At 45.8% G+C, this 57671-nt stretch carries 55 protein-coding genes and 1 pseudogene (1 of these 56 running past the window's edge); 29 read left to right on the top strand and 27 right to left on the bottom strand.

From position 1 onward, the window contains the following. Positions 1-40: 40 nt before the first annotated feature. A complete protein-coding gene (locus tag JGK22_RS08215) occupies positions 41-805 on the bottom strand; it encodes a sulfotransferase domain-containing protein (protein WP_293208623.1) in 765 nt (254 codons plus the stop codon). Between the two features lie 209 nt (positions 806-1014). Between JGK22_RS08215 and JGK22_RS08220 the strand changes: the two genes are divergently transcribed. From JGK22_RS08220 to JGK22_RS08230, 3 genes are all read left to right on the top strand, one after another. Further along, positions 1015-1191 (top strand): hypothetical protein, encoded by a 177-nt coding sequence (locus tag JGK22_RS08220; RefSeq protein ID WP_293193558.1) that lies wholly within the window; start codon positions 1015-1017, stop codon positions 1189-1191. Between the two features lie 94 nt (positions 1192-1285). Next, entirely contained in the window at positions 1286-1501 is a 216-nt protein-coding gene (locus JGK22_RS08225; protein ID WP_106147397.1) for a hypothetical protein, read from the top strand. Beyond that, complete coding sequence (locus JGK22_RS08230) at positions 1491-1898, top strand: hypothetical protein (RefSeq protein ID WP_293312668.1); 408 nt, start codon at positions 1491-1493, stop codon at positions 1896-1898. Before JGK22_RS08225 ends, JGK22_RS08230 begins: the two co-directional genes overlap by 11 nt. 234 nt (positions 1899-2132) lie before the next feature. Here the strand turns inward: JGK22_RS08230 and JGK22_RS08235 are convergent, their stop codons facing one another. After that, positions 2133-3020 carry a sulfotransferase gene (locus JGK22_RS08235; RefSeq protein ID WP_293181435.1) on the bottom strand — a complete coding sequence of 296 codons (888 nt, stop codon included), beginning with the start codon at positions 3018-3020 and terminating at the stop codon, positions 2133-2135. An 11-nt stretch (positions 3021-3031) separates the two neighbouring features. Here JGK22_RS08235 and JGK22_RS08240 point away from each other — a divergent pair, with 11 nt between their 5' ends. Next, complete coding sequence (locus JGK22_RS08240; RefSeq protein WP_293181432.1) at positions 3032-3211, top strand: hypothetical protein; 180 nt, start codon at positions 3032-3034, stop codon at positions 3209-3211. Here the strand turns inward: JGK22_RS08240 and JGK22_RS08245 are convergent. Next, positions 3199-3351: a hypothetical protein gene (locus JGK22_RS08245; RefSeq protein ID WP_293208634.1), complete on the bottom strand. Its 153-nt coding sequence runs from the start codon at positions 3349-3351 to the stop codon at positions 3199-3201. The genes JGK22_RS08240 and JGK22_RS08245 overlap by 13 nt on opposite strands. Positions 3352-3789: 438 nt before the next feature. On the opposite strand from JGK22_RS08245, the gene JGK22_RS08250 reads away from it, so the two are divergent. The 7 genes from JGK22_RS08250 to JGK22_RS08280 all read left to right on the top strand — a co-directional run bounded on the left by JGK22_RS08250 (position 3790) and on the right by JGK22_RS08280 (position 14319). Continuing rightward, entirely contained in the window at positions 3790-5007 is a 1218-nt protein-coding gene (locus JGK22_RS08250) for a transposase (RefSeq protein ID WP_293181426.1), read from the top strand. A gap of 44 nt (positions 5008-5051) precedes the next feature. Continuing rightward, complete coding sequence (gene hpsA / locus JGK22_RS08255; RefSeq protein ID WP_293181423.1) at positions 5052-10232, top strand: hormogonium polysaccharide biosynthesis protein HpsA; 5181 nt, start codon at positions 5052-5054, stop codon at positions 10230-10232. A gap of 40 nt (positions 10233-10272) precedes the next feature. Continuing rightward, positions 10273-10908: a hormogonium polysaccharide secretion pseudopilin HpsB gene (hpsB, locus tag JGK22_RS08260; RefSeq protein WP_293181420.1), complete on the top strand. Its 636-nt coding sequence runs from the start codon at positions 10273-10275 to the stop codon at positions 10906-10908. A 64-nt stretch (positions 10909-10972) separates the two neighbouring features. Further along, the gene (gene hpsC / locus JGK22_RS08265) at positions 10973-12061 is read left to right on the top strand and encodes a hormogonium polysaccharide secretion pseudopilin HpsC (RefSeq protein WP_293181417.1); all 1089 of its coding nucleotides are present in this window, start codon (positions 10973-10975) and stop codon (positions 12059-12061) included. 58 nt (positions 12062-12119) lie between these two features. Continuing rightward, entirely contained in the window at positions 12120-12722 is a 603-nt protein-coding gene (locus tag JGK22_RS08270) for a prepilin-type N-terminal cleavage/methylation domain-containing protein (RefSeq protein ID WP_293181414.1), read from the top strand. A gap of 115 nt (positions 12723-12837) precedes the next feature. Beyond that, positions 12838-13476, top strand: a complete 639-nt coding sequence (locus JGK22_RS08275; RefSeq protein WP_293181411.1) for a Uma2 family endonuclease — start codon at positions 12838-12840, stop codon at positions 13474-13476. A gap of 222 nt (positions 13477-13698) precedes the next feature. After that, positions 13699-14319, top strand: coding sequence for a type II secretion system protein (locus JGK22_RS08280; protein WP_293191243.1), 621 nt, complete (start codon positions 13699-13701; stop codon positions 14317-14319). Positions 14320-14741: 422 nt separating this feature from the next. Here the strand turns inward: JGK22_RS08280 and JGK22_RS08285 are convergent, their stop codons facing one another. Both JGK22_RS08285 and JGK22_RS08290 read right to left on the bottom strand, forming a co-directional pair. Continuing rightward, complete coding sequence (locus JGK22_RS08285) at positions 14742-16649, bottom strand: penicillin-binding protein 2 (protein WP_293312671.1); 1908 nt, start codon at positions 16647-16649, stop codon at positions 14742-14744. A 429-nt stretch (positions 16650-17078) separates the two neighbouring features. Then, the gene (locus JGK22_RS08290; RefSeq protein ID WP_293181402.1) at positions 17079-17663 is read right to left on the bottom strand and encodes a hypothetical protein; all 585 of its coding nucleotides are present in this window, start codon (positions 17661-17663) and stop codon (positions 17079-17081) included. 709 nt (positions 17664-18372) lie between these two features. Here JGK22_RS08290 and JGK22_RS08295 point away from each other — a divergent pair. The 3 genes from JGK22_RS08295 (at position 18373) to glgB (ending at position 22107) form a co-directional block, all read left to right on the top strand. Further along, positions 18373-18636, top strand: a complete 264-nt coding sequence (locus JGK22_RS08295) for a serine protease (protein ID WP_293181399.1) — start codon at positions 18373-18375, stop codon at positions 18634-18636. 119 nt (positions 18637-18755) lie between these two features. Further along, positions 18756-19475: a glutathione S-transferase family protein gene (locus JGK22_RS08300; RefSeq protein ID WP_293225832.1), complete on the top strand. Its 720-nt coding sequence runs from the start codon at positions 18756-18758 to the stop codon at positions 19473-19475. A 337-nt stretch (positions 19476-19812) separates the two neighbouring features. Then, a complete protein-coding gene (gene glgB / locus JGK22_RS08305; protein WP_293181393.1) occupies positions 19813-22107 on the top strand; it encodes a 1,4-alpha-glucan branching enzyme in 2295 nt (764 codons plus the stop codon). A gap of 633 nt (positions 22108-22740) precedes the next feature. On the opposite strand, the gene JGK22_RS08310 is transcribed toward glgB, so the two are convergent. The 3 genes and pseudogenes from JGK22_RS08310 to JGK22_RS08320 form a co-directional block, all read right to left on the bottom strand. Further along, positions 22741-23658, bottom strand: coding sequence for a glycosyltransferase family 2 protein (locus tag JGK22_RS08310; protein ID WP_293181390.1), 918 nt, complete (start codon positions 23656-23658; stop codon positions 22741-22743). Positions 23659-24026: 368 nt separating this feature from the next. Next, positions 24027-24857: an HpsJ family protein gene (locus JGK22_RS08315; RefSeq protein ID WP_293146585.1), complete on the bottom strand. Its 831-nt coding sequence runs from the start codon at positions 24855-24857 to the stop codon at positions 24027-24029. 444 nt (positions 24858-25301) lie between these two features. Next, positions 25302-26228 (bottom strand): annotated as a pseudogene (locus JGK22_RS08320) (transposase); the annotation flags it as partial. Between the two features lie 736 nt (positions 26229-26964). Between JGK22_RS08320 and JGK22_RS08325 the strand changes: the two are divergent. The 3 genes from JGK22_RS08325 (at position 26965) to JGK22_RS08335 (ending at position 29066) form a co-directional block, all read left to right on the top strand. After that, positions 26965-27459 carry an adenylyltransferase/cytidyltransferase family protein gene (locus JGK22_RS08325; protein ID WP_293191287.1) on the top strand — a complete coding sequence of 165 codons (495 nt, stop codon included), beginning with the start codon at positions 26965-26967 and terminating at the stop codon, positions 27457-27459. Between the two features lie 116 nt (positions 27460-27575). Then, entirely contained in the window at positions 27576-28445 is an 870-nt protein-coding gene (locus tag JGK22_RS08330) for an STAS domain-containing protein (RefSeq protein WP_293181387.1), read from the top strand. Between the two features lie 246 nt (positions 28446-28691). Then, positions 28692-29066, top strand: a complete 375-nt coding sequence (locus JGK22_RS08335; RefSeq protein WP_293146581.1) for an STAS domain-containing protein — start codon at positions 28692-28694, stop codon at positions 29064-29066. A 175-nt stretch (positions 29067-29241) separates the two neighbouring features. On the opposite strand, the gene JGK22_RS08340 is transcribed toward JGK22_RS08335, so the two are convergent. Further along, positions 29242-29421: a hypothetical protein gene (locus tag JGK22_RS08340; protein WP_293181384.1), complete on the bottom strand. Its 180-nt coding sequence runs from the start codon at positions 29419-29421 to the stop codon at positions 29242-29244. Positions 29422-29516: 95 nt separating this feature from the next. Between JGK22_RS08340 and JGK22_RS08345 the strand changes: the two genes are divergently transcribed. The 4 genes from JGK22_RS08345 to JGK22_RS08360 all read left to right on the top strand — a co-directional run bounded on the left by JGK22_RS08345 (position 29517) and on the right by JGK22_RS08360 (position 35042). Beyond that, the gene (locus JGK22_RS08345; RefSeq protein WP_293312673.1) at positions 29517-29915 is read left to right on the top strand and encodes an anti-sigma regulatory factor; all 399 of its coding nucleotides are present in this window, start codon (positions 29517-29519) and stop codon (positions 29913-29915) included. Between the two features lie 423 nt (positions 29916-30338). Further along, complete coding sequence (locus tag JGK22_RS08350; protein ID WP_293181378.1) at positions 30339-31358, top strand: ATP-binding SpoIIE family protein phosphatase; 1020 nt, start codon at positions 30339-30341, stop codon at positions 31356-31358. 82 nt (positions 31359-31440) lie between these two features. Beyond that, complete coding sequence (locus JGK22_RS08355) at positions 31441-33000, top strand: ATP-binding protein (protein ID WP_293191252.1); 1560 nt, start codon at positions 31441-31443, stop codon at positions 32998-33000. 569 nt (positions 33001-33569) lie between these two features. Continuing rightward, positions 33570-35042: an MBOAT family protein gene (locus tag JGK22_RS08360; protein ID WP_293191254.1), complete on the top strand. Its 1473-nt coding sequence runs from the start codon at positions 33570-33572 to the stop codon at positions 35040-35042. A gap of 92 nt (positions 35043-35134) precedes the next feature. On the opposite strand, the gene JGK22_RS08365 is transcribed toward JGK22_RS08360, so the two are convergent. Both JGK22_RS08365 and JGK22_RS08370 read right to left on the bottom strand, forming a co-directional pair. Continuing rightward, positions 35135-35959: a sulfurtransferase gene (locus JGK22_RS08365; RefSeq protein ID WP_293206511.1), complete on the bottom strand. Its 825-nt coding sequence runs from the start codon at positions 35957-35959 to the stop codon at positions 35135-35137. 363 nt (positions 35960-36322) lie between these two features. Further along, positions 36323-37318 carry a hypothetical protein gene (locus tag JGK22_RS08370; RefSeq protein WP_293312675.1) on the bottom strand — a complete coding sequence of 332 codons (996 nt, stop codon included), beginning with the start codon at positions 37316-37318 and terminating at the stop codon, positions 36323-36325. Between the two features lie 518 nt (positions 37319-37836). Between JGK22_RS08370 and glmU the strand changes: the two genes are divergently transcribed. Continuing rightward, positions 37837-39222: a bifunctional UDP-N-acetylglucosamine diphosphorylase/glucosamine-1-phosphate N-acetyltransferase GlmU gene (gene glmU, locus JGK22_RS08375; protein WP_293312677.1), complete on the top strand. Its 1386-nt coding sequence runs from the start codon at positions 37837-37839 to the stop codon at positions 39220-39222. A 20-nt stretch (positions 39223-39242) separates the two neighbouring features. Here the strand turns inward: glmU and JGK22_RS08380 are convergent, their stop codons facing one another. The 8 genes from JGK22_RS08380 to JGK22_RS08415 all read right to left on the bottom strand — a co-directional run bounded on the left by JGK22_RS08380 (position 39243) and on the right by JGK22_RS08415 (position 45463). Further along, complete coding sequence (locus JGK22_RS08380) at positions 39243-39953, bottom strand: hypothetical protein (protein ID WP_293312679.1); 711 nt, start codon at positions 39951-39953, stop codon at positions 39243-39245. Positions 39954-40470: 517 nt separating this feature from the next. Further along, a complete protein-coding gene (locus JGK22_RS08385; RefSeq protein WP_293181351.1) occupies positions 40471-41292 on the bottom strand; it encodes a hypothetical protein in 822 nt (273 codons plus the stop codon). Between the two features lie 83 nt (positions 41293-41375). Next, on the bottom strand, positions 41376-42167 hold the full coding sequence (locus JGK22_RS08390; protein WP_293206497.1) for a hypothetical protein: 792 nt from the start codon (positions 42165-42167) through the stop codon (positions 41376-41378). Between the two features lie 479 nt (positions 42168-42646). Beyond that, positions 42647-43150 carry a hypothetical protein gene (locus JGK22_RS08395; protein ID WP_293312681.1) on the bottom strand — a complete coding sequence of 168 codons (504 nt, stop codon included), beginning with the start codon at positions 43148-43150 and terminating at the stop codon, positions 42647-42649. A 73-nt stretch (positions 43151-43223) separates the two neighbouring features. Continuing rightward, entirely contained in the window at positions 43224-43727 is a 504-nt protein-coding gene (locus tag JGK22_RS08400) for a hypothetical protein (RefSeq protein ID WP_293312683.1), read from the bottom strand. 74 nt (positions 43728-43801) lie between these two features. Then, on the bottom strand, positions 43802-44062 hold the full coding sequence (locus JGK22_RS08405; protein ID WP_293181339.1) for a tetratricopeptide repeat protein: 261 nt from the start codon (positions 44060-44062) through the stop codon (positions 43802-43804). A gap of 22 nt (positions 44063-44084) precedes the next feature. Continuing rightward, positions 44085-44843: a hypothetical protein gene (locus JGK22_RS08410; RefSeq protein WP_293312685.1), complete on the bottom strand. Its 759-nt coding sequence runs from the start codon at positions 44841-44843 to the stop codon at positions 44085-44087. 41 nt (positions 44844-44884) lie between these two features. Further along, positions 44885-45463, bottom strand: a complete 579-nt coding sequence (locus JGK22_RS08415) for a hypothetical protein (protein WP_293181333.1) — start codon at positions 45461-45463, stop codon at positions 44885-44887. Between the two features lie 197 nt (positions 45464-45660). Here JGK22_RS08415 and JGK22_RS08420 point away from each other — a divergent pair, with 197 nt between their 5' ends. The 4 genes from JGK22_RS08420 to JGK22_RS08435 all read left to right on the top strand — a co-directional run bounded on the left by JGK22_RS08420 (position 45661) and on the right by JGK22_RS08435 (position 48113). Further along, positions 45661-46911, top strand: coding sequence for a WD40 repeat domain-containing protein (locus tag JGK22_RS08420; RefSeq protein ID WP_293197137.1), 1251 nt, complete (start codon positions 45661-45663; stop codon positions 46909-46911). A 75-nt stretch (positions 46912-46986) separates the two neighbouring features. Further along, positions 46987-47199, top strand: a complete 213-nt coding sequence (locus JGK22_RS08425; RefSeq protein ID WP_293191272.1) for a type II toxin-antitoxin system ParD family antitoxin — start codon at positions 46987-46989, stop codon at positions 47197-47199. 228 nt (positions 47200-47427) lie between these two features. Further along, positions 47428-47751: a hypothetical protein gene (locus tag JGK22_RS08430; RefSeq protein ID WP_293191274.1), complete on the top strand. Its 324-nt coding sequence runs from the start codon at positions 47428-47430 to the stop codon at positions 47749-47751. Then, complete coding sequence (locus JGK22_RS08435; RefSeq protein WP_293191276.1) at positions 47748-48113, top strand: aspartyl protease; 366 nt, start codon at positions 47748-47750, stop codon at positions 48111-48113. Before JGK22_RS08430 ends, JGK22_RS08435 begins: the two co-directional genes overlap by 4 nt. 153 nt (positions 48114-48266) lie before the next feature. Here JGK22_RS08435 and JGK22_RS08440 read toward each other — a convergent pair whose 3' ends face one another. Together JGK22_RS08440 and JGK22_RS08445 are read right to left on the bottom strand one after the other, a co-directional pair. Further along, positions 48267-49202, bottom strand: a complete 936-nt coding sequence (locus JGK22_RS08440; RefSeq protein WP_293232661.1) for an isoaspartyl peptidase/L-asparaginase — start codon at positions 49200-49202, stop codon at positions 48267-48269. A gap of 64 nt (positions 49203-49266) precedes the next feature. After that, positions 49267-49422: a DUF2256 domain-containing protein gene (locus tag JGK22_RS08445; protein WP_265237541.1), complete on the bottom strand. Its 156-nt coding sequence runs from the start codon at positions 49420-49422 to the stop codon at positions 49267-49269. A 241-nt stretch (positions 49423-49663) separates the two neighbouring features. Between JGK22_RS08445 and JGK22_RS08450 the strand changes: the two genes are divergently transcribed. From JGK22_RS08450 to JGK22_RS08460, 3 genes are all read left to right on the top strand, one after another. Continuing rightward, the gene (locus JGK22_RS08450) at positions 49664-50587 is read left to right on the top strand and encodes an RNA methyltransferase (RefSeq protein ID WP_293312708.1); all 924 of its coding nucleotides are present in this window, start codon (positions 49664-49666) and stop codon (positions 50585-50587) included. 254 nt (positions 50588-50841) lie between these two features. Then, positions 50842-52422 (top strand): serine hydrolase, encoded by a 1581-nt coding sequence (locus tag JGK22_RS08455; protein ID WP_293312687.1) that lies wholly within the window; start codon positions 50842-50844, stop codon positions 52420-52422. 178 nt (positions 52423-52600) lie between these two features. Then, positions 52601-53002 carry a hypothetical protein gene (locus JGK22_RS08460; protein WP_293312689.1) on the top strand — a complete coding sequence of 134 codons (402 nt, stop codon included), beginning with the start codon at positions 52601-52603 and terminating at the stop codon, positions 53000-53002. Between the two features lie 350 nt (positions 53003-53352). Here the strand turns inward: JGK22_RS08460 and JGK22_RS08465 are convergent, their stop codons facing one another. The 6 genes from JGK22_RS08465 to JGK22_RS08490 all read right to left on the bottom strand — a co-directional run. Continuing rightward, positions 53353-53580 carry a hypothetical protein gene (locus JGK22_RS08465; protein WP_293181313.1) on the bottom strand — a complete coding sequence of 76 codons (228 nt, stop codon included), beginning with the start codon at positions 53578-53580 and terminating at the stop codon, positions 53353-53355. A 258-nt stretch (positions 53581-53838) separates the two neighbouring features. Next, positions 53839-55368 carry a phosphomannomutase/phosphoglucomutase gene (locus JGK22_RS08470; protein WP_293312691.1) on the bottom strand — a complete coding sequence of 510 codons (1530 nt, stop codon included), beginning with the start codon at positions 55366-55368 and terminating at the stop codon, positions 53839-53841. Positions 55369-55532: 164 nt separating this feature from the next. After that, complete coding sequence (locus JGK22_RS08475) at positions 55533-55874, bottom strand: XisI protein (protein WP_293181307.1); 342 nt, start codon at positions 55872-55874, stop codon at positions 55533-55535. Beyond that, the gene (locus tag JGK22_RS08480; RefSeq protein WP_293181304.1) at positions 55862-56278 is read right to left on the bottom strand and encodes a XisH family protein; all 417 of its coding nucleotides are present in this window, start codon (positions 56276-56278) and stop codon (positions 55862-55864) included. Before JGK22_RS08480 ends, JGK22_RS08475 begins: the two co-directional genes overlap by 13 nt. Before the next feature lie 208 nt (positions 56279-56486). Beyond that, a complete protein-coding gene (locus JGK22_RS08485) occupies positions 56487-56660 on the bottom strand; it encodes a hypothetical protein (RefSeq protein ID WP_293181301.1) in 174 nt (57 codons plus the stop codon). Positions 56661-56879: 219 nt separating this feature from the next. Next, positions 56880-57671, bottom strand: partial view of a D-hexose-6-phosphate mutarotase gene (locus tag JGK22_RS08490; RefSeq protein ID WP_293225006.1) — the 3' portion only. The gene runs 114 nt beyond the window's last position; only the last 792 of its 906 coding nucleotides appear in the window; the start codon falls outside the window, past its right edge; it ends in the stop codon at positions 56880-56882.

The raw sequence follows: 57671 nt of genomic DNA on the forward strand, positions 1-57671 counted from the left end.
TACATCTCTCAAAGAGCGCTCAAGCGCAACTACGTACCTTTTAGTCCCAACCGAAGTCTCGATCGCACAATTGAGTTAATCTCTGATTGGGCGATCGATAATATGCCCTCAATTGCTCGTATACTGTCTCGCTGACCGGCGGATATTGGTTGGAATTGTACTTTTCGTAGGTTTCTAATTCGTGCGGCGGCGAGCCTAGAAACTCTAACACGCTGTTGTATGTGCCGCAAGGATTAACATACAAATCTTCGCTTTTGAGGATTAAAAGTTGTGATTTGGGAAATAGCTGCATCCAGGCTGGAAGTTGGTCGGCGTAAATGCCGCGGCCCAGATATGTGTAGTGGCGGTGGTTGTAACTTTCGTAGGTTGGACTCGCTAGGATTTTTTCGATTTCGCCTTTGAGTCTTTCGGGTTCGTGGGCGATCGCACTTTCGAGAGATAGCGATTCGTATCCAATTTTTATGTAGTAATGATAGTGGGAAATTGCCCGCTCTACTGGGTTTCTCAGTAGGGCGATGATTTTAACTTTCGGACATAAATCGTGGATGCGCTGCGCGACTCGGGGATGAAAAATATAGTAGGGGCTGGCTTCTCCGGTTAGCAGTTGTTCGCCGCTTTGTGCTTGGGGAAATTGGGAATAATACCAGTCGGGGGTTTTGTCGAAGTTGAGGTCGAAATAATGGATTTCTTTTTGGGCGGCGGGGGCGATTTGGGGATGTTGGATCAGGTAGTTGTACAGGGATGTTGTGCCGCCTTTTTGGACGCCGATGATGATGAAATCGGGGGGTTTGGAGGGTTGTTTCATGGATTGGTGATGATATCTGTGGATCAATATAACGGTTTTTAGTAGGGAAACGGCACTGCCGTGTCCTGTATTTGAATCGTCTAACTCCGCGCGGTTGTGGTTTTTTAGCTGATCGTGCTATTATTGCGTTTAACGAGATTGCGCGCAATACGTAGTAACTCTTTCTCGATCGCCAGATGCGAGAATGCAGATATGCGCGTTTGAGAGATATGGCTAAAAAAATTCCACCTGACATGGCTGAACTGAGCGTTTACGTAGACAAAAAGCTAAAGTTGCAATTCAAACTAGCTTGTACGGCTCAAGAAAAACCGATGAGTGAAGTCGTTGGTTTGCTGATGAAGCAATGGCTAGAGATACAAGCAACCTCGCCAGAGTCTGAACCCTAGCGCATCAAGACGGCCACCAAAACTGAGGAAACAGACTGATGACCGATCGACTATATCGAATAAACGGCATCCTCGAACCAACCGCGAGGGACAAATGTTGAGAGATTCAGACAACCCTGAGAAATCTTGGGAAGATTTAGAAGCCGAACTGCTTCCTCACCGTCCTTTTTATGCCCCGGGCGAGACTGAAATTGAAAAAGACCTTTACGCTAAGCGTCGATGTGCTCAGCAACAAATGAAGGCTGAAAAACGCCCCGATATTGCAGGCCACTCTTATTACTACTGCACGGAGACCAATAATGATGACTAACTCGAATTACCGACTGCTACCTCCGAAAGATGAGTACGTTCAAGTGTCTATCTATCTGAATCGGGTGCACTTGGATGGATGTACGCCCGATCGCGCGATCGCACAATTGATCGAAATGGGTTATGCTCCTAGTTTGCAATACCAGTGGAATCCAAAACGCAACGAGTTTGATTTGTTTGCTGTGATTCACGATCGCCCGATTAGTGATTCGCTGATGGATAAACAGGCTTGCGATGCTCTCTGGGCTGCTTTTAACGAATCTTCGCTTTACGTCATTGGTTGCGAGGCGGCGCAAAATCCTAATTGGCTGGCTGCGGGCAGTTTTAAGGACCCGCGCCGTCACGCTGCGCCGGAGGAAATTGAGCCCCTGCAAGCAAATGCTGCGGCTGCTGCTTGATATTTGTGGGCGGGGATTCCCTATGGGATAGGTTGGAGGAGGACACGGCGCCGTACCGTTTCCCTGCGGATATGGCGTAAAATTTAGTCCCAGTCGAAGTCTCGATCGCACAATTGGGCTAATCTCTGATTGGGCGATCGAAATTATGTTTTCAATGTCTCGATCGCACAATTGGACTCATCTCTGATTGGGCGGATCGAAATTATGTTTTCAGTGACAATTTTATGCGATTTTTCACTCCACCAGCTCATAACCAAGCTCTCTAGCTAAAGGATTTACCACACTATTTAATAATCTCAATTCTTCGGGCGCTGCCTGACGTTTTGTACTGTATATGACTTTTTCGATTGTCGTTTTATTGAGCTTGAGTTCTAAATAACTTTCTAACTCAGTAAAATTAAAGTTTTCATTGCATAACTCTTCATATTTTATTAGCATTCCATTTACTTTATGACTGTCTGCAATGTATCCTTGAAGTAAATTAGTCCAGTGCAATCCAAACTGCTCTGGTGTGTATACAGGCTCGTTCGGCCATTTTTTGTACCAGTAAAAACCCTGAAAAGAAGCATAAGCATTATAAGGATTTCTATACAAAAATAAGAATTTTGCCTTGGGAAACAGCCATTTTAAGTAAATAGCGTGATCGATAGTCAACCTCACTTCTTTTAGTCCCCACCGCACAATTCCCCTTGCCTTTGCGGGTTTTTCAAAATGATTTACCAAGAAGGCAATATGAGATTCAAGTAAGTAATTTATGTCTGGATAAAGGTTGGCAATCCATTCACCAGCCAAGTCAGACAGTGGAGCCCGATCGCTTAAAACTTCATCAATGAACCATTCAGCAGCAGGATAGGTATCAGTAATTGATTTGAGCGGGCTAGATAAATGGTCGATTAGTCCTGAGCGACCGTAGGGTTCACCCCATACGATGATAGAACCCGATGACATCACTAACCTTTGCAAAAGAGTTGACCCTGACCTCCAACCAGCAGAAAATATAAATACTGGACTGGAATCGGAATTACTTTTAATGTTCGGCCACCTGACAGAAAATGTTTTAAGGGCTTCTTCGATTGTGGGAACTTTTTTCAAGTCTTCTTCATGTTTGATTTTAAAGTCCATATTTAAAATTAGTGGCTGTTATAATTTATGTGGTTGTTGGTTATTTAATTTTAGTGGCAATCTGCGAAAACTTCAACTCTAGTTTAAGTTTATATGCAAGTGGTATAACTCCAAATACCGAATCTTACCTTCCTTTGATGAGTACGATCGCCCTTCGATCGCTGTTGGCGGGCGATCGCTATTCGGGATAGCCTTGCCGCGCGTACTTTTGGACATCGCGGACATTCGATCGCGCCTTGGGGTTGGAGGAGGCGGGGCGGTGCCTGCGGGCGATCGCACAACTAAAATTCGATCGCACTTTTATAGCCGTTTTTGGGTAGGGAAACGCCATTGCCGTGTCCTGTCTTTGATGCTTTGCCAGCCCCAAACCGCGATCGTCATCACTGATTCCTCAATCTAAAATCTAAAATCGACGAGTGAAGAGGCCGCTGGGCACTGACATCTCGATCGAACTAGACTAGAGTGGAGTTCCCGATCCGAAATCCTTGCGGGGTAAATTTATCGGGAAAAATATATCGGCGGTGAGCTTGCTTGTGGGTTTGGAAATTTTATTTGTTAGCCAGATAACACGTTATGTGAATTTGTACAAGGGGTTGATATGAAAGTTGTCGAAAGTGGGAATGATAAATTTAGGATCGTACTGTCCAGCAGTAACTACCAAATTTTCGGGGTTAAAGCCACGCCCATAAGCGGGCGGCTTTAATTGGTTATAAGGAATTTTTTGACGATTTGTAGAGTTGATCTATATTTAGTCAAGGAGGTGAAGCAAGTGTTTAATTTGACGTTTGAATTTAAGTTAAAGCCCACACCGACACAAGTAGCAGTCTTTGAAGACTGGTTAGAACAGTGTCGCAAAGTGTACAACTATGCGCTGAGAGAGCGCAAAGACTGGTACAACTCACGCAAATGTCAAATAAACTCTTGCTCCCTGCGCTCCGAGTACATAATTCCTGCTGACACGCCTAGACCGACATATTCAAGTCAGTGCAAAGCTTTAACAGTATACAGAAAAACCAGCCTCCCATTGCAGCGAGTTAACGCAGCCGTACTGCAACAAACGCTGCGTAAACTGGAAAAAGCTTTTGTCAGTATGTGGGAGCAAAACCACGGGTTTCCTCGATTTAAAAAAAAGGGAGCTTTGAGGTCTTTTAACTTCCCACAGTTGGGTGTAAATTTTGATCGAGGCAACCGCTTTTTTAAATTGCCTGTAATCGGCTGCATAAAATTTTGGCAGTCGCGCCCTATTCCTGGTGGCGCAATCGTCAAACAAGCTTGCGTAGTTAGGCGGTCTAGCGGCTGGTATATAATGTTGACGTTGCAATGGGATGTCTCGATTCCCGATGTTATTCCTCACGGCAACCCCATAGGAATTGATGTGGGGTTGACTAATTTTATTGCAACTTCTGGAGGGCTTTTGGTCAAGAGAATGAAGTTTTTTAGTGACGCAGAATGCAAGCTTAAATTGCTGCAACAGCGCGTCAGTAGAAAAAAGATCGGCTCAAATAATTGGAAGAAAGCTCAGAAAAAGGTCGCTTTGCTGCATGAATATGTGGCAAACTGCCGAAAAGATTGGCATCGCAAATTGTCACATCAAATCTGCAATGACGCGGGGATGGTGTTTGTCGAAGACCTTAATTTAATCGGACTGTCTAGGGCGATGTTGGGCAAGCACTGTTTAGATGCTGGGTTTGGGCAATTCTTTAATATATTGGAACACACTTGCTTTAAACGTGGTGTGTATTTCCAAAAAGTAGATGCTAAAAAAACTAGCCAAATTTGCCCTAACTGCTTCAGTGAGACAGGAAAAAAAGAGTTGTCGGAACGAGTTCACTCGTGTCAGCATTGCGGCTATACAAATGACAGAGATGTAGCAGCCGCACAAGTAGTTCTAATTAGGGGACTTGCAGCCGTGGGGCACAGGGTTAAGATGCTTGCCGAGGGTAAATTCATTGGAATCCCTGCGAAGCAAGAATCCCCACGCCTTTAGGCCCGGGAGTGTCAACATCTCTGAAATTATTCAGGAAGGCGTCAATGTTTAAGAGCAAATTATCCAAAGTTATCGTATCTCTGCTGCGGCGGATTGCTGGTGTTACCAGATCCGGGGCGAAGCGGCTGATGAGAGCAATGCTGCAAGCCCTTATGGCTATGGGCCGCAGGGCAAAGTTGCCGGTGGCGGGGTTTGTGCTGCCGACGGTGACGATGGTGTTGCTGGTAGTGATTTTGTTGACTGTGGCGATCGTCCTGCGATCGTTCGATCGGGCGAATATGGCTCGCAACGTGCGGGTGAACCAGCAGGTGCTGGCGGCCGCAACTCCCGCGCTCGATCGGGCGAAAGCGAAAATTCAATTCATGCTGTACGAAGACCCCCAAAGACCGACAGCTACTCCCTCCGATGCAGAAATGTACCTGAGGATGGCGAGCGCGAATATAGGAGCAGCTCCTGATAATTATAGCTTTGGGGACGAAGAGCGTTTAATAATTAAGTTTCCAGTCAACAATGGTGCGACTCTGACTAATGCCACCGATGCAAAAAAACCACCGCTTGAAACGGTCAACGGTACAACACAAGAAAGTGAAGCCATAAATACAGCTTGGAGATATCCCGTCGATACTAACAACGACGGCACATTTGACACTTTTACCCTATATGGAATATTTTTTAGAAATCCTCCACGCCTATCTACTGGCGCAAATGTTGGTAATTTCGCAAGGGGGAGAAAGCCACTCGATGCCAGAACGCCACCGATGTCGGTGAAAGGTCTCAGTCCTAACTGCTTGCAGGGTGGAGGTACTGTCGCTAGTTTGGTAGGAGACTCGGGCTGGTATAAAATAGATGGCAAACTTAAAAAAAGTTTCTTTGTTTACACGGTAAACGTACCAATAACACAGCAAGATATCGCAGCGGGCGGGTTGCCACCCAATTCTCAAGCTTTTACAGGAACTACCAGCATATCGGCTCTTGAATACCAGCAAGACCAAAGTCGCATTCCCCTAGGCAACAACGCGGTTGTATATGAAGACGACTTGGATATATCACCCGGGCCTCCGTTGAATTTAAACGGACGGATCTTCACAAATAGTAATTTGTTGGTAACAGGGTTAAATATCCCAAATACCGTACAACTATATCAAGTCAGCAGCGAAGATTCTTGTTTTTACGAACAAGAAAATAGCAAAGTTGTTGTTGCAGGCAACGTAATCAATGGCTGGTCGGGCGATAACGGACGAAGGAATGCCGTGGGCGTGCATCTGTTCCGAAAATTCCCAGCAGGCAATAGACAAGCTCCCATGCTGGCTGCCGCTACAACAATTCAAAATACTGGTCCGGCTGCTGAATCCGTTGGCAATGACAGTATGCAGGCACTGTACAACAACCAAGCCTATGCTGCTCGCCTCGGTTTGCTAGTAGCAGCACAGATGGGACCACCCTTACCCGCGACTGGCTTGCCTGACCCCGATGTCCAGCCTACCGACCCATTTTCAGTGCAGCGGAAACCGACCACCCAAACCCGAGAACAAGCGCTGCAAGAATATTTTAAAAAGATGCTCCGCAAAGTCCCATTTGCAGAAGTAGGACCTATAGGAGTAGGAGCTACGCAGAGCGCAACGGGCAACTTCGGTCTACCTTGGAGTCCAACACCACCAAACACGTTGCCCATTACAGGAACCAATGATACTCTGCGACCTGTAAACAACGCATGGATGATACCGGATGCTACAACCGGTCTCACACCCCTAGCAGATCAGCTAGCAACAACAATACCAAAACCAGATGGCTCACCGCCTCCTGAAGAATTATTGCTGGGCGATCGTGTGGTCGCAGGCAATAACCTACCAGCCATCAGATGGGACAACACTCAAAACCAATTTATCAGTACGCCAGAAACAATCTTAGGTAGCAGGTGGAATCCAACGGCTCCAGCAGGCGATATCCGCACCAGATCGCCTCAGGTGACAAAGCTGGCTGACGTAGGAGCCACAGACCGCAGCGGTTTCTGGGAAGGAGCAGCAGCCGAAATACCTCAAAATCCCTTGGATGGCATTGGCGGTCTTCGGGTAATTACCAGTGCAGGGGTTTACGAGCGCACCAATTCTTTTCTGCCACCCCCTACTTGGATCAATCCTTTAACTGGTGAGTTATTGGGAAATCGCGCAGCAGATGCTTACAATGACCCAACTACTCCCGCTCCTGAGACGTATCCGGTTGTTTGGCCCGATACAATGCCGATGTCGCCGCTCGGACTGGGGTCTCAAGTTTATAACAATAGTGCTGGTGGCGCTTATAATGCTGCCAATTGGGTTCCCCTGGTAGCAACAGCCCCAGCCACTGGAACGGCTATCCCGCCAGGAGGGCTACCGCCCACAGGACTGCCTGCTACTGTTACTCCCACCATCGACCCGACTACTCCTCAGTATGCCAAGGGCGATTTGCGGATGCGGGCGACAGCCGTTTATCACTACGCGCAAAACGGTGGTTACGATCCAACTGTAAAACCAATAAATCTCAATGCCGTTCGGCCATTTGCCTGTGTCAGCAGCTATTACGACCCCAGCACCGCTTCCACAGCAAGAAATATAACTACACTAGGGCAGGATTTCAGTGGCGATCTGACGTTAGGGACTCCCGGAAATCAAGTTGGCTCTAATAATGGATTAGTCTACGGGCCACCGACAACAGATCGCACGCAAGATCCACAAATACTTCCGGGAGCAGACGGCTTGTTAGGCGGTGCTAGCACCACTGATTTACTACAAAAACAAGCCAATTACGTTTTTCCTGACGGTCGGTTTGCCAACGAGCCTTTGAGAAATGCACTGATGAAAGCACCGGCCGATCGCAAGTTGGCTGACAAATCGGCGATCGACTCTACGATGTGCGCCTTAGAGATTTTACAAAATCCCCTCGGATTGAATCCTATTATTCCTCACGGAGCTATCAAAGAAGTAGCCTTTTTGAATGCTAGAGAAATCAAGGCGATCGATCGTGATGACTGGACTACCCCCAACGTTAACGAAGCCTTTACGCTGAGCAGTCCTCTGACAACCATAGGAACAGCACAACCGGCAAATCTAACGGGGGACTACAACCAGCCCTTAGAAGAACGGCAACCTTTAGAAATTCGCGCCACTCAAATAGACCTCAATCAATTGCGGAGCAACTCAATTGCGGGAGAGACTTTACTGCCATACAGCGGGATTATATATGCCAGCCGAGATGACGCTCTGCCCGATCGTAGTGCCCGCATACCCAGTACCGCAGGCATAGATGAAGGAAGGAGTGCCACAGTTAGCCCGACGGACTCCCGACTCGACCCAACTCGCAAGCCAAACGGAATTCTGCTGGTTAACGGCGATCAGCTAGCTAGGATTCCAGGTCTCCCTCCCACTGTGAACAACGTGGTTAGGGAAAAAGGACTGACTTTAGTATCTAATTTGCCTGTCTATATTCAAGGAGATTTCAACAGGCACACTCAAGAAGAGTTTGGCACTCCTACTGTTCCTCCTACTCCTTTTAATTGGGGTACATTTTACAATCGCGCAGCCGCCAACCTCAATCCAAACTTTGCTTGTCGCCCAAACGACCCCAGACTAAATGGTAGGTGTACAGTCGGCGACACTTGGCGTCCCGCCAACGTACTGGCAGATTCAGTGAACTTACTCTCTGGAAGTTATCGTTTTGGCTTCCGCAACGAAGGAGATTTCGACCTGAGAAACAACGCAGGTGCTGCTGCTGTATTGCCTCGCAAACAACAAGGATTTTACAGTAACAACTTTGTGACGAACGGACTCTCCAGCGGCGCATTCTCAAATACTGGCGGCATACCAGCAACGCCCACAGACCTTGTTGACTTCAGCTATTTTGCACAGGCTACAAACGCTCTTAGCAGCTCTTACTTCAATAACTTTGCCACCCCTGTTCAGAGGCGCGGGAATTTCCCAGAGTATGTAATGGAAGTTTGTAGAAAACTGCCGGTGGCTGCCTGTGGGGATGCCGACTGGTATGTCGATCCGCAAGCTCAGACCCGTGCAACTGTTGGTCAAGCTGTAACTCAAGCCGCTTATCCTGCGGGAACAACAGCTATTCCTCCACAGCCACAATTGCAGCGCTTCCCCCGCAGGGTTGCTTTTCAAAGAAACCCTGCTGCGCCTTTTGCTCTGACAAACACGGCTGCTCCAGTGCCATTTGGGGTGGATGGCACCAACCAGGTTGTTGCTGTTGATGTTACAGGTGCTACTCCTAATGCGGCCAGGACAACATTTACTAATTCTCTGTGGTTTGCGACGGCAACGCCTGGCAGTAACAACGTAACCTACGGTTCAGGGAATTTCCCGTATGTCTTCAACCCCAGCCGGATAGACGGCACAGGTGCACCGCTACCAGTTCTAGCAGCAACAGGATCGTCACTCTGGCTCAACGGTGCGCCACCCGTACCCAATAATGGCTCGCAGCCACTGCTGATGCCAGTCTTGCAAATCCAAACTATGGTAGATGCAACGCCAGCAGGAGCTCGACAAATTGCTCCCAAGCCATCAGGGACAACTCTCGTGGGAGCTACAGGATGGCTCCCACCGGCTCAGGCTGCTGGGACAACTTTTAATCTGATTGCAGGCTCCAACGACACTCCTTCACGAACGCTGGGCCCTGTCGCCGGTGACTTTAACGGTGGTCTGCAGAACTTGCCTCGCTTCTTGGAAAACTGGGGATTCGGCGCAGTTGCCACAAACATCCAGGGTGCTTTTATCCAGTTCGACCGCAGTAAGTACAGCACCGCGCCCTATAGTCCGATTATCGATCCGCTAGCTCCGCAATTTATAAATCCAAATACTCAGTTGCGAAGTCTTTTCGATCAGCCACCACCCGCAGCCCCGGCCCCGGTGCCACCGGCCCCGGCTCCAGTGTTTGCCGCTTATAATGGCGGTGCTCCAGATGCTTTTTACAGAACTTCTAACGCTAGCATTGGCACTGGAGGTCGCGTTCCATTCTTTAACCCTCCGGCTCGGAACTGGGGTTTTGACGTTGGTCTGCTATCTCAGCCACCTGACTTATTTACCCAAAAGTTCACTACTCCTCCCTCAAGGCCGAGTCCAGATGAGTATTTCCGCGAAGTCTCTCGAAACGACGAGTGGGTAACAACTTTGATGTGTTCTACGCTGGCAAACGGCGGGAGCAACGTTCTCACTTCCTTGCGCCCGTCAAACTGCCCCACTTAACGCTCTAACTTTCCGCCGCGCAATTACTGGAGTCCTATTTATGACTAAGCGACAACAACAGCAAAATTTATCCCAGTCACGAGATGGCGGCTACACGATAATCGAGTCATTAGTAGCGATGATTGTAGTGTCGGTGTTGATGATTGCGATCGCCCCTGTCATGGCTTATTCAGTAGCGACTCGCGTACAAGCGCGACGGATGGAACTGGCCACGCAAGCGGCCAAAGCCTACATCAACGCTCTCAGAACCGGGGCGATCCGACCAGCCGGTTCAATCCCAGCCAGCCCGCCAGGGTTTCCTACTTCAGATCCTGCCGTTCCTCCTGCCACTCCTGCCGCTCCTACCGACCTTAACGTTTTGTACTGCGTAAACTTAGATGACAAGCCTGGTTGTGCTGGCAGCCAAGAGTTTCTTGTTCAGGGTGTTCGTCGTCCAAATACAGGAACTACTCTCCCCACAGATACAGGCTATGCTTTGACTGTTCGTGTTTACCGAGCCGATGCCACTGTCGGCACGATGACAAAGGAACAGCAATCCGTTGCTAATTCTGCTCTTGGCAATCCTCAAGCGCCTTTGGTAGTAATGAAAACAGAAATTCCTCCTACTACACGAGGAGGTGCATCTGCATATCGATCACTTTGTTCGCGCCTCCCAGGGGCAAATAGCTGTCAGTAATAATGAAAGTTCATCCTTCAATATTAAAAATGTTCCCTGTCATTTGGCAAAGGAAGAAGTCAAAATGAAAAGTTTACTCAGGTTGCTTCTCAAAACTCAGTACCAAGAAAACCGCTACGATCCACCTGAAACAGAAAAGGGTATGACCCTAATCGAGCTGTTGATCGGAATGGTGATCGCATTTTTAATCATCACGCCGATGCTAGCGTTTGTAGTCGATATGCTCAATACTGACAGAAGGGAGCAAGTCAAGTCAAACACCGAGCAGGACATTCAGGCTGCCGTTGATTTCATCGCCCAAGATTTGAGTCAAGCTATTTATATTTATGATAATAATCCCACTCTTGTGAGCACTCCCACCACTACCGCTACAGGCATCGCTGCCCTGACAAATTTCATTCCCCCTCAAACCCCAAATGAAACCCCTATTCTTGTATTCTGGAAGCGACAGCAGCTCAAGAATTCTCTTCCTGTTAATACTGCATTGACTGCTCAACCAAAGAATTGTAATCCAGAAGCAAAACCAAATCAAGCAGGTGAGTGCAATGATATTTATGTTCTAGCATTAGTTGCATATTACGAGATTAGAGAAACAAATCCTAACTCTATTTGGTGTCAGCCATCAGGATCCCCATGTCCTACCCGTATTGTTCGGTATCAAATTCAGGACGGAGTGCGAGATAATAACTCGATAAATCCAAATCCATTACAGCGCTACTTTACGGATTTAAATCCCGGACAAGATCGGAGTCCAGCCTTTAACCCAGGTTTTGATTTGACAAAGCCCACTCAAAATGTGACATTAAACCAGGCTTGGGGTTCCCCAGAGGTATTAGTTAATTACGTCCACCACAGTATAGCAAATCTTCCAGTACCTGACCCAGCAGAATGCCAGACAGCTCTTGGCAATCCCAGCATCACAACAGGGATTACGCCAACACCAATTCTAGAAACAACGCTCAGAATACCCGCTCCGGGTAACGTAAATAGCTTCTATGCTTGCGTCGATACTGCTAGAAATTTAGCCAGAGTTACTATCAGAGGCAACAGCCTCCGCCGCATTCAAACTGACGCTGATTACGCTCAAAGCAAATCGGCATTTTTCCCAACAGCAAGCGTTCAAGTGCAAGGTCTTGGTGGGGTAGGAAAATAACTCATGTCTGAAACTAATTCCCGAATCGCACCACTAGCAGATAAAACAGGAGAGTACAATGAAAACCCCAATATTATTAAATATTTTGCATCATAAATATGATACCAAAGACAGCCATAATTTCAACAATACTACATCCAGGGATGATGCAGGATTCACCATTTTAGAATTACTGGTAATAGTGATTATGTTAGGTATATTGGCTTCGATCGCAGCTCCGGGTTGGCTGGGCTTCATCAACCGACAAAGAGTCCGCACTGTGAACGATCGCGTTTTCCAATCATTACGAACTGCACAAAGTGAAGCAAAACGAACTAAGCGTCCAGTCACGATTGTATTCAATAATAATACAAGCACTCCTCCCGTTGACCCGCCAACAGTTACGATCGATGGTAATATCCAGCAGTTAAATGCTCAAGGCGAAATTAAACCCGGCACCATTGCACTTACCGTTAATACACCTGCTGCTCCTACAACACCTCCAAACTCGCTCACTTTTGATTACCAAGGCAATCTCACCGTAGGTACAACTCCATTTTATGTCACAGTTGCTGTATCTGGGGGTGGTACAAGGCAGTGTGCGATCGTGCAAACTATCATAGGAGGAATGAGGACTGATGAAGGGACATTTAATACCACAACAAACCAGGGTTGTCGGTAGCCACGCAGATATTTTTTAATCTCTAACAGCGATTCCGCGTGAGTGCAGAATTGCTAAAATAATATATTAACTTAAATTATTTGATATTTCAAATCCCCCTTAAAACATACAAACTATGCAGCTAGAACTCAAGCAAATCACCGTACCACCAGGAAATCAACTATTGCTCAAAGACATCACCTGGCAAATGTTTGAAACCCTACTAACAGAATTGGGAGAAAGTCGCGCATCCCGACTTTCCTACAGCAAAGGAAGCTTAGAAATCATGGTTCCCCTACCCGAACACGAAACTGGCAAAGTCCTGATTGGTGACTTAGTGAAAATTATCCTTGAAGAATTAGAAATCGAATTTTGTTCTCTGGGATCTACTACCTTTAAAAATGAAAACATGGCTCAAGCTATAGAAGCTGACGACTGTTTTTACATCCAAAACGAAGCCGCAGTCAGAGGCAAAAACCGCATTGATTTAGCAACAGATCCACCTCCCGATTTAGCGATCGAAATTGACCTCACCTCCCGCACTCAGCTCAACAACTACGAAGCATTAGGAGTTCCCGAATTGTGGCGCTACAACGGCCGCAAGCTGGAAATTAGCGTATTGCAAGATGGAAAATATGTAAAGGGCGATCGCAGTCTCCAATTTCCCAGCTTCCCGATCGCCCATCTCATCCCCCAGTATATCGAACAAAGCAAAACATCCGGCAGAAACGTCGCCATGAAAGCCTTTCGAGCTTTAGTACGATCGCAAATTTAGCAGCCCCGCACGGTCTCATCCACAGCGGGCGATCGCATCAATACCTGCAATTTCTCCCAAAGGGCGATCCTCATCCACACCGCCCCTACCAGAACCTAATTTTTTATGTAAATTTTATTTAAGCGACCTATACAGTAACCACGCTCAAAGTTAAAATACTCCCAACAAAAATAGAGCCTTCCAGCTATTTTTTTTAAACAAAAAATCACTGAGTGTACTTACGTGTCAACAAATAAAACCCCCAAACGCAGATCCACAGCACCTAACGCCGGTTTTACAATGCTTGAGACATTGATAATTATCGCAATACTGGGGATATTTTGTGCGATCGCCAGCCCCTCTTGGCTCATGTTCATCAACAACCAGCGTTTGAAGGTATCAGTCGATCGGGCTTATTGGGCAATGGAACTTGCCCAAAGCAACGCCAAACGCGACAAAATTGCATGGCAATCCAGCTTCAAGCAAGTAGGAGAAAACCTACAAGTAGCAGTCCACAAAGCCGAGATTACACCAGCCCAAGTACCAGCCAACCAATGGAAAAGCTTAGAGCCAGATATTCAGATAAATGAACATGATACAACTTTCGATAAAGTCAATGAGAACACAAATAAAATAAAAAAAAATGGAACAGTCTGGCGAGCCATGTTCAATTTTAAAGGTTGCCCCGTCCTCAGTGACAGGAATGATGACTGTACAAGTGTTGGAGCAAAAGGAACCCTAACACTATCCCATCCTAATCTTCAAAGTGGCGATCGATGCGTTATTATTTCCACACTTATAGGACATCAACGCACCTCCCAAAGACAAAAAAAACCCAATAAATACGGAAGATATTGTTATTGACATCGAGTCGTAACCCCTGAAACCCGGTTTCTTCCGATATTTCTGGTTGCTCAACACAAACAGTAGGTACGTAGTTGCGCTTCAGCGCTCTAAGGATTGTGAATTAAATAATTTACAGAAGTTTGTGGGGTGGGCGGGACGCTCGGGAACCCTTTCTGGACGGGCGGGACGCCCATCCCACAAGAAGCATAAAAATTGTAAGGGAGCATCTCAGTTTTGTTTTGCATTTACAGTGCGAGCGTCCCCGCTCGCGTGCTTGTACAAGCACGCGAGCGGGGACAGCACGGAAGATAAAAAATGCTTCTTGAAAAACTGAGATTCTCCCAATTGTAAGTTATTTAATTCTCATTCCTCAGCATACTAAAGAGCGCTGAAGCGCAACTACGTACCTAAGAAATGAACCTCTATTTAAGCTGCCCTTCCTATTTCTTACTCGGCGCAATCTTCTCAATATTAATCAGCGCCTCCATCACCGACTCCACAATCGGCGCCGCCACAACTCCCCCCGTACCACCACCCTTAGGCTCATCAATCACCGCCAATACCACATACCGAGGAGCCTCCACAGGCATGATCCCCACAAAGCTAGTAATAATCGCCTTATCAGAATAACCCCTACCAGCACTAGCTTTTTGAGCCGTCCCCGTTTTCCCAGCAATCCGATACCCAGGAATTTGTGCAGCTTTCCCCGTACCACCATCCACCACAGTTTCCATCATTTCCAAAACCTTCTTGGTAGTTTGTGGCGAAAAAACCTGCTTCGGAACAGCCCTCGGCAGCTTCCAAAAAGGTTGACCTTCGCGATCGAAAAGTCCCCGCACAACATGAGGAGTTACCAACTTGCCACCGTTAGCCAAAGCCCCATTAAGCTGCACCAACTGCATCGGAGTAATAGAAAAACCTTGACCAAAAGCAGTAGTAGCAACTTCCACCGGAGAATTGATAAATTGCTCTCGATTTTTAAGCTGACTCGTTACTTCAAAAGGCAAATCTGTACCCGCAGTTTGTCCCAGTCCCAATTTTTCTAAAGCTTGATAGTAAAGAGAAGATTTCATCGTGTTCATTATGTGAACCATCCCCACATTACTAGAATGTTTCAAAATCTCCGTAACAGTCGAAGGGCCGCGGGCGCCTGCTTGTTTGTAATCGGAATTTTGGATAGTCCAGATATCCATATAAATCCGACCTTCGTCGTTAAACACAGTGTTAGGCTTGACCGCACCGGCTTCCAGGGCGATCGCCACATTAATCGGTTTAAAAGTCGAACCAGGCTCATAAACATCAGTTACAGCCCAATTTTTATAGCGCGACAAATCGAAATTAAAATATTGATTCGGATCGTAGGAAGGTTCAGCCACCACCGACAGCAACTCCCCGTTGCGGGCATCCATCACAATCACCGCGCCGCGCTTCGCCTCGTGTTTCAGCATTTTCTCCTTCAGAGCAATCCGGGCCGCCCGCTGCAAGCGACTGTCGATCGTCAATTGCAATTTCAAGTCATCAAGCTGCACAAAACCCGCCGTCAGTCGATCGGGAAGCCAATGTCCGTCGATCGACTTACTAAATTGAATCGACGGCATCGATCGTTCCAGCAAATTCTGCTGGCTGTATTCCACCCCCGCCTGTCCCTTCCGTTCCCCATCCACATAACCCAGAACATCCGCCGCCAACTCCTGCTGCGGGTAAAAACGCTGCTGCTGCCGCACCAACTCCAGCCCATCCACAGGACTATCTTTAATTTGCATCTGCCCCACGCGATCCGCCACCTCTTGAGCCAAAGAACTAGCAATCGTAATACCGCTTTCTGCCAGATTAAACCTTCGCAGCAGTTCAGTTTCCGCCGTATTGCCAGGGGCTACTTCGATCGGCAACATCGGAGCCAATTTAGCAGCAATATCCGCCTTCGAGTGCTTGAACAACTTCGGGTGAGCGTAGAGAGTGTACACCTGTCTGTCGATCGCCAACACATTCCCCGCGCGATCGACGATCGGGCGTCTCGGCACAAACGGCTTCGTTTTGAGAGTTTGCTGCTGAAGAGCCTGTTTGCGTAGCGCCGGAGCTCGCGTCACCTGCAAATAAAACAAATTTACAGCCAGCCCCAGCCCCCCGAGCATCAACACCACCCACACAACCCACAAGCGGAACTTGTTGCGTTTTAAACGCTCCAGGGGTGGCCGAGGCGGGCTGCTAGCCGTAGCCGCAACTCTGGGTTTGACTGGTTTGCCCCACCAAGTGCGTGAAGCGTAGCTATCCCGTAGGGAATCGCTCGACGCTTTTGGACGTTTAAAATTCGGCGATCTGTAGCGGTCAAAACGGGGATCGTAGCTCATAGCATTCCAAATTCACCAACAAGTTCTACCATTTTAGATTTTAGATTTTAGATTTTAGATTTATGAATTGAATAATTGAAGAATTGCGAATAATTTATAAATATTAAATTGGGATTTGCTGCTTACTGTAGCATTATTTTTTTGAACTTCTCTTTATTATTTTCAAATAATATTTGAAAACTTTAACCGAGGGTAGGTAGGGCCAAAATCGATCGGCACTTTCACAAAAATCAAACCCGAAGCAAGACCCTCGGACACATCCCCAAGAGGGCCCTCTCCGCGTTGACATTGCCCAAAAACGGGTACCGCAGCCCCGACAGACAATGTTTGTGCATCCCCAAATTTTAGACTCAAGATTCAAGCCTCCAGATTCACGGCGCTGCGAGTCAATCTAAAATCTAAAATCTAAAATCTCAAATCGACATTGCCTCAATAGCCCAGCGGCGTTTCCCCACCCGATCGCTTCTTGAGAGCAGGTTCTTCGGAATTTGGTGCCGCCGCACCGGGCGATCGGTTTTCCGGGGCCGGGCGCAAGAAAATCGTGTCCGCAGGCTTCTGTGCAGCCAAACCGGTTTCTGGATTTTCAGCTTCTTTAGCAAGTTGGTGTTTCAAGACTTCGCTAGCAGCACTCAACTGCTGTTCGCCCCGGCGCAGAGTTTCCAGCTTTTGATACTCTTGACTCCAGCGCTGCTCGCCGTAAACAGTCAAACCGTAGAGAGTCAGAGCGCCGCCCAACAGCAGCACCAATGCGGCCCAGGAGGCGCGCTCCACCCGCAGGAGCGATCGCAGCCACATCGGATGCGACTGGCGATCGGGCATCACTTTCAGCACCGATCCTTGCGCGCGAGGTTTGGCCTGTTCGTCCGCTGGGGAGTAGTTAGGCAATTGGGGCCCAGTTTTTGCCCGTCTAGCTCGGGCAATAGAAGTAACTTTGCTTTTGGCGGCGTCTGTGGTGGGCTTGCCGGTCGATCGGGAGCGACGAGGAGAATCAGGGGATCTGATAGCAGCGGTCATAAAAAACACTCGGTAAGTGGGAAACTCAGTATCTTTAGATCTGAGAGGAAAACTCCAAGAGCGGTTTCAATCGCCTTGAATCTTTATCTGCCCCTTTCGGGGTTGGAGGGGTATGGTTGCCCCTCCGTGGAGATCTGGTTGTCTCCTAATCCCTTCCGGGTAATGTTCGCTTGTCGGTCAATGTTATAAGGGCTTGTTAGGCTGGCAATACTGTCTCAGTGACCTTAAGACTGTTTAACTACCAACGACAGAGCGGAAAACTAGCGTCGCATTCTCCGGTGTCGTGACCCAAATAACGTAGTCAGTTAAGACTTAGGCTGGTCAGTACAGCTTGCTCGATTTCTCTTACAAGCTCAGTCCGTTTAGGGCTGGGTTACTGACAGAGTTCACCAATACGTATAGAGGGCAGCTTCAGCTTGAGTGAGGTTAGGAGTTTTTGCGGTTGCCGATCGCCAATTTCTGGAAATCTCGGTTATCCTTACCAAAGATACCTCACAAACCAACCAACCCATCCTACCACTGGTCTCTTTGACTTCTAGATTTGCCAAAAAAATGAATTTTTTGCCGGTTCGCCAGAATCAATGTGAAATTTATTAATAAATGCAGTATTGTAATCAACGAGCGAATCGTCGATCTATTCGTGCCAGCATTGTTTCTCAAGTACACTATTCCCTTCCTTGCGATGGGTTTTGAATGTTAAGGAGTGTTTATGAACAAGGGATTAATTCGTTTGACTTTGGTAATTGGCATTGCAGCAGCCCTCGGCGCTTGCGGCGGTGATGCCGGCAGTGGCGGTGGCGCTAGCCCCACTCCTGGTGGCGGTACTACTCCTCCTCCTGTTTCTGCTCCAGCAACACCAAAGGAAAGTCCAAAGGCTACTCCTGGCGCTGAAAAGTCTCCTGGGGCTGAAAAGTCTCCTGGGGCAGACAAGCCTCCAGCAGGCGGTGCTTCTCCCTCTCCTAAAAAGCCCTAACTAGGCGATCGCGGAGTAAAACCCCAACGGGCCTAGCCTCAAGGGTGAAAAATGGTTCGCTCTTCGCATTTTTCAATCTCATCAGTCTAGGCCTCAAGTTGGGTGTTATTTTTTGTCAGATGCTTTTACTACAGTTCAGTACCTCCCCTTACTGCCGCAAAGTCCGCTTAGCGCTGGGTTACAAGGGCATCCCCTTTCAAGTAGAAAATTTGACTCCGGGCCTGCACGTTTTGAAACTCAAGCCTCTCACGGGGGGTTTGAGGACAGTGCCGGTACTGCTGCCTCAACTTGAAGGTCAACCAGGGGCGATCGCAGATTCGACGCAAATTTTGCATTGGATCGAGTCTAGTTTTCCTTCAACGCCGCTGTTGCCCGCAGACGAGAGTTTGCAAGCAGAGGCTTGGATGCTGGAAGACTGGCTCGATGAAAGCATCGGCATTGCCACTCGATTTGTTTACTACGAGTTTCGCGCCGGTGCGGGCAAGGAAATCGACCCGTCTGTTTTGAGCCAGTTAGTGATTCAGTTGGCGCGCCGCCAGTTCGGCATTAACCACGCTTCGGCAAAACTCGCCGAGTTGCGCCTGAGCGCTGCTTTAGGCCTGTTGCAGCGTCGCTGGCAAGACGGTTCCTATTTTGTAGGCGACTCCTTGAGCGTGGCAGATATTACTGCTGCCGCGCTGCTGAGTCCTTTAGCTTTGATTCCTAAATACCGGATTGAGTATCCTTGGCTGTTTGAGCGCATTGCCAACATTCACCAAGTTTGCGGCGAAACCCTGCCTCCGGGATTTGAGAAGATACCTGTCGGGCGATCGCCCCAGCCTGAAAATTCCACTAATTAATCAACATTGAGTTCTCGGCCAAACTCACCCACCTTGACCACCTTGGTTTGGCACATTAACCATAATTTGCCAAAATTTTATATCACACAGGTTAAAAAAAGTCAAGGATATTATCTAAAAAATATAAATTTTTCAATTTGTTTTAATATTTCTATACTTAGATGTTAGCCCTTAGCAGTAAAAGCACAGCTTGGTCGCCAGCAAGGCAAGAGCGCGCGCAAGGGTTGCAGTAAGCGTGGTAGCATTAGCGATCAAAAATGTATCCAAATGTAAAGTGCAGCTCCGCTCTAGGTTTTGAAAGCCGCCATTTAGTCAAAAGATTGAGGTAAGTAGTTTTATGCCCGCGACCGTCCCCTTTGAACAGATAGACCGGATTGTTTGGAATCAGCACCACGATCCATTTGAAGTGCTAGGCCCCCACGCGATCGAAGAAAATGGCAAAAAAGTCTGGGTCGTCCGAGCTTATCTGCCGAATGCCGAAGCAGTATCGGTAGTTTTGCCTGAAGCGAGGGCCGAATACCCGATGAAATCAGAGCATCACCATCACTTTTTTGAATGTACGATCGACACCCCAGAACTAGCAAACTATCAACTGCGAGTCAAAGAAGGGGAACACGAACGCTTTATCTACGACCCCTACGCCTTTCGATCGCCCAAACTCACAGAATTTGACCTTCACCTATTCTCAGAAGGCAACCACCACCGGATTTACGAAAAACTAGGAGCCCACTTCACCGAAGTAGACGGCATTACAGGAGTATATTTTGCAGTTTGGGCTCCAAATGCCCGTAACGTCTCAGTCTTAGGAGATTTCAACCTGTGGGACGGCCGCAAACATCAAATGCGGAAATCCCAAAACGGCATCTGGGAATTATTCATTCCGGGACTATCCTACGGAACTCACTACAAATACGAAGTGAAAAACCAAGACGGACATCCCTACGAAAAGTCCGACCCCTACGGTTTCCAGCAAGAGGTACGGCCCAAAACAGCCTCAATAGTCACCGACTTAGATACCTACACTTGGCACGATAGCGCTTGGATCGAACAGCGGCGGCACACAGACCAACTGACGCAGCCAGTTTCGGTTTACGAATGCCACATCGGTTCTTGGCTGCACGCAGGTACAGCCGAACCTGCGGTACTGCCAAACGGAGAAATACAACCAGCAGTGCCGGTTTCGGAACTGAATCCGGGCGCGCGCTTTTTGACTTACCGCGAATTGGCCGATCGGCTAATTCCCTACGTCAAAGACTTAGGATTCACCCACATCGAAATGTTGCCCATTGCCGAACATCCCTTCGACGGTTCCTGGGGCTATCAAGTAACAGGCTATTTCGCCCCAACATCCCGCTACGGCACACCAGAAGATTTCATGTATTTTGTTGACCAGTGCCACGCCGCAGGGATAGGCGTACTGGTAGATTGGGTGCCGGGACATTTCCCCAAAGACGGTCACGGTTTAGCCTTCTTTGACGGAACTCACTTGTACGAACACGCCGATCCCCGCAAGGGCGAGCACAAAGAGTGGGGAACCCTAGTATTTAACTACGGCCGCAACGAAGTGCGGAATTTCCTAGTATCAAATGCTCTGTTCTGGTTTGACAAGTATCACATCGACGGCATTCGCGTAGACGCAGTAGCCTCGATGTTGTACTTAGATTACTGCCGCGAACCCGGAGAATGGCTGACCAACCAGTACGGTGGACGCGAAAATATCGAGGCGGCAGATTTTCTGCGCCAGACAAATCACGTCATTTTTAGCTATTTCCCAGGCGCATTGTCGATCGCCGAAGAATCTACCTCTTGGCCGATGGTATCTTGGCCGACTTATGTAGGCGGTTTGGGCTTCAACCTGAAATGGAACATGGGTTGGATGCACGATATGCTCGACTACTACCACATGGATCCGTGGTTCCGGCAGTTCCACCAGAACAACATAACTTTTAGTATGTGGTACAACCACAGCGAGAATTTTATGTTGGCTTTGTCCCACGATGAAGTTGTCCACGGCAAGGCCCACATCATCGGGAAAATGCCAGGGGACGAATGGCAAAAGTTTGCAAACGTGCGGTGTTTGTTTACCTTTATGTTTGCCCATCCCGGAAAGAAAACCATGTTTATGGGGATGGAGTTCGGCCAGTGGCAAGAGTGGAACGTTTGGGGCGATTTGGAGTGGCAGTTGCTGCAATTTGAGCCACACCAAAAGTTGAAGCTATTTTTCAAGGATTTGAACAATTTGTACCGCAGCGAAACGGCACTTTACAGTCAAGATTTTGCTGAGGATGGGTTTGAGTGGATTGATTGCAGCGACAACAGACACAGCGTGGTGGCCTTTGTGCGCCGCGAGAAGGATGGCGATCAGTTTGTGATTACTGTGTGCAATTTTACGCCACAGCCACACTCTCACTATCGCGTCGGAGTGCCGGAACCGGGTTTCTATACGGAGTTGTTTAACAGCGACGCGCGGGAGTACGGCGGCAGCAATATGGGGAATTTGGGAGGTAAGTGGACTGATGAGTGGTGGTTCCACAACAGCGCTTATTCGATCGACTTGTGTTTGCCGCCTTTGGGTGTGTTGATCTTAAAGATCGATCGGGAAAAAACAGGAGCAAAATCTCAAGAGTTTTAAGTTGTGAGAGTTTTGAGTTAACAATCAAAACTTGATTAAGCATCAAACTTTGAGGTTATTCAGAAACCCGGTTCTTCAAGAAACCGGGTTTTTTCTGTAACTCCATATAGCAAAGTTTCTTGTTTGAAGGAGAGAAAAATCGGCTCGCGATTTCAAATCGGGTAACTGCGGAATTATTCAACCACAGAAGAAGCAGAGAAAGAGGAGAGAAATTTATCATTCCCATGCTACCGGATTCGAGATCCCAGAAAAACTCGGTGTTGCAGCGACGGCATCTGGCGGCGGACTTGTTTTAGTCGATCGCGAGTTATCGGCCGTTCATCTTCGGCAAAAAAAAACCTTAATGAATTTCGCTAGTTTTTTCGTGTACGAACGTACACAATTACGCGACCGAATAAAAACTATTCAGCTCAAATCCGGTAACTGCGGAATTATTCAACCACAGAAGAATCAGAGAAAGACGAGAGAAAATTATCATTCCGATGCTAACGGATTTGAGCTGAAATAGCGGTTTTATACTTTTTCTCTGGTTCAAATTCACCACGCCTGACAGGGCTGGGTTTTCTAGCACCCTAGCAACTCAATCAGTGTCCAATTCCCAATTCCCAATTACCAATTCCCAATTCCCAATTTTCAACTGCGAGTATCGGAAGCGCCAAGATTGTAAGAAACTTTAGACTGCTCAACTGTTATTACTTCCGAAATAGACTGTTCCGACCCTGCATCTAAATTGGGCAGCGGCATATGCTTCATTTCCCACACTTTGAGCAATATTAAATATTCATAAAAAGCTTGTAGCGTGCACCAAGCCAATCCAGCTTGACCGTCAAGAAATCCGCCGAGTAAAATATACATATAGAAAAAGCGCACCACAGGCCGCAAAGGCAAACGCAAAGAAAAATCTTTCAAAGCGCGGCGCCTTTCCACCTCCGACGCGCCAAACAATAAATCCCACCAATTTACTTGACCCGCTGCTAATTGGCGGAGAGTTTCAGCCGCCTCGTCAGTCGAGTAGCGGTTGTGCTTTTCAATCCAGCGAGAAAGACCTTTGCTGCAAGTATAGTGAGGGTAGGTTTCCTTCAAAAAGTGAGTGGGCCCGTTGCAGACTTCCCGTTCAGTGTGACCGTAGTCAGTAAACCATACTTGGTCTTTGCGAAACAGGCGCATTTGATAGCGCGGATATTGAGTGCTGCGACGAATCCAGCGCTCCATAAATATTACTTTTTCAGCTACGTAATAACCTATATATTCTTGACTTTCGATCGCCTTTAAGCATTCAGCAAACAGTGCAGGCGTCATCCGCTCGTCAGCTTCGAGGATGTAAACCCATTCGTACTTGCATTCTACTTCTCGGAGCATCCAAGTCCGCTGGCGTCCGTGAGTTTCAAAGCGATGCTGCACTGTTTGCACGGGATAGTTTTGAACAATCTCAAGGGTGCGATCGCTGCTGAAAGAATCAACTACAATGATATCGTCACAAAGCAGTGCCGATTCAATGCAAGCGGCGATATCAATCTCTTCGTTGTAAGTCAGAATATAAATTGAGAACATTCCCAGCTTTCAGTAAGGGCAAACTATAGCAGAAGGAAGAAGGAAGAAGGAAGAAGGAAGAAGCAAGAAGGAAGAAGGAAGAAGCAAGAAGGAAGAAGCAAGAAGGAAGAAGGAAGAAGGAAGAAGCAAGAAGCAAGAAGGAAGAAGCAAGAAGCAAGAAGGAAGAAGGAAGAAGCAAGAAGGAAGAAGGAAGAAGGAAGAAGCAAGAAGCAAGAAGGAAGAAGGAAGAAGGAAGATGTGAAAATGCAAGAAGAACGATGGTTTCAGCAATTAACAGCGTCCTAACTACTAGGTGCAGTTGCTATATTCAGCAGATCAAGTATTTCTTAGGGATATCTCGACTTGCGCGTTCCGAGCAGTCGGGCCGATCAATTTTTGCGGTGACCGAACCGCAGAATTCCCATACTTCTGAGTCCACTCCAACCAACAGTAATGTAGCCGATCGCCAACAGCAAACTGTTGATTCCAGTCTGCAAACTCGAATTTCTCGATCGAGTTCTCAACTCTTTCTCTTTTTGTTGCTTCTGGGTACCAATCTCTTTGCGAGCTTGATTTGGCAGTTCTTGGGCTTGCTGTTCCAAGAACTTATCGAGGGCTTTCGGGTCATTTTTCGACTCCTGAAGCACGGCTTTCAATTCCTTGGGAAGATTTGGATTCTTGAGTTCTTGTTGCAGCTTCCCGTCGTCTTGCAGTAGCGCGCCTATCTGGTTCCGGAGAAGGCTTTTACGCTGTTCTAACTCAGATTTATACTGCTCGCTTTTAATTTGGGCATCTAGTTTAGCTTCTGCTTGTCCGGCTTCCTTATCGAGTAGAACCAGAGCATCTTTGAGTTCCAGGCGAGTATTGTTGAGATGAACGGGAACCAGCAATAGGTAAATTAGCCCTAACAAGCTGGAAATCAATAGTGCCCAAAATCGCAAATCAACCCAAACATTGCGCCGGTCAATAGAGACTCCACTGCTGCTGTCCACCCAAAAGCCCGTCATCAGCAGGGCGATACCCATCAAAGGAATAATGCCCCGGTCAACTATCTGAGTTGCTGCGGCCAACTGCCAGCCTCGATTGCTCATGTCCGAGATTTCTCCCGGCAGCGATAGAACAATGCTGTTAAGCAAGGCAGAGAGAATCAAGATAATCCCGACTACTTTGAGAGTGCGAGCAGCTACTGAAGAAAATTGACGGCTGTTAGTTGCTTTCATAATTGCTGTTAGATAATTCTACACTGTTAGATTAAACGAAATTTTGTTTAATGAGTTGACTGATGAGAGGGTTCAATTGCTCTTCCTCACTGATTGCTTCGTTTGGGGAGATCGCGCGGCCGGTGCCACACCATCGCAGAGGTTAAGTCCCGAATCTGTGCAAACAGGAGTCCTGAATCTGAAAAGGGCTGCTGAGACGGGAAAGTCCGCACGCGAAAGACGAATCAAACCGTCCCCCATTTGATGATTTGGGAAGTCCCAACAAGATGCTTGCACAGGTTGGTACTTCAGATTATTTTCCACCAAAATAGCTCGATCGGGTAATCGCCTCAAATTTCCTCCCACCAGTTGCTAAGCTGTTAGTCATTTAAATTTATTGCCTCAACCCCTTACAGTATGGGGTCTGGCACACAAATAGTGCAGTTTGAATGTCGAACAGCTTACCCCAAACACTTTGCCAAAATATTCAATCCAATTTCTAAAAGTTGTCCAAGCCGCATCAGATATCGACTTGGATAGCTTTTTGTTTTTGACCATGTTCTTCACCTGCAAGTCTTCATAGGCTACCAAGTCGTTAGACTGGACTACGCACCTTGCCAATTTCACAGCAAAGTCTTTACGTCGCCTACTTACCTTAAGGTGTTTTTTGTTCAAGCGATTTCTCGCCTTATCTCTGTTTTTGGAACCCTTTTTGGTTCTGGAGAGTCTCCGATTAAGTCGTTTTAGCGACTTCTCTGATTTTCTTAGATGACGCGGGTTCTCGACGGTATTACCGTCAGAGTCCGTGTAGAAATGAGTTAGCCCTACATCCAAACCGATAGTTTTCCTGGTCGGTTCACGCTTTTCGTTGCGTTCAGCGTCAATACAAAATTGCACATAGTAGCCGTCTGCCCGACAAACTACGCGCACCCGTTTAATTTGATTTAGCTGATATTCGTGCAAGTCGCGACTTCCCCATAACTTGAAACAACCTGCTTTGAAGCCATCACTGAAGTTGATGCTTCTTCTGTCTTCAGAAAGTTTCCACCCACAAGTCTTGTATTCTACAGAACCGTGCGACGAGTGCTTTTTGAAGCGCGGAAAACCTTTCTTTCCTGGTTTTGCCTTTTTGCAGTTGTCGAAGAACCGCGCAATTGATGACCAAGCTCTTTCTGCGGAAGCCTGCCTAGCCATTGAATTAAGCTTGGTGGCCCAAGGAAATTCCTTGGCAAGAACTACGCAATAAGCGCTTAAGTCGTAGCGACCCACCCCTTTCGTATCCATCCAGTATCTGATGCAGCTATTACGAATGAAGCGAGCAGTACGAATGGCTTCGTCTAGCCGTTCGTACTGCTCGCTTTTTCCTTCTAGCTTGGCTTCAAATACTAACATTTACGTTACCGAACCGGATATAAAAACTCTAACACAGTTCTGGCAGAATTAAAGCTGTCCTAAAAGGATGGGGCTTTAGACCCAAATTTTTGGTAAGATTTAGGTGTGTTTCACCGCTATATTTCTCGCTTGCCAGATGGCGTGGCACTTTCATCCCCTGTCTTATAGTAATTGATCTCACAGAGATCTGAAACAAATAATTGTTTCCCAATCTTTTGAACCTCCAATTACCAACTGCACAACACGGCAGTCACTCGATCGATTTGAGATTTTCCGTTTTCGATTGTAGGATTTGTACCTATTGACAAAAACAATGCAACTTTCGGATCGCGATCGAACCCATACAGAATAAGTCATTCCTCATCGCCTACCGCGCTCTTGAAAATCGAAATTTTTATTACTCGATAGATGAATCTGGGAGTTTGAACTCTTAGTCTCAAATTTGGGGCTGCTGGCGGCTGTGGGAAAGCAAGTATCGGTTTTTTTGGTGGGAGGAGAGATACAGGAGTAGCTATTTTCCCCTTTTTCGTTCTGTTTGCCGGAAAGCGCAGCAGAAGGGCATTCTTGTTTGTTGCTTTCTCCTTAAGAGCGATCAATTACTAATTACCAATTACTAATTACCAATTACTAATTATTGGCAGCTCGATCGCTGGCTCGTTCAATGGCAAACGCGCTCTTATCTCACATTTTTTGCTAGGATGATTCATCGCCGTGCATTTTTTTAGTTATGACTGTAATGATTTCGGGTGTTTACACGTTGGGAGAACTTGAAAGATCGATCGCCTCCGATCCTCAAAAGTGGCGTCCGATGGTGTTTACTAATGGCTGCTTCGATATCCTGCACGCGGGGCACGTCCGCTATTTGCAGGCGGCAAAAGCTTTGGGGCGATCGCTCGTGGTGGGCTTGAATAGCGATGTTAGCGTGCAAACTATCAAACCGCAGCAGCCGGGATTGCCACCCCGCCCGATCGTACCGGAAATTCAGCGAGCGGAAGTGCTGGCTGCTCTCAAACCAGTGGACGCCGTGGTAATTTTTTCCGAAATTACAGCTACTAAACTGATAAGTATCCTGAAGCCTGAGATATACGTTAAAGGAGGTGACTATCAACTCGAAAGTTTGCCGGAAGCACCGGCAGTTATCGCCGGAGGTGGCAAGATTTCCTTGATCGAAATAGAAGTTCCGAGTTCTACCAGTGCGATCGTCAAACGCATTTTGCAGTTAGGCGTTTAACCCCCGATCGCAAATAGCAAACAGTGAGCTAAACTCAGAAGTTACCCCATCCAAAATACCAAGAGTGCGATCGCTCGTACAATTTTATCCAAATTGCTAAGCAGGAGATAATTTTAATGGAACTCACAAGCAATAACACGATCGCGGAAATCCTCGAAAAAAACAAAGCTGAGTTACTAGCAGACTGGCTCAAAGAACTGCAAAACACCGGGCTGCGGCGGGACGACTTGATGAGAGCCAAAGAATTGCGATCGGAGTGTCAAGAGTTCCTGCAATTGCTCCAAATAGCTGTGGGACACGGTAACTTGAGCGACATCCAGACACCAGAGTGGGAAAATATGCGGCTGCTGCTGGCCGAAGTTTCGCGATCGCGCGTTCAGAGGGGCTTTACCCCATCAGAGATAGCCAGTTTTATCTTATGCTTCAAAAAGCCATTGTTCGATCGGCTTTGTCGCGAATTGACACAAAACCGCGACGCACTTGTCGAACAACTTTGGCTTTCCACCAGCTTATTAGACCAGCTCGGTCTTTGGGTGACAGAAATCTTTCTCAAAGCTCGCGAAGAAGTCATCGAACGCCAGCAGCAAGAAATGCTCGAATTGTCAACACCTGTAGTCAAACTTTGGCAAGGTATTCTCGCTTTACCAATGATTGGAACTCTTGACAGCGCTCGCACTCAAATAGTCATGGAAACTCTGTTGCAGGAAATCATGGAAACAGGATCAGAATTTGCGATTTTAGATATTACAGGGGTGCCTACTGTTGATACTTTAGTCGCTCAACATTTATTGAAAACTGTAGCCGCCGCCCGTTTGATGGGTACTGAGTGCATCATTAGCGGCATTCGCCCGCAAATCGCTCAAACCATCGTTCATTTGGGAGTTGACTTGCAGGATATTCTGACTAAAGCGACTTTGGCAGATGCTTTTAAAGTAGCTTTGCAACGCCAAGGTTTAACTATCAAAAATATTAAAGAGGAAAGATAAAATATAGTAATGGGTAATGGGTAATTGGTAATTGGTAATTGGTAATTGGTAATTGGTAATTGGTAATTGGTAATTGGTAATGGGTAATTGGTAATTGGTAATGGGTAATTGGTAATTGGTAATTGGTAATTGGTAATTGGTAATTGGTAATTGGTAATTCCTCTGTTATTTACATTGAAAACCGCTCTATTGTGTTTATTGCTGCTAAAAATTCATTTAATTCAAAACTCAAATAGAGGTGAATTTATGGAACGGATTCCTATCCTGCAAATGGGAGAATTTCTGCTAGTAACAATCCAAGTAGATATGCACGATCGCTTGGCAATGACTTTGCAAGACGACCTGACAAACCGCATAGTAAAAACGGGAGTCAAAGGAGTTTTAATAGAAATCTCTTCCCTGGAAATTGTAGATTCTTTTATCGGTCGCATTCTCAACAATATCGCTACCATGTCGCGTTTTTTAGATGCTGAAACAGTTGTGGTGGGGATGCAGCCGGCGGTGGCGATTACGCTGGTTGAATTGGGGCTTTCTTTGACAGGAGTTCGGACAGCTTTAAGCGTTGAGAAGGGGATGAATTTATTGCGAAAATCCTTGGGTTTGTCTGATTCAGAGGTGTAAATAATCGATGAATTGTCCGGTAAGAGAGAGAGAATTAAAAAACAGGTTTGTTTGTAAATACGTTTTTGAGACAGTGAAGATTTATTGCCAGAAAGAATGGGTTGAAAGCCGGATCCCCGATTGCGAGAAATTAAAAGAAGACTATTCATGACTCCAATCCTCTTCCTTATGATTGTCAAGTGCTACTCGTGCGGTCAACTGTCAAACGATTTTGGATTTTGGATTTTGGATTTTGGATTTTGGATTTTGGATTGGGGATTGGGGATTTAAGATTTTTGATTGTCAACTGTAAACTGTCAACTCTTCCTTCTTCCTTCTTCCTTCTTCTTCCTTCTTCCTTCGTAACAACTGTCAATTGTCAACTGTCAACTGTCAACTTAAAAGGAACTAGGGTGAGGAGTGTAACTTCTATGTTTTGTGGAGAAGTTCTATTTTAACTAGAGTAGCGCCATGTCAAAACGTGAGACACTAGAAATTCGATCGTCCTCCGATATAGTCCACGTCCGGCAGCAAGTGCGAAACTTGGCTGTAGCAATGGGATTCGGCTTGGTAGACCAAACGAAAATTGTTACCGCAGCCAGCGAACTAGCCCGCAATACTGTAGACTACGGCAAGGGGGGAACTGTAACTCTGGAAACGCTGCAATTAGGTACTCGCAAAGGGCTGCAGCTGATATTTGAAGACAAGGGCCCGGGAATTCCAGATATTGAATTGGCGATGACTGATGGTTATACTTCCGATCGTGGTTTGGGTTTGGGGCTCAGCGGTTCTAAGCGGTTGATGCACGAATTTGAGATTGTTTCTAAGGTGGGTAAGGGTACTAAAATTGCGATCGTCCGTTGGAGATGAGAGGGGGAGATGGGGAGAGGGGGAGAGGGGGAGAGAGGGGGAGGGGGAGAGGGGGAGATTGGGAGATGGGGGGACAAAGCGGGTTTCTAGGAGTTTTGTGTTTGGTAACTAGAAATATAGGAAGAAATTCGGTTTATAAAACGATTGATGAGGGGCGAGAAACCGGGTTTATACGAATTTTGCATTGAGTGGCGATAAATCTTTTAAGAAACCAGGTTTCTGAGGTGTCACTAATCACTGATTACTGCTGACTGATGAGGGCGAGAAACCGGGTTTATACGAATTTTGCATTGAGTGGCGATAAATTTTCTAAGAAACCCGGTTTCTGAGATCACTCATGATAACTGTCAACTGTCCACTGTCAACTGTCCACTGTCAACTGACTTTTTGGCGCGACAGCTTAAGATTAGAACTACACAAATAATGATAAATGTCATAGCCTTACCCGTAACAGAAGAAAGTCAAGTCGGAGAAGCGCGACGAATTGCAGTCGCCCTCGCGGCGGAAGTTGGATTTAATGAGACCGATCGCGGTAAAGTTGCAATTGCGATCGCCGAAGCAGCAAAAAACGTTGTCAAACACGCCCGCGAAGGAGAAATTTTGCTGCAAACCGTACAAACAGCGGCAGGATATAGCATTCAAATAGTAGCGCTAGACCGGGGGCCGGGTATGGCAAATGTCGGTCAGTGTTTGCGGGATGGTTTTTCGACTGCGGGAACTCTGGGAACCGGACTCGGCGCGATTCAACGCCTTTCTAGTTTTTTTGATATTCATTCTGTGCCGAAACTGGGGACTGCTTTGTTAATGCGACTCTCCCCTACCCAGAATCGCGTGGAAGCCTCGGAAAACGGCAATTACTTGGAATTTGGGGTTGTTCGCTTGCCGAAAGTAGGAGAGCAGATTTGTGGCGATTCCTGGGCGACGCAAAATCATCTGAACAAAAATCTGATTTTAGTCGCTGATGGGCTTGGCTACGGGGTTTTGGCCCAGGAAGCGTCGCAGGAAGCTGTGCGAGTTTTTGGGGAAAATGCTAAACTCGGGCCGAAAGCTATTTTAGAGAAGGCTCACGCTGCTTTAAAAAATACCAGAGGAGCGGCTGCTGCGATCGCCCTGATCGATCGTACTCAAAAAACCATCTGTTTTGCCGGAGTTGGCAACATTACTGGTGTAGTGTTCACAGATAACCAAACCCGCAGCATGGTTTCCCACAACGGCACTGTTGGACATATGATGCGAAAAGTAGCAGAATTTGTCTATCCTTGGTCGTCCCATTCCTTGTTAATTATGCACTCCGATGGTTTGGCGGCACAGTGGGATTTAAACCGCTACCCGGGTTTGGCTGCGAGACATCCGGCTTTAATTGCAGCCGTACTCTACCGAGACTTTAAACGCACTCGCGATGACATGACTGTTGTAGTAGCCAAGGTAAGACAAGCAGCTTGAGAATATTTCCTAACAAGCATGAAACTGTAGGCGAACTATAAATCACGATCGTCATGAGTGATTTCCCGATCGACAATCCCCAATGCTTCAATGCGAAAATGGCATGATTTACCCAATTCTGACAACGGAAGTCCGCTTTGAACAAGACATCGTACAAGTACGCCAAAGAGCTCGCCAAATAGGCGCATTGTTGGGATTCGATTCCCAAACACAAACGCGCATCGCGACAGCCGTTTCCGAAATTGCTCGCAATGCTTTTAAATATGCAGGTGGTGGTAAAGTAGAATTTTTTGTGGAAGGGGAATCGCCACAGGTTTTTCGGACTCGGATTTCTGATAGCGGGCCGGGAATTGCTGATTTAGCGCAGGTTTTAGGCCCCAATTTTCGATCGCAAACTGGTGCGGGCCTCGGTTTAGCAGCAGCCAAACGGTTGATGGATGAGGTGCAAATCGATTCGGCGCGCGATCGCGGGACGGCTGTACAATTAATCAAGCAGTTTTCTAAGCAGATGCCTGCGCTGAGTGCGATCGATCTAAACAAATTACTTGATAAACTAGCGCGCCAAATTCCTGAAGATCCCTATGCGGAAATTCAGCAGCAAAATCAAGAATTGCTGCGTACTTTAGACGAACTCCGCCAGCGTCAAGAAGAACTCGTACAATTAAATCAAGAACTAGAAGATACGAATCGCGGAGTCGTCGCACTTTATGCCGAATTGAACGATAAAGCCGAATCTCTCCAGCGAGAGGGCGAACTCAAAACCAGCTTTCTCTCCAACATGAGCCACGAGTTTCGCACTCCGCTAACCACAATTCTCAGTATTTCCGAAATCTTGTTAAATCGCATCGACGGAGAACTTTCGCCCGAACAAGACAAGCAGTTAAATTTTATTCGCAAATCTGCCGAGTCTCTCGCAGAACTTGTTGATGACTCGTTAGATTTAGCTAAGGTGGAAGCCGGAAAAGTAACGGTTCGCGTGGCTGATTTTGAAGTCGAAGATTTGTTCAGCGCGCTGCGCGGAATGATGCGCCCCCTGCTACCACAAAACTCGCCCGTCAGTCTAATTTTTGAAGTGCCTTTGGAACTACCAACTCTTACCACTGATGAGGGAAAAGTTTCTCAGATTTTGCGTAATCTGATTTCTAATGCGCTGAAATTTACCGAAGCGGGAGAAGTCAGAGTTGCGGCCGAAATGGGAAAGGGGGGAATGGTTACTTTTTCAGTGGCTGATACGGGTATTGGAATTCCAACCGCCGACCAAACGCGGATTTTTGAAGAATTTGTTCAAGTGGAAAATCACTTGCAGAAGGGGGTGAAAGGCACAGGATTGGGATTGTCTCTGTGTAGAAAAATGGCTGAATTTCTGGGGGGGAGTATTAAAATAGAAAGTTCGCCCGGGGTGGGTTCGACTTTTTTGGTGAATTTGCCGATCGCCTATGCTGGAGATTCAGAAGTATCTGCGGAAATCTCGGAATCTCAACCAGAGGAAACAGGGCGGGCGATCGAGAATTTGCGATCGGCTGCGCGCGATCGGGCACCAAAAGTTGCGATCGTGAAAGAGCAAAAGAGTTTTTCGCTATTTGGTGAAAGACTTGCGGGCAGAAATCCATTGTACTGCGACGTGCGCCGCCAACGATGGTGAAGTTCCGAGGTATGGATATCGTGTTCGATCGATTACCATAACCAAAATGGTTTGTAGTGCGCCTCCCATTCCGCAGCAGGAGAGCGGACTGAAGTCCTTACTGCGAACCGTTTGTAGTGCGGTTAATCGAGCGGACACGATATGAAACCGCGTTTACAAAAACGAAGTTTCTTTAATTTGCAACAGCATTTAACCCTTGTGCTGTAAAATGTATGCGTTCTCAGTAGTAACCGTAGGGTGCGTCGCCATTCACAATCCCTAAAAAAAATCGACAATTTCATAGCGACGCACCAGTGCCATCCCTCGCCGAGTGTAAACAAACCCAATAATTATATTGTAGCCAAACTTTTTTGAAATAATATAAGGTGCGTCGCTGTGAGATTGTCGCTCTTGATGCAAGGGCTTGTCGGTGGCGACGCACCCTACGAATACTTTGGCATGATTTTTAATAGTTAGTATTAGCTTTAGTCTCGATTTAAAAAACAATGAAACAGTAGCCCCGCGCTCCCAACCCACACATAATCAGCCCTTCCCAATTCTAAAATCCCAAATCCAAAATCTAAAATCGCATGACTTTCATTTCCCTTCAATATGCCCTGTTTCTATTAGTTTTGTTCGTGGCTTACTGGTTGGTTCCCCTGCGGTGGTGGCGGCTGTTTGTCATGCTGGCGGGAAGTCTGATTTTTTATGCTTCGCTGCAAATTTGGTATATTCCTCTGCTGTTAATCGGTGTTGTGTTTAATTACTGCTTGGCGATGGCGATCGGGGAACCTTTGGATTGGCGGATTGCTAATGAATCTTGGAATCGCCGGCGCTTGTTGGTACTGTGGCTGGGAATAGGGCTGAATGTTTTGCTGCTGCTGGGTTTTAAGTATGTACCTTTTTTCTTGAATTCGATCGGCACTTTGTTAAATTGGCCTGTTGCTTTAGACAGCGCTAACTGGGTGAAAACTCACGTCATCGCACCCCTGGGATTGAGTTTCTTTTGCTTTGAGTGCATTGCTTATTTGATTGATGTGTACCGAGGCGCGCCGGCTGCTACTTCGCTGCTGCACTTTGCTGCTTACAAGTTGTTTTTTGCGAAACTGATTTCCGGGCCGATTACTCGCTATCATAACTTGATATATCAACTGAAATCCCAGAAATTTCCGACGCCCGATCGCATTTCTGAGGCCCTTTGGACGATCGCCTTTGGTGCAGTAAAAAAAGGTCTTTTCGCCGACAACTTGGGAATTTATGTCGATTTAAGTTTTACCAACTTGCAGCGGGCGGGAAGCGAGGATTTGTGGCTGGCGATTTTTGCTTACGGGCTGCAACTTTATCTCGATTTTAGCGGCTACGTTGACATGGCGCGCGGTACTGCTTTGCTGTTGGGTTGGTATTTGCCGCCAAATTTTGATTTTCCTTATTTTAGTACGAGCATCGCTGATTTTTGGCGGCGCTGGCACATGACTTTGGGGGATTGGCTGCGGAATTATTTGTATTTTCCCTTGGGAGGTTCGCGCGTTGGTTTGTGGCGCACTTGTTTCAATTTGTCTCTTGTCATGTTAATTGCGGGAATTTGGCACGGTGCAGCTTGGGGATTTATAGTGTGGGGGGGTTTGCACGGTTTGGCTTTGGCGGTGCACCGGGTGACGGATGTGACTTTTAAGAAGTTGCGGATCGACTTTTTGTGGGAAAATCCGATCGGAATGGCAATGGGTTGGCTGTTAACTCAAACAATGGTTTTTGGTAGTTGGATATTTTTCCGGCTTCCCGATTTAAAGAATTCGGGATGGGCGATTTCGCATTTGTGGGGACATCCTGCTGATGTGCAGTTTTCGCATAAAGTTTATGTGGAAGCTTTGGGCTTGGAAAGAATACATTTAACTTGGATGTTGGCTGCTGTGGCTGCTGCTATGCTGGGGAATTATATTTTGAGTCGGGGTTTGAAGTTGGAGTTAAATTGGCCGGTGAAATTGGTATTAGTGCCGCTTTGTTTGTATGCGGTTTGGGTGTTGGCGCCGGAAGGCGGTTTACCTTATATTTATTTCGATTTTTAGGAAACGTGGCGGTTGAAACCGCGTCTATACATACAAAACCCACCTCCGTGGGTTGAAGAAAATGTTGTACAAACAAGGTTTTAACCGCCGGGTTATAGCTGATAGGAACACCAGTCACTCCAGCTACCGACATAGAGTTTAGCATCGGGAATTCCGGCGATTTCTAAGGACAGTAAATTTACGCAAGCTGTCACGCCGGAACCGCAGTAAACGATGATTTCTTCCGCTTTTTCTAATTCCGTCCACCGCTGTTTTTGTTCGGAGATCGATCGCACTTTTCCAGTTTCCTCGGTCAATCCTTGCCAAGGGTAGTTGACAGCACCCGGAATGTGGCCTGCAATAGGGTCGATCGGCTCCCGCAAGCCCTCGTATCTCTCACTTTCTCGCGAATCAACCAAAACTGTCTCCGGCAAGTCTTTTCGCTCTTTTACAGCCTCGATATCAACCGCCATATTCGGCTGCAATTGCACTACAAATTTACCATCGCGGATTTCTGTCCAAGTATCTGTTACCGGATATCCCGCCGCTTTCCAAGCACTGAAACCGCCGTCTAACAAAGCGACTTTGCTGTGTCCCATGTATCGCATCAGCCACCACAAGCGAGACGCAAAAGCTAGTCGCGAATCGTCATAAGCCACGACTAAAGTTTCTGAGGAATTAATGCCGATAGCGCTGAATTTATTAGCTAATTCTGCAATATTGGGCAGCGGGTGTCTGCCGCCGTGGGTGCCAACTACACTCGCCAGATCTTCGTTTAAATCTAAATAGAAAGATCCGGGAATGTGACTTTCTTGATATTGTTTTTGTCCCAATTTTCGATCGGCGAGAGCAAACCGACAGTCTACAATTACCACTTGCGGATTTTCGGTATTGGCGGCCAACCATTCAGGGGAAACGATTAAATTATTGTCATTCATAACTATTCAAATTTGTGCTAGGACATCTCTCGGTAATTCATAAATACCCAAGAAAGCAGAATATCTCGGCTAATTCTTAGGTATGTAGTTGCGCTTTAGCGCTCTTTGAGATATATAGGAAAGAGCGCTTGAACTAGGCTAATTCTTAGGTATGTAGTTGCGCTTCAGCGCTCTTTGAGATATATAGGAAAGAGCGCTTAATCTCGGCTAATTCTTAGGTATGTAGTTGCGCTTCGCTTCAGCGCTCTTTAAGATATATAGGAAAGAGCGCTTGATCTCGGCTAATTCTTAGGTATGTAGTTGCGCTTCAGCGCTCTTACATATATATAAGAAAGAGCGCTGAAGCGCAACAACGTACCTAATTTATCGAGAAGGATTTGCTTTCTCCGGTTCGGCTTTTTCGGAATTAGCTTTCTTAGGATTAGGTTTTTCGGAGCTTTCTTTTTCGGAATTGGCTTTCTTAGAAGTTGCTTTCTCCGGTTCGGCTTTTTCGGAATTGGCTTTCTTAGAAGTTGCTTTTTCGGCTGTTGCGGGAGTTGGCTCTGGGGGAGGTGGATTTACTGCTGATTCTTGAGCGTAAAGCAGATATTTTTGATACTCGATTACTTTTGTCTGAGCTAGTTCGTGGTTGGCGCTGGACACGGGTACTCTTCTCATCAACGATACCGCTTCTTGCCAGCGATCGACAACGATCGTCCAATCTTCCTTCGTTTTTGCCGATCGCCCTAACTCTGCTGCTTTGAGGGCGCTGTTAACGGCTTCTCGAAAGGTATCCGGTACTCTTGCTACATTGGCAGTTTCATCTGGATTCTTCAGAGCAGTTGCTGGCGGCTCGTTTAACATCTTACTGACAAATGCCACCACGGCGATCGCCAAAATGCCCGTCACCAGCCCGACGACAATGAAAGTCGATCGCAATCGGTTCTCAAATGCAGCCAATTCCGGCGATTTCTCCTCATCCATATCTGTACTCTCTCTTTCTGTGCGATCGTCCATATTAGCAACATTAGCAACCGCAATATTAGGGACAGATTCTCCCGCAAAGCTTTGTGGTTCCAAAATGCTGCTCTCCAAATTAAACTCTTGACTCCAAGCAGCCCCAATCTCACCGCTTTCTCGCCCCTCAACCTTCACTTTGCGAATCGAATTCGGCTGCAAATCCGTCAGTTTTTCACGGACAAAATCAACTAATGTATCTTCTATCGGTAGTTGCTCTGCCTCCAGAATTACATCCAAACAGTCGCCGTCGAGATTCGCGGAGGCTGCGATCCCTTCAGATGGCAACTGGCTGTTGAGCCAAGATGCGATCGCCTGTGGATTTCCCTGCTTGGCAAGTTCCTGAAAATTAAGCTCTGTCATAGCTGGACACCTGATAATGCAGAAAGGAAGGAAGAAGTCATTAGTCATTAGTCATTAGTCATTAGTCATTAGTCATTAGTCATCAGTCATTAGTCATCAGGAAGAAGGAAGAAGGAATGAAAAAGTCACGAAACAATAGTTTTTTTTAGCTGAAAAGAGCATAACTGAAATTCAACGAACAGTATAATCTATATAATCGCTCTCGGTAAATTCAAGCTCAAAGATGCAAATTATCACTCTCGCTCCCCCTTGCATCCCTCGGGGAAGGACTGAAGTCCTTACTACGAACAGAACTCAGGTTCGTAGTGAGGACTTCAGTCCTCAGCAATTTGATACCGCGCGCAACTCCAAGATACCGCAAGCATCGCCTCTCAAACCGACATCTGGCTGCAAAAAGACCTGCGGCGCCTGGATTTGAGATTGGAGATTAAAAAATTGTGCGATCGCAGTGCCATCGACGGACAGCGAGTGATATCATCATTTAGTCAATTTTTTATAGCAAATAGCTCGATCGCACAATGATAGCAATAGCAATTTTAGCTGCTGGACGCGGCACGCGCATGAAATCTGACTTGCCCAAAGTTCTCCACGAATTGGGTGGTCGATCGCTAGTTGAGCGAGTCCTCCAAAGTTGTCAAGAAATAGAAATTTCCCGGCGACTTGTTATAGTCGGTTATCGAGGTGAACTCGTTAAACAATCTCTGATGGAAGCTCATGAAAAATCGGACAATTCTCAATTTCCTCCCCTAGAATTTGTCGAACAAACCGAACAATTGGGAACCGGTCACGCCATCCAGCAATTGCTGCCTCACTTAAAGGGATTTCCAGGAGATTTGCTGGTATTAAATGGGGATGTACCTTTGCTGAGGGCAGAAACTATCAAACAATTGATGGCAATTCACCAACAGCACCAAAACTCTGCTACTATATTGACAGCTAATTTGCCGAATCCTCAAGGATATGGGCGAGTATTTACTGACAGTCAAAACTTAGTCCAGCAAATTGTCGAAGACCGCGATTGTACAACAACTCAAAAGCAAAACCAGCGAATCAATGCAGGTGTTTATTGTTTTCACTGGCCGCATTTAGAGAAAATTTTGCCAGATTTGAAAGCAGACAATGACCAAAAAGAATATTACCTAACTGATACGGTAAGTATTCTCTCTCCCGTGATGGCGGTGGATGTTGAAGATTATCAAGAAATCTTGGGAATTAACGATCGCAAACATTTAGCCACAGCTTCCGATATTTTGCAAGCGCGGGTAAAGGATAAGTGGATGAAAGCGGGCGTGACGCTGATCGATGCCAACAGCATCACGATCGACGATACCGTAGAGTTGCAGGCGGATGTCGTAATTGAACCGCAAACTCACTTGCGGGGTAAAACTTCGATCGCCTCTGGGAGTCGCATCGGGCCCGGTAGTTTGATTGAAAACAGTCAAATCAAGGAAAACGTGACTGTGCTTTATTCAGTAATTTCGGACAGTATTGTGGCAGAAAATGCGCGAATTGGCCCCTACGCACACCTGCGGGGACACGCGCAAATAGGCGCCAACTGTCGCGTGGGCAATTTTGTAGAATTGAAAAATACTCAAATTGGCGATCGAACTAATGTCGCTCACTTGTCTTATTTAGGCGACGCGACTTTGGGAGAAAAAGTCAACATCGGCGCTGGGACAATTACCGCCAATTACGACGGCAAAAATAAGCACAAAACTCAAATAGGCGATCGTACTAAAATCGGTGCAAACAGCGTGCTAGTTGCACCGATAACTGTGGGGGAAGATGTGACTGTGGCCGCAGGTTCTGCGGTGACGGAAGATGTGCCGAATGATTGTTTAGTAATTGCCCGTTCCCGCCAAGTTGTCAAACCAGGTTGGAAGTTGAAAGATGGAAACAAATAACTAGGTTTGTAGTGAAGACTTTAGCCGACAGAATTTTCACTCTGACTGCAATCATCACTACAAATACTTTCGTGCGATCGCGCGTGGAGGTAGTTGTTAATCGCTTTGGCGATTTCTACTTGCTTGTAAGGGCTCATAGTGTGGGGAAGGGATATGCGATCTCCTCCACTAACTAACAGTCTAACTTGGTACCAAACATCATGATCCCGATCTTTTGTGCGATCGACTTCCACCCCATAAATCTCGAACAGAGAGCGTTTAATTACTTTACGGGCCAACAAACCCCGCCGTTTAACAGTCAAGGTGTTGGAAGTTCCATCGAAGCTGTAGGTTTCTTTATTTCCCAAGCCGATGACTCCGACTCCTGCGAGCAAAAATATGCCTCCTATCCATCCCAACCAGCGATCGTCTTGGCTTAAGCGCAGCAATCGAGATTTTGCATTTCTAACAAAAAAATTGATGTCCGAAGCAGCAGCGTCTTTATTCCCCCAGTTAGTCGAGTTAGCACTAAAAGGAACATTGCCAGCATTCGTCACAAGTACAACTCTGCTTTTGGAGCCAAATCTTTCTACTTTAGCTCCCTGCAAAGCAGCAAGCTGAATTTCTTGGATGTTCGATCCCAGTAAGTGCGATCGCACCAACTGACAATTTCCTTGTTTTTCGTGCGATCGCTGGCAGCTCAAAGTTGCTGCATGATAGTCAAAAGTCAGCCCGATCAGTCCAAATGTCATTAATAAACAACTAGGGAACCAAAAATCTAATATGCTTTTAGTCTGAATTATTAGTTCCGTTGCTGTGTACTTGATTATTTTCATTTACTTCACCTTTTAAATCCAAAACTGATGTTACAGATCGACTTCCCGACCAGGCTACGTCAAATTGTTAAGTTATATATTATTGGAAGCGATCCTATAGGATAACCCTTTTTATCTTGCTAATAGGCTAGCACTAAAATGTCTAACCGACAACAAATGTCGCGAGTTCACCTGCGGCTGCGTTTCAGATAGCTTTCCGTGATTTAAGGACAGGAATATTAAAAAATATTAATTATCTCATTGGGAGTGAAACGTTAGCTTTCTAGCGCGATCGTACAGGAAGTAATGGCAAACAAAAATGAAGAAAACTTTATAATGTAACAGAATGTAAAGTTTATTGGCGCCTACCTAAGTATCGTTAATTATTGATTTGGGCGATTCAGCCAAGAGGGATAGCTGCGCCGCGCGTACTTAAAGTCGCAGGTGCATTCATTTAGTGCGATCGCTTGTCCAAATAGCTGCAAATCAAGTCAGCCATTTTTTGTTGCTCTTCCCGATTCAAGCCACCGCTTAAACATAGGCTATCTCCCACATTCATTAGCAAATGCACATCGTACCAGGTATAGCTGTCCATATGTTCTGTTTTGTGTACGTGAACTGTTTTTAATTCGACTTCAGAAATTTCACTGAGCGATTTTTCGGTCACTTCATTCACCCTTATCCCCCTTTTTTTAATAGTTAGGATACTTGCATTTTTATCAAAAATATAAGTTTCAACACTGAATAAATTATGGAACACAAAATATATTGCAGCGAAACCAATAACGACAAAGCTGCCCTGAAAAAGTATCGAGCCGAAATTTGCTAGCCGATTATCTTTTTCTATTACTAATTTACTGACAGAGGTTTGTATATATTTATTGAACAACTCTGCATCCTTAACAGTTTGGTACGGTAGATAAACATCTCCTTGGTTAGTTGCCAGAAATACATTCTGTTTGAAAGTTGAATTCCCATCGCTATCAGTAGTCTCTATTTTGTCAACTCTAGCCTCCTTGACTTGTTGGATGGACTCTAATTCCCCTTTAACTAATCCCATAAAACTTGATGTACTCATTTCGCAACTTACGATTTTTGGCTCAATTTTTGTGCACGAAAGTCTTTCCACTCCAGAAGAGGACATCGTGATAAATATCATTAACAAGGGTATTCCTGAAAATCCTGTAACCCATACAGTAGGAAATAGCAAACCAGACAAACTTAATCCATTTTTAAGCTTGAGAAGATGTTCGGTTTTTTCAATTATTTTCATCATCGGTATCCACTCCCGTTTAATTAATTGATAGTCTGCAAAATTTTCCAGATTGCTCTTGAAGTCTATGTATATATTCAGAGGGATCAACCATTGAGGTGGCTGCGAATCGAATCAGCCATTTTTTGTTGCTCTTTCTGATTTGAGCTACTGCCTAAAGATAGGCGATCGCCCTCATTCATTAGCAAACAAACCTCCCATAACATACTGTTTTCGCCGTATATTGTTTCTAATTTAACCTCCGAAATTTCGCTGAGCGATCGTTCGGCAACTTCCTTCACCCATATTCCTTTTTTCTTAAGAGTTAAGGTACTTGCATCTTTATCAAAAATGTAAGTTTCAACAATAAAATAACGCAATACACCAGAAAATACCCTAAAACCAATAACTAAAAACAAACTGGGAAAAAGCATTATTCCAAAACCAAATAACCGATTGTCTGTTTCTATCACCAACACTCCGGTCGAGGTTTGTATATATTTATTAAACGAATTTGCATCCTTGGCACTTTGATTTGTCAACAAAAACTCCCATTCCTTGCTTACCAAAAATACATTGTTCACAGTCATGGGTTTGCCATCACTATCGGTGGTCTTGCTTGTCTCAAATCTAGCTCCCTGAACTTGATCTATCGAGGTTACTTCGCCTTTATTTAATCCCATAAAAGTTGACCTACTGAGTTCGCAATTTGCGCTTTTTGGCTCAATCTTTTTGCAGGAAAGTCTTTCCACTCCAGTAGATGCCATAATCAAGAACATCATAAATAAAGGTATTCCTGAAAATCCCGTCACCCATATGGTAGGAGATATCGCACTATAAATCATTTCCCATAAATTATTAAGCATTAGAAGATGTTCGTTTTTTTTAATAACTTTCATGTTAGGTATAATCTCCAATGTAAGTGATTGACGGGGTTACAAAAATTACCAGACTAGGGACTAAGAACTTTCGTTATTATATGATTTCTATAGCAAAGCTCTTAACTACAATTATGCAACAGTTTTCTTTTCAGGTCAATTCATAAATGTCATTGATTAACTTCATAAAAGTCATAATTGTATTCTTGAAAATTCAGCCTAGAAACGGGTTTTTCTACGAAATTACGAAATATAGCCTTTCTCAGAAAGATGAGGTACTCATGGGCATTGGCCAAACAGGCCAAATAGGGCATTGGGCAAACAGGCCAAACAGGGTATACCTCACTTTTTTGATAAAGGCTATAGTAGCGAATACGTTAATTTTTATATTTTCCAGTACCTACTTCTACTCATAAATCTCGCAATAGAAGTATCCGGTAAAATTATTCACCCACCAACCCCGTTGTTCAACAGTCATTTTACCGAAAGTTTTATCAAAGCTATAGATTTAATTTTTCGCGCTTCCAAACATATGGTAATACCCCAGCCAGCACAAATATGCTCCCAAATATCCATGCACCCCGGCGATCGTCTTGACTGAGATTCAACGATTTGCGATCGGGATTTGCCACAAAATTATTAATTTTATTAGCAAAATTATTTTTATCCCCCCAAGAAGTAGTGTAGTAATCCGTAAACGGAATTCCTGCTGATTTGGTTAACAGTTCAACTCTGGTGCTACCCTTGGAACCTTTGGTAACTTTGCCTCCCACTAAATTATCCAGAGATATTTCTTGAGTATTTGAACCCAAAAAGCTCCATTCTGTGAGTTTACAATTGCCTTGTTTAGATTCTATGCGTTGGCAACTTAGAGTTGTATTTGTTGCATTAAAAGCCAGCCACAATCCAATGAGAATGAAGGGCAAGCTAGATAACAAGTCCAGCCAGATGTTAGATCTTGTAATTTTTAGTTCATTAAATGGCGTTCCCTTGAGTTTTTTCATGAGTTCATTTTTTTGATGACACAAAAGCTTGAATAGGTATTTTCTCTATTGTGTCCATTTTATCATGCACAAATTATTTGACAATGCCTCGGGTGCACTTGCTTGGCAAAGATATTGCTTCAGTGCTATGACTGCGATCGCACGTCGAGACATAGCTGCGGATTAAGTCAGCCATTTGGCATTGTTCTGTTACTGAATTGCTTCTCAAACAAATGCGATCGCACCCCAACATCAATAACTCAACATAGTAGCTATAATTTCCTTCGCCATCTCCTATTTCCTCTAATTCGACTGCACAAATATCGCGAATCGATCGTTCGGTAACATGATTAAGCGACAAACCCCGTCGTTTAACGGTCATTTTCCCCAAAGTTTTATCAAAGATATAAATTTCAGATATCGCGCCATCCAACAAACACAGGGAGAATAACAGAAATATACCTCCACCGATCCAGTTAGACGCCAAGATTATCTGCAATAATCCAATTATAATGAAGGGAGAAATTAAGACTAAACCGTCCCAGATGCTAGAGTTTTGAATTATTAGTTTAGTTGGTGTTTCCTTGAGAACTTTCATAAGCTTATCCTGTTATTTTTGAGAACGATCTAAATTACTGATTTCTCTGCTGTACGCAATTTGTTATGCACGGATTATTTAGTCCGGCGGCCGACGAGCGCCATCTTGGTATTGCCAACAGCCTTGACAGCATAAGCATCGCCCGGAAGCACCTGCAAAGCTCTGTTAAAATTGATTAAAGCCGTTTGATAGTCTCTTTGCGCGTAGCAGACATAGCCAAGTTTTATTAATTTTTTAAATTCATCTTTGTTACCGGGTACAGATGCTGCATCAAGTCGAGGAGATGGCTGAGTACCCGGAGATGATTCTTGAGTTGCTGGTGGGTGGGGAAACATCAGTTTGTTGAGTCTAAGTGCATCAATCTTGATAATCTGAACCTCGCTTTCCCATCATTCCCCAATAAGCCACACCGTAAAGTTGAGCAGCCTGCATTGCTTCCTCGTCATAGCCTTGAGCTTTGAACAAAGCCTCGGCCTGTTTGAGATAGCCCATTGCTTTTTCTTTATTTTTTGTTGCGTCTTGAACCATCAAAGCTAATCCTAATTTCATGTGAGCATCAGCATCATTAGGATCACTTTTAATTGCTGTTTTCCAGTGGGCAATTTCCTCTTCTATAGTGTCCCATTTGAGTTCGTTAGAGTTATCTGTGGGAAAGCCGTCAAGACCATAATTTCTAATATTCAAGAATGTCGCAATGACTTCGGCTGTTTTGTGCTTGCTTCCTAAACCAGTGCTGAAACTAGAAGTTAGAGGAACACGTCTCTTACCTGAGTTCAACACCAGACATACACGATAGGTATTGCTCTCACTGCTCGACATCTCCTGTATTTCCACGCCTGAAATATCTTGAAGCAGGTGTTTGATAAGTTTCGTTTTGGCAATCAGTGGTTTATGCCGCTTGATAGTCAGATGACCGAGACTTTTATCAAAGGCAATGGTTTCTATCTCGACAAATATCACCAATAGCAAACCAACGACAGCAAATAAATAAAGGAAAAAACTGCCAGAAGACAAACCTCCAAATACGCCTACTAATAAAAAACTTCCCCCAACAAATAGCTGCATCCAAAATGCGAACATTTCTACGAATTCTAGTTTGTCTGATGTATGTTTCATGATTTTGTGTTGAGTTAATGTTAAGTGAATGTTGATGTGGATTATTTGCTATTTGATTGGGCGATCGCCTTTTTGGTATCTTCAACACCCTTGAGGGCCTCAGCATCGCCGGGATTCGCTTGTGCAGCTCTGTTAAAATTGATTAAAGCTGTTTGATAATCTCCCTTTGCATAGGCTAATTTCCCAAGCTGCATCGATTGATTGAAGTCATATTGTTGACCGCCAACAGTACCAAAACTAGGCTCAGAAGCAGGAGATTGCTCTTGACTTGGTGATGCACCAGCGTTGAAATCAGAAGGAAAAGGAGAGGGTGATTGTTCGCTAGCTCCAGGCATGAACATACCAAGCATCGGCCCAACAGAACTTGCAAGATTTGAAACGAACTGGAAGCCTGCAAATAAATACATTGGCACTACAACAAGCTGCATGAAAAATGTCTTTCTGATTTTTGGATTGCTCCAATTCTTTATATAAAAAAATAATCCAGCAAATGGAACCAGCAAGTAAAGCACTCCCCAAAGATATTCTTCTCGAAAAGCTTGAGTTAATCCCCAGATATTACCAACAACACTTAAAACTAAACCTAGAGCAAAAAATAAGCCGATCGCAATTCCAGACATTTTCTATTTCTCCGCTTGATGTATAGTTGTTTTGCAAACTGTAAAGGTAAGGATTGAAACGCATTTTCAACCCGAAACTCTTTTGGCTGTTTGCTGTGTTAAAAATAGATTAGTGGTGAATCCAGTCCGATCGCGCACAGCGAATGTTAGGATTTTGGTTAGGAATTTGACTAGGAACTCGATCGCGACTGCCACAAATGACACCCTCAAACCTCGATCGACCCGAAGAACCGTTTGTACGGGCAATTTACGACTGGGACATCGAAAAGCTCTACAGCGACTTAGCCAATGCCAAACTAGAATTCGCCCCCCACACCCGAAGAGGGCTGACACCCGTGGAAAAAAGGCACTTGTGCGGCTTGCTGTGCGGTTACAGCCCCGCCGAGATGGCGGTACTTCTTAACAAACAAATCAAGGGTGTAGAGGTTGACTTATCCAAAACCTTGTACCGATACATAGAAATATTGACAAATCGACCCCGAAATGCGCTCAAAAATTGGAGGGATGCGATCGACTGGCTGGTAATAGCCGGGTATAAAAAACAACCAAAAACCTCATCCGGCGCAGTCTTAAAAGCCACTCTCCACCATTCAGACAGCATTCTCTCGGCTGCGATCAGTCCCGACGGACAATTACTAGCAACGGGATCTCACGACAGTACAGTGAAAGTTTGGAGTTTGCACAGCGGGGAACTGCTGCGGACTATTTGCGGACATTCAACCGCCGTGTTGCTAGTTGCTTTCAGCCCCGCTAGCAAAACGCTGCTGACGCGATCGCGCGCGGGTACAGTCAAACTGTGGAACCTGCAAAATGGAGAACAGATGAAGCGTTTAGCAGACGTACACCGCCACGAATCTGTCGCTGTGAGTCCCGACTGGCAAATTTTGGCGATCGGCACCACCTGTGGCACTGTCAAGCTGCAACACCTCAACAGCGGCCAACTGCTGCAAGTTTTGAAAGGCTATCAAGGAGATGACATAAGTGCGATCGCCCTGAGTCCCAACGGCAAAATGTTAATAGCCAGCGGGCTGAATGCAACCAGCGGTTTCTGTCGCGCTACCGTCACTTTGTGGGAATTACCGGGGGGAGAAGTGCGGCGAACATTTGGTAGCGAAAATTATGTAGCAATTACTCCAGACAGCCAAATTCTAGTCTGTCATTCCAACAAAACGATCGCCCTGTGGAATTTGGAAACAGGCGAATTATTGCATTCGGTGCAAACCGGAATTCGCATCACTTCCGCCGCCGCCATTAGCCCCGACGGGAAATATTTTGCTGTGGGCTGTTTTGACGGTACTGTTAGGCTTTGGAATTTGCGCGGCCAATTGCTGCACGCTTTGGAAGGACATTCGGGCCCGGTGTCGGCGGTGGCGATCGGGCAGTTGGGCGACACTCTGGTTAGCGGTAGCGATAATGGTACAGTTAAAGTTTGGCAGTTGCGAATTTAAGATCGTTGAGGTGAATGGTGATGATTAAATTATTATAGTATAATTGATTTAAGGTTTTTTAGAGGGGCCCAGACAATGAACGTTACCCTAAAACCCGAACAAGAAAATTACGTGCGATCGCAATTACAAGCTGGCAACTATGACAGCGTTCAAGAACTAATTAGCGAAGCATTACCACTGCTAGAAGAAAGAAATCGCGCATTGAAACAGCAGCGTCTGGCAGCACTCAGACAAAAAATTGCTAGCGGTACTGAGCAAATTGCTCAAGGAAAAGTGACGGTGAAGTAGTTTGGGAGCATCTCAGTTTTGCATTTACAGTGCTGTCCCCGCTCGCGTGCTTTTATACGCTTTGCTGTGCGGGGACAGCACTGTGAAGAAAAAATGCTTCTTGCAAAACTGAGATGCTCCCAGTAGTTTTTGCCAGATTGCAGGAAAAAATTCGCTTAATTTCTGAGTCTGGAGCCGGAATGAGTCGGCGATCTTTGCTAAACTAGATTCAGAGCTAATACAAAAACTATGATAACAGCACCTGCCGGATGGAAACCCCGCCACATCTCTGACAAATACAAAAAAACTCCGATTTCTCCCGAAGAGAAAGCAAAACAAAAAGCTGAAAGCCAAGTGCGGTGGCAGCGCTGTCGCCCGATTTTTGAACGAGTCCGCGACGAACTCATGGCGACTCACTACAATTGGTACGTTGTTATCGATCCTGATAGTGGCGAATATTTTGTTGAGAAAGATCAACTCGTCGCTTTTGGGAAGCTGTTAACAAATTCTCCCCAAAAACTAATGGTTGTTCGGCGCTTGAATGAGACCGGAGTTTGTGGCAGTATTTTATGATTCAAGGAAAGTTTGATGAAGAGACAAATCAACTATTTTTTGAAATAAGTTTGGTAGCGGCTGATGGGGAAGTCATATTTGCGGATGCGCTTCTAGATACGGGATTCAGCGGTTGGTTGGCGATAAACAGCCAAGATTTAGATTTTAATTGGCTGCTTGTAGATGATGAATACCCCATGAAGACTGCACGAGGAGAAGGTACTTTTAATATTTATATCGGCACTGTGCAAATTGACGGTCAAGAATTTAATATTCCTGTGGTAGCAGGAGATGAGATACCAGAAATTATCATCGGGATGGAATGGCTGAAAACTAAACGGTTAGTGGTAGATTTGGCGGCGGGAATCCTGACTTTGGGGTGAAGTTTTTGGCTCGTTACGGGATAGCTACCGTTCGTTTTAATATCAAGTCCGAATCGGAACGAGGCTACCGGATATGATATTAAACTAACGCCGATCGAGATTCCCGACAACTCCTGCGAAGTCGGGAATCTAAACCACCGCTTCTATGCAAATTTAAGCAACAAAAACTAACGTTCCCTTCTTTGTTTCCAAAGTATCGCCCATTTCTGTACCGTTGTGAAAAGCACCGAGAATGATCTCGCTAGTTTTGCCGATCGCGATCGCACCATTAGCATCAATCCCGATCGCACCAAAATCCCGTTTGCGATCGTCAGCTTCCGCAAAAGAACGCTCAAAAGCAGCTTTCAAACTCAAACCATCCGTTACCCGAATCACAATTCGCGCCGCCAAACACTCATCCATGATGTGCTCGCCGATACCAGTACAGCTAACCGCCGCATTGCCAGTCGCGTAATTTCCCGCAGGCATTGCGGAGTCGCTAACCCGCCCGATGCGCTCAAAACCCTTGCCGCCAGTTGATGTTCCAGCAGCCAAGCGTCCCTGAGTATCCAAAGCTACAACGCCGATCGTGCCAACACCCGCAGGTTCCGCGACCACATTAGCCATTGCTCTGTTAAAATTGCCTTGGCGTTCCTGCATCCACTCGTGCAACCGCAAATCCGTCATCGGATCGTAAATCGGTAAGTGAAGTTCTCGCAGCAATTCCGCCGCACCGTAATCAGATAATACGCGATCGTCCGAAGTCTGCAAAAATTGAGCAAGTTCGATCGGATTTTGAACCCGAGCCACATTAATTGTGCCGCTGAAACGCTGCGCCAAACCGTCCATCAGCGAAGCACTCATCCGAATTTGCCCGTCCGACTGTACCACAGAACCCGTACCCGCATTAAATCGCGGGTCATCTTCCAACAACCGACAGCCCTGCACTACTGCATCTACGGCACTTGCGCCATTTTTCAGCAGCGGATACACTGCCTCCAAAACATCGTAAAGCGACTTCCGCACCGCTTCAATTCCGCCCTTGCTTTGCAGACAACTACCGGCACCGCCGTGAATAACTAGCTTTGGTTGCACCTGTTGCGATGCCATACTTCTAACCGTGAAATTTTTCCTTTGCAATCTTAGCCTCAGTTTGGCAAATGGCAAGACATTCTTAATTTTCTGTGCTATTACGGCGGCGGCGACAGCGATCCGAGCAGTATTTCACCTCATCCCAGCAGTCGGCCCATTTTTTGCGCCAAGTAAAAGGTCGATCGCACACCGGACACATTTTAGTCGGTAAATCGGACTTCAATCGTTGCTTTGCCATGCTAATTTTGACAGTAGGTAAATTAACTATAGTCTTTCTTAATTATTTGAGGGAATGGGGAATCGGGAATCGGGAATCGGGAATCGGGAATCGGGAATCGGGAATCGGGAATGGTTACTGGTTACTGGTTACTTGTTACTTGTTAGTGATTTTTCTAATAGCCAATGCCCAATTACCAATTACCAATTACCAATTACCAATTACCAATTACCAATTACCAATTACCAATTACCAATTACCAATGCCCCATGCCAACATCCGAATCGTCTTAGTCGAACCCGCAGGGCCCTTAAATGTGGGTTCTGTAGCCCGCGTGATGAAAAATATGGGTTTGCACCAATTAATTTTGGTGAATCCCCAGTGCGATTATTTAGGGGAAGAAGCCCGGTTGATGGCTGTGCGCGCCGCCGACATACTAGAAACGGCGATAGTAGTTGAGAGTTTGCCGGCTGCTTTGGTAGGATGTGTCAGGGCGATCGCAACGACAGGAGATGATGGTCGATCGCACCCAATGCCACTAGAAGCACCCGCAGATGCTTTACCTTGGTTATTAGAAGCCCCCAGCGCCCTAATTTTTGGTCGAGAAGATTGTGGATTGACTAACGCCGAATTAAACCGCGCCCAGCGCTTGATTCGGATTCCCAGCAGCAATGCTTACACTTCCTTAAATCTCGCTCAAGCTGTAGCTATTTGCTGCTATGAATTGTATCGGGAAGAAGATTTCCGAAGGAAGAAGGAAGAAGGAAGAGGGAAGAAGGAAGAGGGAAGTTCGGCAACAGATTCTGTAACGGATGTAACGGATACAAGGAATCAGGAAGAGGGAATATTTTCCCAATCCCCCCCTCTCCCCCTCTCCCAATCCCCCCCTCTCCCAATCCCCCCCTCTCCCCCTCTCCCCAACAGTGCTCCGTTGGAACAGTTGGAGGGATACTACCAGCAACTAGAAGGGCTGCTGCTGAAAATTGGATATTTGCAGCCGCACACAGCAGCAAGTCGGATGGAAAAATTTCGGCGTTTGTACAACAGGGCTTATCCGACAGTGGATGAAGTCGCCATGCTGCGGGGCGCGATTCGTCAAACAGAATGGGGATTGAAAAGTTATCCGCGATCGCCAGTTTCTGATACTCTGGATGGGGCGTTGCCGGAAAATCCAACGGATAGCTAGGTGTCGTGGTATTAGAAACCGGGTTTCTTGCCGGGAAATTACCTTAAAGCGTAGGTTTTTAGTCAAGAAACCCGGTTTCTTGGGTGACAATTGGGTGCAGGGGTGCGTGTGGAGTAAATCTAAAATCTAAAATCTAAAATCTAAAATCTAAAATCGATTGGCTGTTAAGCTAAAAAATCTTAAACTTGAAATTTACAGTGCAGAAGGAGTAAGACGTGGCAGAGCGGTTTCCCAAACGATCGATATTATCAGTGATGTCCTCGATAGCCTCTGCCAACTCCGGCCCGCAGCCGCCTCAATCCGGCACAGCAAGCGAGTCTGGCAAATCAGGCCGCCGTCGCCCTCCCCAACAGCCAAACAGCAATTCCGAAATTCCCCCATCAGAAACTGCGACTTTCTCACCACAACCAAGCCGCAGCAAGAGAAGTAGAGCCAATTCTCCCGCACCTACCTCCGAAGAATTGAGCGCGCAGGACTTTTTGTCCAATCCCCAATCAGCAATTAATCCCAGAAAACCCAGAACCACCAAAACCACCAAAATTGGGGAGGCGAAAAGTCGCCAACCTCGCAAAAAAGGCCTCGCTGCTGTCGATATGTTCGCTTTTCCCGAACCAAATTCCCCTGTCAGCACTCGGGCCAGCAATCCCATCAGCGAACCCGAAACGACAACTCCTCCCCCAGCCCGTAAAAGTCGAGCCAGCGCACCACCAGAGAGCATTCCAGACCCGGTAACAGCCCCCAAGGTCAAAAAAGCCCCCGTGCCGAAACCGCGCCCGCAAGCGAATCAGAGACCGGGCAAACGCTCTGCAACTGGGAACGTGCCGCCGTTGGTATATGCTACTCGGTTGCTGATTTTGGGAGTTGGGATGGCGGTGATTTGCGGTACGCTGCTGTCAGTGGTGAATGCTGTGAGTCGATCGGGCGTAGCGACACAGGAAACCCCCGCAGGCCAGAAAAACCCAGCCGATAGCGCAGTTGCTGCACCAGCCACCCCAGAAGCATTGCAATTGAATCAAGAAATAGCAGCTTTGAAAACAGAAGTTCAGGTGATAGCAACGGAAAATGCCACTTTGACAGCGGGAATATTTCTAGTTGATTTAGATACAGGAAGCTATGTAAATTTTAACGGCGATGCTCCTTTTGCTTCAGCGAGCACGATAAAAGTGCCAATTTTAGTAGCTTTTTTCCAAGCAGTAGATGAAGGCAAAATCCAGTTAGATCAAGTGCTGACGCTGAAACCGGAACACATTGTCGGCGGTTCTGGGGATATGCAAGACGACGCACCGGGTGAAAAATATTCGGCTTTGGAAGTTGCGAAAAAGATGATTGTTGTCAGCGACAATACCGCGACAAATATGATGGTTGAGTTGCTGGGAGGTGCGGAGGTTTTAAATCAGCAATTTGCCAACTGGGGATTGAGGGCGACGGTGCTGCACAATAAGTTGCCAGATTTGGAGGGAACGAATACTAGCAGCCCGAAGGATTTGATAAATATTATAGCTCAAGTCGATCGCGGAAATTTGGTTTCTGTCAAATCGCGCGATCGTATTTTGCAAATCATGCGGCAAACTAAAAACGATTCTTTGCTACCGAGAGGCTTGGGCGAAGGAGCAGTGATTGCTCACAAAACCGGCAACATTAATACAATGCTAGCCGATGCGGGGATGGTAGATTTGCCAAACGGCAAGCGTTATTTAGTAGCGGTGATGGTGAAGCATCCGCCGGAAACCGAGAAGCCAGCTCAAACATTGATTCGGGATATTTCTAAGATGAGTTACCGCTATTTAAACGACGGGGAAACACCCGCCGAGTCCAAAGTGAAAATTAAAAATTAATTGATTCACCCTAAAATATGTTTAAGGAAAACCGGGCGAAGGTCATTCGCGTCTACACAAACAAAACCCGCCTCCGCGGGTTGAAGAAAATCGGGCGAATGGAATTCGCCGTCTTCTCTATTCCGGGCCAGTTAGCGCAAGTCCCGTAGAGTTTACAAACTATAAATGAGTTTGTATTATGAAACTAACCACCCGACTTGCTTGTTTGCTAGCACTCTCAACCTTAGCCGTGGGAGTCTCCCCCGCCTTCAGCAATCCCCTTCGCTCTTCTCAAAGTGAATTCACGGATATTACAGTTATTTCCAATAACATTGAACTGAATCGAGCGAAAAACCTAGCCCGTCAAGCAGCAGAGAATACTAACGGCGGTTTGGGCGAATATCGAGCCGAAGCATCAATGCACGGCGCATCAGCCGAATCGCCTTTTGTTGACAATGGTGATGGTACTTGGACATTTACTTTTCAAGGTTACAAACCCGGTTCGTCTGTCTATACGGTAGAGACAGTTGTGACTGTTTCCCAACATGGCAGAATCACAGTTAATTACAACGGACGCATTCGTAGCTCAAGCCGATTTTAGAAACACCAGGACTCTTCTAGGTATGTAGTTGCGCTTTAGCGCTCTTTCATCCTAATATAAGAAAGAGCGCTGAAGCGCAACTACGTACCTTTTTGATTTGAGGTATGTTGTTGCGCTTTAGCGCTCTTTCATCCTAATATAAGAAAGAGCGCTGAAGCGCAACAACGTACCTTTTTGATTTGAGGTATGTTGTTGCGCTTTAGCGCTCTTTTATCCTAATATAAGAAAGAGCGCTGAAGCGCAACTACGTACCTTTTTGATTTGAGGTATGTTGTTGCGCTTTAGCGCTCTTTCATCCTAATCTATGAAAGAGCGCTGAAGCGCAACTACGTACCTTTTTGATTTGAGATTTACAGAGATTCAAAAGTGGCGGTAAAACCCTCTAAAGTCAAGCATTCTTCCATAAAATCCTCTACATCATTGACATTTTCCAGTTTATATTCCATGATGCGTTCACCGTCGCCTTTCATCTTTTTGGAAGAAAGAGGCGTAGCCGGATATTTGTCAGCAATGACTTTGAAAGCTTTGGAATTGAGAGTCCAGCTTTCCGCAGAACATTTAATGATTAAAAGCCACATGATAAAATCCCTCCTTGGGTTTGGTTTATTAATAGAAAACTCGGCGGTTGAAACCGCGTCTATACAAACTTGCACGTGCCTCCGCAGGTTGAAGAATTGACGGTGAAAATTGCGTTATTTTCTTCAGTTATTTTCTTCAGTCCGCGGAGGCGGACTTTGCTTGTGTAGACGCGGTTTCAACCGCCGTCTTCTTTATCTTTCTGGCGGTTTCAACCGCCGTCTTCTTTATCTTTCTGGCGGTTTCAACCGCCGTCTTCTTTATCTACTCGATAGTGCCGACAAATCAAGAGATTCTGTTGTTTGGAAAAAAGCTAAAAGGCGATCGACTATTTGAGCAACACCACCCTTAACATTCGACTCAACATTCAAAGGCATCACCGGATCGTGCAGTGACAAGCGTAGCAGAAACCAGCCCGATTCGCTAGCTGACGTGCAGGAAACTCGCAAACCTTCGTAATTATTGGGTACAATTCCCCAGTCGGCTTGGGTTGAGACAAATTCTTGCAGTTTCTCAATTACCAAATTTCCCTGAGCTTTGAAATCATCCACACCAATTTTAATCCGAAACTCTGCACTTTCTTCAGGTTCTTGTAAATTCGCAATTAAATCCGGCAAAGATTGATTAGCTAATTTGGATTTAGCCAACTCAATCAATAATTTGCTCACCAAGTAAGCGCCATCATCCAGAAAGTAATTTTCCTTCAAAGCGCCATGTCCAGAAGTTTCAATCGCCAGCCACGATTCCTGTCCCGCTGCATTGAGGCGAATCGACTCGTCAATCACATTTTTGTAACCGCGTTTAAAGCGATGGTGAATTCCTTTTAAATCCTGTTCGATGAATTGCGTTAAACCATCGGATGTGATAGAATCCGTAACGACGGTAGAGCCTGGGTGCTCTTGTAGGACGATCGCCGAAATCAACGCGATTAACCGATTGCGATTCAGTTCCTTGCCAAATTGATCCACAGCCGCACTGCGATCGACATCCGTATCAAAAATAATCCCAAAATCAGCTTGATTGGCAATTACCGCTTGACAAATTGACTGCATTGCCTGTTTATCTTCGGGATTCGGCACGTGATTTGGGAATGTACCATCCGGTTCTAAAAATTGACTGCCGGTAGTGTCTGCACCTAAAGGCTTTAAGACTTTATCCACATAAAATCCGCCCGCACCATTCCCCGCATCCACAACAATTTTCAAGCCTGTCAGCGGCTGCTCAAAATTATCGGGATGATTGACTGATTCCCTAATCTTTTCGACAAATTGGTTGCCATAAACTGAGATAAAATCATGCTTGGTAATAGTACCGAAAACGGCAGCTTTTTTAAACTCATTGGTTTCGGCAAATGTTAAGATATCGGTAATATCTTTTTTTTGTAATCCACCCTTAGCGGTGAAAAACTTTAAGCCGTTGCGATTAAAAGGTAAATGGCTAGCAGTCAGCATAATCGCGCCGTCGCACTCAAAACCTGGAGTGATTGTACTCATAAACATGGCGGGAGTTGATGCCATTTCAAAATCATATACTGTACAACCAACTGAGGCGATACCATCCATGACTGCTTGCATTAAAGTTGGCCCGGATAGGCGACTGTCACGCCCGATCGCAATTATCAACTTTTCCGCAGGTTTATGGACTTTTCGCACCAACCAACTGACAAAGGATTGACCTAAAATTGTCGCAATTTCGGGAGTGAGGTTAACTTTTTCATCGGGAACCCCTTCGAGGGCGATACCGCGAATATCTGAGCCATTTTGCAGTTTTGTCCAGTTATAGTTTTGCATAATCATTGATGGTAAGTATAGCAGTTGACAGTTGACAGTTGACAGTTGACAGTGAATTTTTTGGATGGAGATTCAAACCCTACCCTCAAACAATCCATATTATAGGTGAGGGAGTTAAACCCGGTTTCGATCCAATTATCAATTGCCCATTGTTAAAAGCCTTGTCAAACTGTATCACTTTCTTGACTGTCTAGGATAGCGGCAAGATGTTTGCGGATTGTGGGTGAGCGAAATCCCAAAATGATATCTTTGTTACAGACACCACGCTGAATTAGCTCTTGATCGATGAAGATTTCGGTGCTATTTTGCTGAATCCAAACTTGGCCCTCGATGATATCTAAGTGCATGGCGCAACCATATATGCGATATTCATCGCGCCAACTATGATGTATCACCAAATAGCGATCGCGTGAATGGTCAAAAATTAACTGAGCTTGGGTGTCGTCTTTGGCGAAGTCTTCGAGAAATTGACAAACAATTTGGCGATACTCATTTATTCTATCCATTGTTCAATAGCCTCACTATTTGGATTATAAACAATTAACCGAACCTGATATCGCTGAATGACTGTTTTTGCTGGTTCAAAACGTAAAAAGGTTTGATAAGCATCTCTAGGTACTGCTAGATACAAAATACGCCCTGGTTCATCAGAAACTTCTATGGCAATTCGGTAGTTTAGAAATTGACCAAGAGCCGTGTGAAATGCTGAAATATTAGAGCCACTAATAAAGCTTTTTACTTCTACTGCGATTTGACTGCCTTCTTTTTCGGCTGCGATCGCTGATTCGGCAGCTAAGTCAATGTAGATATCAGCTATACCATAGCGCAGTTGATAAGGATCGTGGGTGATTTGCCAACCTTCTTTTTGAAGAGCGATTTTGACGGTGTTATGAAATATGTCTTTTGCCATAGTAATTAATGATTATCGTTGAGAAATTGTATAAACTCTTTGAAGTCTTGATTCAGTATTTTTGTATTTCCATTGGTGATAACTATGACGAATTTCTTCTAATGCCTTAAGTCTGGCTTGATAAGATTGAGTTTGCCAATAAGAAAAATCACTTTTTTGTTCTTTGAGGTTTATTTTACGACAAAGAATGGTCTTTTATTTGTATCCATTATGTAGATTTAAATTGATTAATTTGATAGATTTCTTGAGCATCTTCCAAGGAATATTCAATTTCATCATCTTCGTAGAAAAGTTGCGTTAATGAATAGTCTTGCCACTCGGTACTTTGCCACTCAGTATATTCGGATATTATATCAAATTCATTGGTATTAGAATTATTCATCTCTCTCTTTTCTGACTCTGTGTTCTCTGCGCTCTCTGCGGTTAAATCATTCCGATCCAAGCTTAAACGATATTAGCTGTTGATTTTTCCATAACTTATCTTGATATCTCATTATAGCAATATCTCTGAGGGTAAGACTTAGGCATTACGGTGACAGAGTTTTTCAATCCAACTCTGGGAATTTTAGCCCCATCACCGCTGAGATTAAGCTCTCAATCCTTAATCATGCTCAACGCTGTAAACTGCCGCTAAGCGGAACTCGCCTTTCGCGGGGACTTCGACAATATCCGTCGCCGCATTGGTCGTTTCTACGCAGATTAAGCGCTGATAATCGCTATCATCAAGGTCGGCCATGTTTTTAGAAATTGTCACCCAGGGATTCCACACAACGGCGGATTTACTGCCAGATGATTTAATCCGAATCCGACGATTGAGGGCGGTATCGTCTATGACGAATTCGTTGGTGACATCGAGATAAATTCGATCGACCTCACCGACAGCTACGACTGCACCTACTTGAGTTTTTTCGACTCCACCGTCAACTTTATCAAGATATTGGCTGTTTTCTAAACCCAACACCTGCACGCGGTTGATGTCTCCGACTAGGAAATAGGTGTGGAAGGCTTGGGTGAGGGGAAATGCTTTGTCGCCGAGATTGCGGGTGATTAATTCTACTGTGAGAGTGGTGCCGATCGTAATTGCGATCGCCAGTTCAAAAGCTTGGGGCCAAATTGCTCTAGTTTCCTCGGTATCCTTGAGGCCTAGGGTGACTTGGGTGGCGCCGTCAGGAGTTGTACCGGTGTTGACGACATTCCAGAGGCGATTGCGGACAAACCCGTGGGCTGGGCGGCCCAAGCCTTCGGGATCTGGGCCAAACCAAGGCCAACAGATGGGTACACCGCCTTTGATGGCTTTCCCTTCGGCGTAGTAGGCTTTGTCGCTGAGGAACATCAAATCTGCGGTTTCGGTGGCTGGTTGGAAGGAGAGCACTTGGCCGGAATACACAGATAT

This window comes from Microcoleus sp. PH2017_08_TRC_O_A, from assembly GCF_020738665.1.
Lineage (GTDB): Bacteria > Cyanobacteriota > Cyanobacteriia > Cyanobacteriales > Microcoleaceae > Microcoleus.

Excerpts from the sequence above, each read along its gene's own strand:
- JGK22_RS08215 (WP_293208623.1), bottom strand. The coding sequence starts at position 805 with ATGAAACAACCCTCCAAACCCCCCGATTTCATCATCATCGGCGTCCAA.
- JGK22_RS08220 (WP_293193558.1), top strand. The coding sequence starts at position 1,015 with ATGGCTAAAAAAATTCCACCTGACATGGCTGAACTGAGCGTTTACGTA.
- JGK22_RS08225 (WP_106147397.1), top strand. The coding sequence starts at position 1,286 with ATGTTGAGAGATTCAGACAACCCTGAGAAATCTTGGGAAGATTTAGAA.
- JGK22_RS08230 (WP_293312668.1), top strand. The coding sequence starts at position 1,491 with ATGATGACTAACTCGAATTACCGACTGCTACCTCCGAAAGATGAGTAC.
- JGK22_RS08235 (WP_293181435.1), bottom strand. The coding sequence starts at position 3,020 with ATGGACTTTAAAATCAAACATGAAGAAGACTTGAAAAAAGTTCCCACA.
- JGK22_RS08245 (WP_293208634.1), bottom strand. The coding sequence starts at position 3,351 with ATGGCGTTTCCCTACCCAAAAACGGCTATAAAAGTGCGATCGAATTTT.
- hpsA (WP_293181423.1), top strand. The coding sequence starts at position 5,052 with ATGTTTAAGAGCAAATTATCCAAAGTTATCGTATCTCTGCTGCGGCGG.
- hpsB (WP_293181420.1), top strand. The coding sequence starts at position 10,273 with ATGACTAAGCGACAACAACAGCAAAATTTATCCCAGTCACGAGATGGC.
- hpsC (WP_293181417.1), top strand. The coding sequence starts at position 10,973 with ATGAAAAGTTTACTCAGGTTGCTTCTCAAAACTCAGTACCAAGAAAAC.
- JGK22_RS08270 (WP_293181414.1), top strand. The coding sequence starts at position 12,120 with ATGAAAACCCCAATATTATTAAATATTTTGCATCATAAATATGATACC.
- JGK22_RS08275 (WP_293181411.1), top strand. The coding sequence starts at position 12,838 with ATGCAGCTAGAACTCAAGCAAATCACCGTACCACCAGGAAATCAACTA.
- JGK22_RS08285 (WP_293312671.1), bottom strand. The coding sequence starts at position 16,649 with ATGAGCTACGATCCCCGTTTTGACCGCTACAGATCGCCGAATTTTAAA.
- JGK22_RS08290 (WP_293181402.1), bottom strand. The coding sequence starts at position 17,663 with ATGACCGCTGCTATCAGATCCCCTGATTCTCCTCGTCGCTCCCGATCG.
- JGK22_RS08295 (WP_293181399.1), top strand. The coding sequence starts at position 18,373 with ATGAACAAGGGATTAATTCGTTTGACTTTGGTAATTGGCATTGCAGCA.
- JGK22_RS08300 (WP_293225832.1), top strand. The coding sequence starts at position 18,756 with ATGCTTTTACTACAGTTCAGTACCTCCCCTTACTGCCGCAAAGTCCGC.
- glgB (WP_293181393.1), top strand. The coding sequence starts at position 19,813 with ATGCCCGCGACCGTCCCCTTTGAACAGATAGACCGGATTGTTTGGAAT.
- JGK22_RS08310 (WP_293181390.1), bottom strand. The coding sequence starts at position 23,658 with ATGTTCTCAATTTATATTCTGACTTACAACGAAGAGATTGATATCGCC.
- JGK22_RS08315 (WP_293146585.1), bottom strand. The coding sequence starts at position 24,857 with ATGAAAGCAACTAACAGCCGTCAATTTTCTTCAGTAGCTGCTCGCACT.
- JGK22_RS08325 (WP_293191287.1), top strand. The coding sequence starts at position 26,965 with ATGATTTCGGGTGTTTACACGTTGGGAGAACTTGAAAGATCGATCGCC.
- JGK22_RS08330 (WP_293181387.1), top strand. The coding sequence starts at position 27,576 with ATGGAACTCACAAGCAATAACACGATCGCGGAAATCCTCGAAAAAAAC.
- JGK22_RS08335 (WP_293146581.1), top strand. The coding sequence starts at position 28,692 with ATGGAACGGATTCCTATCCTGCAAATGGGAGAATTTCTGCTAGTAACA.
- JGK22_RS08345 (WP_293312673.1), top strand. The coding sequence starts at position 29,517 with ATGTCAAAACGTGAGACACTAGAAATTCGATCGTCCTCCGATATAGTC.
- JGK22_RS08350 (WP_293181378.1), top strand. The coding sequence starts at position 30,339 with ATGATAAATGTCATAGCCTTACCCGTAACAGAAGAAAGTCAAGTCGGA.
- JGK22_RS08355 (WP_293191252.1), top strand. The coding sequence starts at position 31,441 with ATGCTTCAATGCGAAAATGGCATGATTTACCCAATTCTGACAACGGAA.
- JGK22_RS08360 (WP_293191254.1), top strand. The coding sequence starts at position 33,570 with ATGACTTTCATTTCCCTTCAATATGCCCTGTTTCTATTAGTTTTGTTC.
- JGK22_RS08365 (WP_293206511.1), bottom strand. The coding sequence starts at position 35,959 with ATGAATGACAATAATTTAATCGTTTCCCCTGAATGGTTGGCCGCCAAT.
- JGK22_RS08370 (WP_293312675.1), bottom strand. The coding sequence starts at position 37,318 with ATGACAGAGCTTAATTTTCAGGAACTTGCCAAGCAGGGAAATCCACAG.
- glmU (WP_293312677.1), top strand. The coding sequence starts at position 37,837 with ATGATAGCAATAGCAATTTTAGCTGCTGGACGCGGCACGCGCATGAAA.
- JGK22_RS08380 (WP_293312679.1), bottom strand. The coding sequence starts at position 39,953 with ATGACATTTGGACTGATCGGGCTGACTTTTGACTATCATGCAGCAACT.
- JGK22_RS08385 (WP_293181351.1), bottom strand. The coding sequence starts at position 41,292 with ATGATGAAAATAATTGAAAAAACCGAACATCTTCTCAAGCTTAAAAAT.
- JGK22_RS08390 (WP_293206497.1), bottom strand. The coding sequence starts at position 42,167 with ATGAAAGTTATTAAAAAAAACGAACATCTTCTAATGCTTAATAATTTA.
- JGK22_RS08395 (WP_293312681.1), bottom strand. The coding sequence starts at position 43,150 with ATGAAAAAACTCAAGGGAACGCCATTTAATGAACTAAAAATTACAAGA.
- JGK22_RS08400 (WP_293312683.1), bottom strand. The coding sequence starts at position 43,727 with ATGAAAGTTCTCAAGGAAACACCAACTAAACTAATAATTCAAAACTCT.
- JGK22_RS08405 (WP_293181339.1), bottom strand. The coding sequence starts at position 44,062 with ATGTTTCCCCACCCACCAGCAACTCAAGAATCATCTCCGGGTACTCAG.
- JGK22_RS08410 (WP_293312685.1), bottom strand. The coding sequence starts at position 44,843 with ATGAAACATACATCAGACAAACTAGAATTCGTAGAAATGTTCGCATTT.
- JGK22_RS08415 (WP_293181333.1), bottom strand. The coding sequence starts at position 45,463 with ATGTCTGGAATTGCGATCGGCTTATTTTTTGCTCTAGGTTTAGTTTTA.
- JGK22_RS08420 (WP_293197137.1), top strand. The coding sequence starts at position 45,661 with ATGACACCCTCAAACCTCGATCGACCCGAAGAACCGTTTGTACGGGCA.
- JGK22_RS08425 (WP_293191272.1), top strand. The coding sequence starts at position 46,987 with ATGAACGTTACCCTAAAACCCGAACAAGAAAATTACGTGCGATCGCAA.
- JGK22_RS08430 (WP_293191274.1), top strand. The coding sequence starts at position 47,428 with ATGATAACAGCACCTGCCGGATGGAAACCCCGCCACATCTCTGACAAA.
- JGK22_RS08435 (WP_293191276.1), top strand. The coding sequence starts at position 47,748 with ATGATTCAAGGAAAGTTTGATGAAGAGACAAATCAACTATTTTTTGAA.
- JGK22_RS08440 (WP_293232661.1), bottom strand. The coding sequence starts at position 49,202 with ATGGCATCGCAACAGGTGCAACCAAAGCTAGTTATTCACGGCGGTGCC.
- JGK22_RS08445 (WP_265237541.1), bottom strand. The coding sequence starts at position 49,422 with ATGGCAAAGCAACGATTGAAGTCCGATTTACCGACTAAAATGTGTCCG.
- JGK22_RS08450 (WP_293312708.1), top strand. The coding sequence starts at position 49,664 with ATGCCCCATGCCAACATCCGAATCGTCTTAGTCGAACCCGCAGGGCCC.
- JGK22_RS08455 (WP_293312687.1), top strand. The coding sequence starts at position 50,842 with ATGTCCTCGATAGCCTCTGCCAACTCCGGCCCGCAGCCGCCTCAATCC.
- JGK22_RS08460 (WP_293312689.1), top strand. The coding sequence starts at position 52,601 with ATGAAACTAACCACCCGACTTGCTTGTTTGCTAGCACTCTCAACCTTA.
- JGK22_RS08465 (WP_293181313.1), bottom strand. The coding sequence starts at position 53,580 with ATGTGGCTTTTAATCATTAAATGTTCTGCGGAAAGCTGGACTCTCAAT.
- JGK22_RS08470 (WP_293312691.1), bottom strand. The coding sequence starts at position 55,368 with ATGCAAAACTATAACTGGACAAAACTGCAAAATGGCTCAGATATTCGC.
- JGK22_RS08475 (WP_293181307.1), bottom strand. The coding sequence starts at position 55,874 with ATGGATAGAATAAATGAGTATCGCCAAATTGTTTGTCAATTTCTCGAA.
- JGK22_RS08480 (WP_293181304.1), bottom strand. The coding sequence starts at position 56,278 with ATGGCAAAAGACATATTTCATAACACCGTCAAAATCGCTCTTCAAAAA.
- JGK22_RS08485 (WP_293181301.1), bottom strand. The coding sequence starts at position 56,660 with ATGAATAATTCTAATACCAATGAATTTGATATAATATCCGAATATACT.